A 57,671-nucleotide genomic window follows, 5' to 3' on the forward strand; every position below is an offset into this window, starting at 1 on the left:
CGAAGTATTGGATTAGCTTCCAGTCGCCACTTCTTATGGCACTTCCTGGACGTGTTCTAAATAACGGGTCTTGACCTTGGTCAGTAGATGCATGGTGTGCTTGAAGATACACTGGAAAGTGCCAAAACAAATCGCGTTCTGCAATGTTACCTTTGCCTAATAAGTACCTACTTAAATCAACACCGTCCAAGACTTGATTTGGTAATTCCGCTTTCGCTAAGTTAACCAAAGTGGGATAAAAGTCGGCATTAATTACAGGTGTATGATCAAGGCCTGGTTTAATTTTTCCTGGCCAACTCACTATAAGCGGTACGCGTATACCACCGTCATAATAAGAACCTTTACCGCCACGAAGCGGCGAAGGAAAAGACGACATACGATAACCACCGTTGTCAGATGTGAAAATAACCAAGGTGCTATCGGCTAAGCCCTCAGATGATAACGTGTTAAGAATTCGGCCGACATTCTCATCCATATGCTCAACCATAGCAGCGTAAGTCGCTTGTTTTGCGTCATTAATTCCCTTTTTACGATACTTGTCTACCTTATCAACAACGGCTTGATAGGGAGTGTGGACAGTATAATAAGGAATATAGGCAAAAAATGGCTGGTCTTTGCTTGATTTAACCCATTCAATCACTTCGTTTGTTAAACGCTCGGTCAAATACTCGCCTTTGGGGCCATCTTTAATGTTAGGTAAGTCATAAGGACTAAAATAATTGAAGGTCATACCTTGGTGACTACCAGCAACATTAACATCAAAACCTTGTTCATCAGGGTCGGGGCCTAAGTGCCACTTGCCAAAAGAACCCGTTGTGTAGCCAACAGTTTTTAGTGATTCTGCGATCGTAATAACATCTGTGCTTATACCACGTTTGTTTTTTATTGGAATTAACTTACGTGTTTTTGCATCGCCGCGGGTAGATGGGGAGACGGTATAAACACCGTGACGTGGCCCATACTGACCTGACATTAATACCGCACGACTCGGCGCACAGTTAGCGGCGCCGGCATAGGCTTGGTCAAAAACTACACCTTGCTGCGCTAATGTGTCGACATTCGGGGTTTCAAAGTAATTTGACGTTTGGTTGTACCCTACGTCAGACCAGCCCAGATCGTCGACCACAATCATAATGATATTAGGTTTGGCATATTGTGTATTCATGGCAGCGTTTGATGGTTCAGCGCCGCTGCTCCAAACAGCCATCGAGATTAAAGTGAAAGTTACTAATAAATTTCTTAATTGCATTGAGGTTACTCACTTTTTCTACTTATATGTTTAAAACTTTCAAAAATTTTGAAAACGGTGTTTTATAGCGAATATATTGCTCTATCAGTTAGTGAAACCTTATGCCTTATGCTCCCACCAATGTATAAGTGGTAATAAATTTGGGGCACCATGTTGAAGGTCATACACCACCAGAATAGTTTGTAATCGTACTGGAACACGTTTACTCAAGGGTAAACTGGTCAATATTAGGGCCACTTTCACCAACGGTTCTAAATTCTATATGGTTGGCACCTTTTACTAGCGTGAAGCTTACTGCTTGTTCGTCCCACTTACTGTCCCAACTCCCGGTAGGCTCAAATTCGACCATAGCCGCTTTCTTATCATTTACATAGATAGCAATAGGCCGTTGTGAGCTCTCGTCGTTGTGCGTGTAACGGAAAACAGCAGTGTATACGCCCTCAGCACCGTCGTTCTCGTGGTACCAATACATTGTGCCTTCTTCGTCATTAAATGTTCCATAAGCCCCTCCGTGAACCCCATGAGCGCCGCGCACTGCTGCGGCGCCTTGGCCGTATTCAGCATCTTCGCCCTGTAATGATAAGCCGCGACCTATCCACATATCGGCTGAGTTTTCATCGCCCCAGAAAAGGCCCACACCCTGTCCGAATTGTTGCTTCATTTGAAAGGCAAGTCGGCCATTGATAACCACATTCGCGTATACTGTGTCACCATCGTTAACTGCGAAAGGGGTAAGGTAAGGTTTCATTTCTTCTTCATTGGGGGTGTTCACGCTATAGCGAACTTGAATTTCTTGGGACGCGATATTTGCGGTGTCAGTGATAGCAATGGTTTGAACATCAATAGCCACCTTGTTCGAGAGCCTTAACGCTTCGTCACCCACGATAGCAGCTATAGTGACAAATTCGCGAGCATCAGGATAAGCAACTTCAACAAACGCGCGGTTTTTTCCCATAAATAAATGTCTGTAATTAGATTTAACACGATTGGTGTGTTCGTAAGGAGAGCCGTTTTCAAGTGCTTTTACTTTTAATCCTTCACTAAAGTGACAATAGGTCTTATGACTCCCATAGGGGTAAAAGTTGTTATCCTTATCTACGGTTTCAGTAGTGATTACTTTCGCAGTATTGAAACCATCCTCAGCGGTATAGGTGTCGATGCTGTGTCTTAGGCCAACAGGTGAGCCAGCGGTTTTAATTTCTTTCTCTAAGACCTTTTTACCGTTCATATAACCCACTGCGCGTATTAAACCCGGCGTCCAAGGTACGAACCATTCTGCTTGCATCTCATCGGCTTGTTTTCCCGGTTTATCACGGCCAAGGGATTTACCATTTAGAAATAGCTCGACTTCATCGAGATTAGAATAAACCCATACTGGCACCAATGTACCTTCCTCCATCGTTGGATGTGTCCAACTTGGGAGAATATGAAGTGAAGGTTCATCTAGCCATTGGCTTCGATAAAAGTGGAAAAGGTCTTTCTTAAAGCCTGCCAAATCCAGTGCGCCACCCATAAAAGCAATGTAAGGCCAACCTCCGTGTGCTAACCCAGCTTCTCCATGGTAGTCGAAGCCGGTCCAACGAAAGTGCCCCGCGTGGTGAGGCAAGTCACGTGCAAGCTCCCAGTTTTTACGCGCATTAATCCGAACTGTTGCGTTATCGTAAGACGAGTTAAGATGCTGTTTTTGATTCGACCACTCTTTGGGATCTTTCCAATCGTAAAAGAAAATTTCCTTCTCTGTGATATCAGGTAACTCGAACGTGTCTCCCTTAGGACCGTCCCGCCACCATGTTTGGGTACGATAGTATCCACGAGTTTGCCACGTGTGAGGGGCTTCCGTTGATACGAAAGGGCGATCAAACCGTCGTTCGAAGAAGCTCATGTTTTCTGACCCTCCGTTAATACCTATTACGTCGAGTCCCTCTTTATTGGTAGAACCAGAGGTAACAAGTCGAGTTGGGTCATGTTTTTTCACAGCAGCAGCAAGCTCAGTAACAATGTCACCGTGAGTCTCATTACCTACACTGTAAATAATGATTGAAGGGTGATTTCTATTGCGTGTAACCCACTCGGTTAAGTCTCTCTCCCACCACTCATCGAAATGATATCGGCCGTAGTCGTGACGTGCTTTTTGCTTCCATCCGTCAAATACTTCATCCATCACCATTATACCTAGCTCGTCACACAGCTCATAAAACATGGTGGGGTAGGGATTATGCCCAGTACGAATGGCGTTAACGCCCATTTCTTTTAGAAGGTTTAGTTTCCATCGTAGAAGCGGTTTCGTCCAAGCGCCTCCAACAGGGCCACCTTCATAATGTTCGGCAACGCCTTTAATATTGATATTTTCGCCGTTTATCCAAAAGCCCTTATCTGTTTTCCATTCGATATCTCGAACGCCAAATTTTGCTATTTGAGAGTCAATGACGTTTCCGTTATCTAAAAGAGTTAGCGATAACCTATACAAATAAGCATTATGCGGCTTCCAGCGTTTAGCTCCGGACAAGTTGAAAGATAGGGCATACTCCGTCTTTTCATTCTCGACTTTGTTAACTTTTTCAAGCGAGGTGAGGTGCGTTAATATCTTTTCATTATCTTGATCGTAAACAGCGTAATGAAGCTCATACCCAGAAATATTCTGGGTATTGTGACTTAATTCAAAGCTAACGGCGACCTCTGTTTCTTGGCCGACGTGGGGAGTATGGATAAACAACGAGTTATGTTTAATATGGACGGGGTTGAGGATAGCTAGTTTGACTGGTGCATAGATACCGCCTGGGTGATACCATCTGGCTGATGGTTGCAGTTCGTTATCAACTCGCAAGCTAATAACATTGTCTCCCTGATTTAAGTACTTGCTTAACTCATATTGAAAACTAATGTAGCCATACGGTCTTTTTCCGAGGTAATGTCCGTTAATCCACACCTCACTGTTCATATACACGCCGTCAAACTGAATCCAGATGTGTTTATCCTGCCAGCTTGCATCATAGGTGAAATGCTTTCTATACCAAGCTATCCCTCCTCCGTGATAGCCACCTGATTGTCCTTGGGAACCGGTCTTATTTACGCCCTCTTCAAATATATAGTCATGAGGAACGTCTAACTTTTTCCAACCACTATCATTGAAGTTTTCATGTTTATAGATTTCATTGTCATCAAGCGTAAACAGCCAGTCTTCATTAAAGCTTATAATCTGTCTTGTTGCGTTTGTTGCATATACGTTGGCTGCTAGTAGTACGCTAAACAAAGACAAGGCCAAAAGCAAAAAGCGCGTCAGGCGGTTATTATTTAAAACATTGCGCGTCATTGTTATGGCCCTTTTTTAAGCTATATGAAAATTATATTGTTACCTGAAATGCTTACTTAGATAGCCGAGGCGCTACATCCTCATAAGTGGCGTCAGTTGAATCAGTCATCCGAATCTCATCTAGGTATAAATAATGATCGCTCTGCATTCCGCTCAAATCACCGTTAAAATACATTCCCCACGATGGATAAATGCCTTTGTCATCGTTATAGCCAAATCGAATGTTTTGTTTATCTAATACCTTTTTGCCATCAACCCAAAGCTCTAGAAAACCGGTGCTAACTTGTGTGTAGTCAACTTTGGCGTGAAGAACGAAGTCGACCCAACGGTCTAGATAATCTTGTTTGTTACCCGGTACTTCAAAATGAGCAGTTCCATCACCATGTCGGCTAGGGCTTAGTTCGTGAGGGTCCCATTTCCAAGCCCCTCGCATGCCCTCTGGAGTGAGCGTCAAGGAAAAAGGTGGGTTTCGGGAATGCTCTTTTAATCGTTTGTCGGCGCTACCGTGAATCTGAAAAAACAACCAATCGTTCGGTTCATTGCGCGTGCCTTCGCTAGGAAAATAGAAACTAAAGCCGTACCATGCTTCAGCGCCTAAAACTTTGCTGGTTTTAAAGCCATGAAACATCGCTTTTCTATCTACGTTATCGATTTTTTGAGGGTCTCCATTATAAGAAGCTGGCGTTTTATGCTTCCAATACAATTTTGCTGAGTAGTCACCGCTGCGAACAATACTTTGTTCTAGCGAAAACGCGGAGTCAGTTTGTAGTTGGTTAAACATGAAATTTTTCGCGAGCGAGTTGTCTAGGCCAGGTGTAAAACCGCGAGGAGAGGCCGCATTCCAGCCTCCATTTTCAAACGATTCATGAAACAATGTTGCGTCAGTTGCGCCGTCGACACCAGTCGAAGCGAGCTGACCCGGTCGCTGAAACTCACCATCATGCCAAAGGTATAAGCGTTGGGCTGCCCCTTTTTTAATATTTAAAATAACACCTATATTTAGTCCAGCATCATCTTTGATTGCTTCCATCTGTATACGCGTATTATCAAGTGCCAAATGGGCATTGACGACTTTCCAGTCAGTACCGTTTGAACTTTCCACTGTGGAAAAATAGGTTGTGCCATTTGCGTCGCGATACACAGTAACAGCGGTGTGTTTACCTGATGGCGTGCCTAAAACTACCAAATCGAGAATATTAGAAATTGACTTGTTTTCTTCATCTTTTAGCGTTCTGTTTACCGTACCTGGCATAGGTAAACTATGTTGCCATTGACCGTTGTTAAAGGCTGCCATTCGCCACTCGCGGTAAGCCTTAGTGCGAGCCTCATAAGCTACTGCTGGCTGACCACTTTTTAAAATGACTGGAGAAGTACCAAATGGCGTTTCCTCTTTATCTGTTGAATTGAAAGCCAGCATCTTGTCGTTCGCCACATTAATTGTGACCGGAAGGTCAATGTTTTCACCTTGAGCGTTATAGAAAAGCCCACTGGTTGTATCTAAACGCATGTAATAGGCGTTGATACGGGCATAGGTTTCTTTATCGTGAATTTCTAAGAAGTTACATTCGTGCCAAAGAAAGCTAATGGCTATCTCGGTATCTGAGATTTTAAGCGGGTTGATGTAAAACGTATCAACATTAATGGGCTCGTCTGATTGAGGCGTTGGCCAGGTAATAATAACAGGCTTCTCAAAACGTTTAGTTCCGGCAGGCATCTTATAATAGACCCATGGGGACTTATGAGTTCCAGCCCGCGTAAATAAGTAGATATCGCCATTGCCCATCTTATAGCTTTTAGTGTATGACGCAAAAGGCGTAATATCATCTACGTATTTGAACTCGCTAATGTCATAAGGTTTTTTAGATACAACATGCAGCATTCTACCGCCAGCGTGAGGCGTGTCTATTGAAAGCGGATTTAGTCCATCCTCACGTTCTCCACCATGCCCGCCATAGACTATGTGTAGGTAGCCTTGCGTATCCATTTCTATGATTGGCCTGCCGTGACTATCAATCTTTCTATCGCCTTTTGATAAGGTACTTTCGGCGACTTTGAAAGGTCCTTTCCATTCTTGGGTTACAAGATTATAGCTGGCGACGTATGGGTCAGTTAACTTCCCTTGATAGGTGATATATAGCGTATCCCCATCAAGGTATTGCCATCCGCGATGAGGGTTTCCAGGCAAATTTTCAGTAAAGTGACCTTTTGGTAGCTTTGGTAGAGCATCAGGAAGAGTTTTTTTGGGCCCTAGGTCTTCTTTTACAAGAGGATAAATATTTTCGAATTTCTTTCCCTCTTTGAACCCGTCATAAATTTGTTGATATTCCGGATACTGTCCATAGAGGTATTGATCAACGCGCCATTGCCAGTACTGGTGGCTTGCAGGATCCGAAGGCGCTATTTGTGCTCTTAAGGCTGAAAAAACGTCGTCGGTTTTAGAGTACTTGGCAATGAGAGCAGCTCTTTGAGTGTAGAAGTCATTTTCCGAAATCGTTTCTTTGGGGGTCTCTGTTGGGGCGCAAGCCGCAGTTAAAAAGCTTATTGCCAACCCGAAAGCGGCGGTTTTGAATAAACCAGCACTTTTTAATCTAACTATCGTGGCCTTCTTCTTAATTTTCATTTTATTTTATCTCAATGAGAGTCGTCACCGTTGCCCTATTCTTCTGTTTCAAAGACAGCGATGTTGAGTTACATTCAATCACATGTAATCACAATGTAGCAAAATTAGTCACCATGAATCAAAATCAATTTGTTTTTGTGTTAAAAAATGTCGTTGTGTTATTTTTTTTTATAGCAGTTGTGTTTATCGTCACCCCATTGAAAACGCTGGCGCAGTCTATTTTAGAGTCGGAGTTCGCGTCGCCTGAGCCATCCTATCTTCCGAAAACTTGGATGCATGCGATGAACGGCAATATGAGCAAAGAAGGGTTTACCGAGGACTTCAAAGCTATGCGAGATGCAGGCATTGGAGGGGCAATCTTCTTTCATGTCCATAGACGTAACTGGCCATATTCTTCCCGCGGCCCTATTAGATTTGATACTGACGAATTTTATGAACACTTACTTCATGCCGCCGAGCAAGCAGATAAACAAGGTATTGAGTTTGGTATTCACAATTCCGACGGGTGGACGTCGAGCGGTGGTCCATGGGTAACGCCAGAACAGTCAATGAAACGGTTGACGTGGTCAGAGCTAAGTGTAAGTGGTAAGCAAGTCTTAGTCCCCCCTCAGCCCGGATATGCAGAGCAGCTTTATCGTGATGTCGCTGTCATTGCCATACCCAGAGATAATTATGTATCAGACAATCGTTTTAAAAACGCCAAGATCACTACTTCTGACAAAACTCTCGATGCTAGTGTTTTAAAAGATAGCGATTGGGATACTGAACTGACCTTTTCAAAAAATGAAGATGACGTCTATTGGGTACAGGTAGAGGTGGACAAGCCATCTACACTCAGAAGCCTGCAGATAGAGACCCCAAATCGACATGGCGATGCTTCTCTCTGGGTATCGGATGATGGAGAGAACTTTCGCCGCGTTGTAGACAAACTGCGTAGACCAAGAACTGGCGCCAGAATGTGGGCTTTCAGTCCACAATTGGTTACTGATAAGAATGATGGTTTTAATGCCAAGTATTTTCGCGTTGTATTTGATAAACCTATTGCCATCAAGCGTTTCGACTTGTGGTCAACGCCGCGTATGGATAACTGGCTTTCAATGAACTCTATGGAACGAGGAAAGTTAAGCTTAGCACCGAGTATAGCGCCTGATGCCTTGATTAGGCGTGATGACATTGTTGTATTGAATAGAGGAGAACTGCCGCCGGAAGGTGTAAATGTGTCTGACGGTGACTGGCAACTTTTACGTTTTGGATACACCAGTACGGGTGCTTTTAATGTGCCGGCTACGGTGGAAGGAGAAGGTTTAGAAGTCGATAAATTTGATGCCGAAGCCTTGCGTTTTCACTTTGAACAATTTGTTGGAAAAGTGATGGAAGGAGCCAAAGACGCCGGTATCAAATCACTTAAGACGGTCGAGATTGATAGCTACGAAGTGGGTGGACAAAACTGGACTGATGATATAGCACAAAGTTTTCAACAAAAGTTTGGCTATGATTTTATCCCGTGGTTACCTCTTATGACTGGCCGGGTTATTGAGTCGCCTGAACATACGGGAGCCGTTTTACAAGAATTTAGACAGCATCAGTCAGACCTAATGGTAGAAAACTACTTCGGTGAATTTACCCGTTTAGCAAACGAATATGGGCTTGAATCCTATATTGAGCCTTACGGATGGGGGCCCTTTGACGAACTCGCTGCAGGTGGAAAAGCAGACCGCTTGATGGGTGAATTCTGGGTACGCGAGAAAGAGTACAACGGTCGCATTATGGCTGCCATTTCGTCAGCGCATATTTATGGTAAAAAAGTGGTTTCAGCTGAGTCCTTCACATCCATCAATACGGTAAATTGGTATGGACATCCTTACTTCTACAAGCATTACGGTGACGAAATGTGGGTGCGGGGCATCAACGAAACCATGTTTCATCGATTTGCCCATCAACCGAATAACCATATAAAACCTGGCATGACGATGGATTCTATCGGTTCTCATATCGATAGAACGCAAACATGGTGGAATAATGGTGGCAAAGCGTGGTTCAAATATTTAGCCAGAGGCTCTTATTTACTTCAACAAGGCGTACCAGAGGCAGACTTCCTTGTGCATTTGGGGGATGTGGCGCCTCTCAGAGTGGGTAACGCCAACAACACTTCTGTGCCCAATGGCTACGGCTACGATTACACCAACACAGATGTTTTACTTAACCGCGTATGTGTAAAAGATGGGATGTTGGTGCTTCCCGAGGGCACCAGCTACAAAGCGTTACATTTGTACAAAACTGAGTATTTACACTTTAAAACGTTGCAGCGCATTGAAGAGCTAGTCGCTGCAGGCGCAACTGTTATTGGCAACAGGCCCAAGCATGTTATTGGTTACAGTGAGTGGGCGTACCAAAATGAGTTTGACCAGATTGTAAAGTCGCTATGGGGCGATGAAGAGAATAATGCACCTCGATTAAATCGCTACAAAAAAGGGGTCGTTAGTAGCTATTCGTTAGACGAATCAATCGACGTGTTGGAGATGGAGGCTGATATGGAAATTAATGGCGAACCAGCACAGTTTTTTGCGCACAGACGCATTGGGCCAAACGATCTTTATTATTTCTACAATGACGACCCTGAATTCAAACATGTCGAAATAAGTCTACGTGAGGGAAAGGGGACGCCGGAAATATGGAATGTGGATGATGGCACCATAGAGAGAATTAAAGACTTCCAAATAAACAACTCTCGACTCACAACTAAGCTTTCTTTAGAGCCATTTGCATCTAGGTTTATTTTTATTCGACGTGATGATGAAAGCCCAATATATAAAGGCAATCATAGTTCTAAGGTCGATGATATTTACGTACGAAAGAGTGAGCATGAGACTATTTACACATTCAGCAGACCATGGCTTGTCAAATTTGATAAAGCATGGGCAGGGCCAGGCGAGGTTACGTTTGATGAGCTTATAGATTGGACTGATAGTGACATCGAAGGCATTAAGTATTATTCCGGTACTGTCCAATATCAAACTACTTTTCAATTAGACAGCGATCGATTAGTAAAAGCGGGGCCAGCATATCTGGATTTGGGAAACGTACAACAAATTGCAGAGGTTACAGTGAATGGTCAAGAATTCGAAACCTTGTGGAAGCCTCCTTTTGTTCTAAATATTCAAAGTGCGTTAAAGCCCGGTGAAAATACGCTTAAAATTTCGGTGACAAACACGTGGGTAAACCGACTAATTGGGGATGAAGCATACCCAGACACCAGCGGTTATTCGATGACTGGCGATACTGTGCCTTGGCTGATTGAAAATAGACCTCCACCTCAAAGTCAGCGTGTCACTTTCACTGGATTCAATTTCTTTGTTAAACAACCGAAAACGCTGCAACCATCTGGCTTGATTGGGCCTGTAAGGCTTCTAAAGATGAAAAAAACGTTTGATGAAAAAATTCACTAAAGCCAGTCGTGCATTGGCTTGTTACGTGGTAAATGCAGTTTAATCTGAACGCCATTGTGGAAACGATTTTTAATTTTTGTACTAAAACAGCAAGTATTTATAGAAGAGTATCCTAGATGAAATCAACGATAAAATGGGCAGTATGCCTACTTGTAGTTGTAACCTGCATCGGCGAAGTTAGCGCTCAGCATGCTGTGCGCCCTTCTATTTGGGTTACACCATCCGAAAGACAAACGATATTAAACAAAATTGAGCGCAACGAATGGGCAGAAAAGCTTTTTCGTAGTTTACAAAGCCGTGCTGATGCAGCAACGTCGCTCACATTTGAAGAAAGGCGAGAAAAACTTTTAGCCTTACCCTTAGTATGGCCACAAAGCTCAAAAGCCAAACAGGCACCAACCCTAGTCACATACACAAAAGGTTTGGGTAATCAAAGCGACGATCAGCTTAGGTGGGGTTATCCCAGAGAGCCACAAGAGAAGATGCTTAAAGGCATTCAAAATGCAGTTGATTGCTCGGTGCTTTTTTACTTAACTCAGAAGACTAAGTACGCAACATGCGCAGCTGACATTCTTACCGTCTTTGTGAATGCACTTACGCAGATACCGGTGAATGAAAATGGGTTCATGAACAGCGGTTGGATGTATCAGGACGATCATTTACTGGAGGCCAGACTGGTAGGCGCGCAATTACCTATAATCTATGACTTCGTGTATCCGTTTCTAAAAAATGGCGGGCAAGTGTTAGATGTCGCATCTAATCAGTTGGTTGATTTTGATTTTTCCGCAGCACAAAAAGTGTTTGAAACCTATGTTTATCTTGCACTTAACCGTGGGTTACTTGAGTCAAACTGGCCTGTATTAGAGTCGTCGAGCTTGTTACATAACGTACATGCACACGATGACCCACAAAAGGTTGCCGAACTACTACCTTACTATTTAGATAAAAACACACAGCATCAAGCTTCTTTGAAGATGATTGCCGAGATGTTTAAAGAACCCGGAGATATTTGGCCTGAATCCATTAGCTATTCTAAACACGTAACTTCTTTAAGCGTGTACCTGATGACTTTAATTGACCGTAAGTACCCTCACTACAAAGTTGGTTCTCTCTACAGTAACATCCCTCAGTCATTAACTGCGATGTACAACTTACAGTTTCCTAATGATGGCTATCCTTATTTTGGCGACACAAACCGCTTTATGGATGTAGATTTTCAAGCATATGAAATGGCATTGCAATTGGCTAAACTCAACGACAATCAAGAGCAGATAGCCCAATTTTCTGGTGTGTTGAGGGCAAGTATTCAAAATGGTGAGTATGAGAGAGGCAAATTGCCAGAACGGGACTATTACCCAAGCCCCTATATTTTACCATTAACACTGCTCTGGTCGCTTGATTTACAGGAGTTAGAGCTGCTAGCTACAGACAAGTCAACAGTAAAAAAGCCTCTGCGTCCTCGTAGTAGTCAGCTGCCTCATGCTGGCCTAACTATTCAACGCAACCGAAGCCAAATAGATCCAGAGAAAAACAGTCTTATGACATGGGTCGGAGGTGGTAGCTACATCCACGGCCACGCTTCAGGCATGGATATGGAGTTATACGGTCACGGTTACGTTTTAGGCATTGATGGTGGCAAAGGCACCTATCGCACAGACATTCATGAAAACTACTATCGTCTGTTTGCAGCCCATAATACCGTGATTAGTAACGGTGCTTCAGGAAGCCATGGGGGGTGGATTAACATGGGTATTGACCAAGTAAAAACAATTGCAATGGAACCCGCCATTAATATGCAAGGCGTTTCACCCAACCACTCTTTTGCTACCACTGAATTCTATGACGAGTTTAACCTCGTTGCCCCGGCTCAGCATCAACGAACAATGGCGCTCATCCGAGTTAACGACAAACAAGGGTATTACGTTGATATATTTAGAGCCAAATCAGAAGCGTCAGAAGAGTTTCACGATTATGTGTATCACAACATTGGCGATGCCATGGATGTGGTAAGTAATGGTAAAAAAGTAGAGTTGGCGGCAGAACCAGAAAGATATCAAGACTCTGACAAAATAAAGTGGGAAAAACATAAGGCTTACCAGCATCCCGGTTGGCACTTTTTCAAGGATGTGCAAAGCGGTAAGGTAAGTAACCAGAACTTTCAGGTTACTTTTACTGCTAATGAACTTGAGCCGCATCCAATCATCATGGAGGCATTTATTCCCCAAGATTCAAACATTCAGTTTACTCAGGTCAATGCGCCGCCATCTAGCGCTGCTGCTAAGCCATACAATAAGAAACCATTACCCACATTCTTACTGCGTCGACAAGGCGAAGCATGGTCAAATCCTTTTGCAGTTGTATATGAATCATATACTCAGGATGATCGGCAACAAGGAGTGGTCCGAAAGGTGGAGCGCCTTATGGATGATAAGGTGTTTAAGGGATTGAAAGTGACGCTCAATGTGAACGGTGAAAATCTCCATCAGTACGTGCTTGTGCAAAACCAAGACGATGATGTCTATAAAAACTTAGCGCTGGATATACATTTTACTGGTCGCTTTGCTGTGATTACTGTGAACTCAGCAGGCGAATTATTGAATGCTTATATTGGCAAAGGTCACTCTTTGCGTTACCAAGATATCTCGCTAAAAACAGACAAAAATCAAGTTATATTTAAAAGGTTTTAGCGGAGGGGTATTCATGGAAGGCCTTTCTTCCATGAGGGCGGTTCGGATACTGTCTAAATCGTGGGTGCAAAGCGGTGCTGACCCGCTTTCTTTCGGAGCTTCATTGCGTTCATTATCAGGGTAAAATTCGCTAACGGTATTGCCACAGTAGTTTGATGAAACATCAAGGCCATCAGAAGAAACAGCATCGAGCGTTAACCTGGTTCCATCTTGGATAAAGATAGTGTCTTCAGCGTATTTAACCTTTTGAATGACGTCCGCTGTTCCGTAGGATTAGCAAAAGTACCCATTACCCGACTTATCGAAACTCAGGCTCGCGAGGTAAGGCCCATGCTACCTGTCCAGAACCCAATGATTTGTGAGGGTGCCGGCTCAGCCTTTATCTGCACAAAATTGTTGTTAAGCATATCATCAATGGGAGACTGGCATCCGGCTAAAGCTAACGAGCCTAAAACGAGATATTTGCGTACATTCATAATCGTCCTTAATGTGAATAGGTGTGGTAGGTACCAGTGTAGTACGGAATGACCATAGTACGCGTGATCCTGAAGAAAAAACACAACCACCTGCCAATTACTACGGCAACATACCCCTATACTGTCTTGCTAAACTTTCCGCAGCTTCGCTGCGGCGGCCGCGCGCTCCGCGCAGTTGTGCAGGTAGAACGTGAGAAATTGGTGAGTGAGTAGGGAGGTAAACGAAAGTAGGTCAAAGGTAGTGGACAAGTAACGCACTTTTACTATGGGGCAGGTTGGTGGATGTGTAGTGGTGTGTGAGGTGAGTCTTTTGTTGAGGGTGAGTCGTCCTCGTCTGTGCTTTAGTCAATGAGTCCGGGTAGGGTTCTTATGCTGGGGTGGTGAGAAAAGGGTTTATTGGTTAAGGGGGGTCTAAGGTATGTTGCCGTAGTGGTCACCCTTATCCAGTTATCAACAAGGCTGTGGATGATTTATTCGTTGGATTTGCTGCTGTTTGATGAGTTATTCACTTTTTCGTTGGTAGTAGGGCGCCTCGTTACGCGCCACTCTTTATAACGCACTTTGTGTTGAATAGAACGGGTTGATTCTCAATAAGTCGGGTTTTGTTTGGACCTGTGTTCAATTTCTTTACACTTATCAATGCCAATTTTTATTAAGTGTAAATGTGGCTGACACTTTCTTTGTGTTTAGTGGGCAAATCATTGCAAATGCATTGGCACAGCTTGTGCAGAATGCTCACTTATTACTACGCTAACTTTGTAACGAGAGAATAATTATGCCATCCAATTATAGAAAAGCTGATAACGCTTTTCAGCGTTATCAGCTTAAATTCATGCGTAAAGAATGGCACGCTGCAGCTGAGAGCTTTTTAATACTAGTGACGCTTCCAGCGATTTTAGTGTTTGCTTGTTATGTTGCTTTAAGTGCCGCGGTTAATCACGAATTTTTACTAAGCTACAGCGTTGCATCGTTGGCACTTACTGCGTGTTGGATTGCGAGAAAGCATTTCAGAAACGAACCGTTAAAATTACGAGAGGCCTTGCGAATTGTATTGCGTTTAGTCAAGAAAGTGTTTTAGCATACAATTTTTGGTATATCGCTCCACCTTGTTGTTGCACGCTTTGATAGGTACTCTCTACGCATCGTGTGCTTCTTGCTGAAGCCCTTAGATGCTATTTGCATGCTACTTTTGCCGTAGCGACCGTTAATTGCATCAACAACATGCATCAGCCCGGCATTATCTTGAGAGGGTTCAAACAAGTCTCCTTGATAATGGGTTTGCGGCCGTATATCCAATAACCCTACACCGCATTTGTAAAAACACACTCCTGGTTTGAATATTTTATCAATCAACGCTTTTATCGCGTTAGATGCAACACGCGTATCAAGTGTGGGTACCGCGAACTGGTGATACGCTGATTTCCGGTAGAACGCGGTATCATCATGCGGTGAGTTTGAAGCAAAGACGGTCATCGCACCGGCTAAACTATTTTGCTTTCGTAATTTAGCCATTGCCGCGCCATAATGGCCTACAAGCGCTCTATGTATCTCATTGCTACTGGTCACGCGCTCCCCAAATGTTCTGGTGCTGTATATTTGCTGCTTGTCTGGCCTTACATCGTCCCACGCTATTCGAACTTCACCATTAAGCTCTCTGATAGTATTTTCCACCAGAATAGAAAACTGTTTGCGCATGTAGTTGATCCGCTTTAGTGGACACCTCAACCTAACAAGTGAGGTGATACATGCCATCTACAAAAGGCAGAAAGACCAAGCAATACTCTGAGCAGTTTAAGCATGATGCTGTACTACTAACGTTCCGCGACAACACAACTGTTAAAGGTGTGGCTGAAGGACTTGATATACACCCTTTCATGTTGTCTCGTTGGCGGAAGGAATATTTAATGGGGAATATCGTGTCTGATAATAAGCGCCCAAGTAAGCCTGAGGTACCACTTAAGCTCTCAGATAACGAACACGTGGCACAGCTCCAAAAACGCGTTCAGCAGCTCGAAATGGAGAACGACTTGCTAAAAAAGTGGCAACGATTCGCGGCTCGAGAAAATCGGAAAAATTCGAGTTCATAGCACATAATTGTCGCACGTTCCCTGTGGTATTGATGTGTAAAATTCTCAATGTTTCCACATCTGGCTTTTATACTTGGCGTAACAGACCTGTCTCTCAATACAGGAAGCGCGAGGAATGGTTGGCTTCTGAAATTACTCGTTTATTTAGGTTGAGTAAGGAACGCTATGGTAGTCCTAGAATCTACGCTCAGCTTCGAAAGTGTGGTGTCTCTGTCAGCAAAAAACGTGTTGCGCGCATCATGCGTCAGTTAGGTTTAAAAGCCCGCTGTGCAAGAGTGTATATGCGAAAAGCAAAACTACATGAGTTCTATGCCAGAGTGAGTAATATCAAAAAGGATTTACCGAAACCTACCGCGGTTAACCAGCAGTGGGCTGGAGATGTAACTTTTATTAAGGTGAAGGGCCAGTGGCTCTATCTTGCTGCAATTATCGATTTATATTCCAGAAGGATTATTGGATGGTCCTTGGCTAAACGAAAAACAATGCAACTCAGCTTAGCCTCTCTGGCAATGGCTGTCAGGAAAAGGAATATACGTGACGAAGTCCTTTTTCATACTGATAGAGGCGCAGAATACTCTGCATATTATGTTCAAGATTGGCTTAAAAGACATAATATTAAATCTAGTATGAACCGACCCGGTTACTGTACCGATAACGCTGAGATGGAATCGTTTTTCCTTACGCTGAAAGCCGAACTGATCAAATCTACACACTTTGAAAATGAGAGAGATTTAAGAACAAAAGTCGCTAGCTACATACAGCATTTCTACAATCGACAAAGGCTCCACTCCGCGCTAGATTATGTTTCACCTATTAACTATGAAACAAAAGCGCAGGGAGCATAGCCGGTGTCCACTTTATCGGATCAAGATCACACTCCGTTCACTGGGACACAAACGCAGCGGTGCTTCGCATTTTACCGCTGCATTTGTGCCCGTTAGCTTAGCGTTACCACCGTCCGCTTCTGGCCACATAAGCGACTGTCAGTTTCGATTACGCCCTACCTAACCTTTGCCATACCGGTTCTACCAGCTTGATATTGTTGAGCGTAGCGTATGGCCATAGCTTCGCTTTTCCAGTTCCCTGAAAGCACAATTTCTGCCATAGGTACGTCAGCCTCCATGAGCGTAAGAACACCACCGGTGCGCGTACTGTGGCAGGTAAATTTACCATCGGTGTTGATGGCCATACCAATTGCCTCATACCTCTTTAATAATGCCTGGTATTGCATAGGCTCTTTCTGAACAGTTTGCTTAGGGGAGAGTTTGCGAAATATATAACCATCAGTAATTTTTGCGTTATCGAGCCACCTTGTCAGTAACTCTGCAGTTTCGTCAGACAAATACCCGTAGTGGCCTTCACCCGATTGATCCGTTTTGGAACGCGAGGCAAAAACTGTCTTAGCTTGCCAGTCGATATGATTTACTTCAATGGCCAGAATGTTGGATGCGCGAAAAAGGGTATCGAGTGCGACATTGACCAGCACCGCATCGCGTAAACCCAATAACGAGTCTACATTTAACACACGATTTGCTACACGCACATCATTTAACTTTAATGGCTTTGCTTGCTTTTGCGCCGCTGGTTTTTCTTTAAGCTTCCCATTCACATAACGACTGAAAAGCTTGGAGTGCTTCCATGGGTCGGGCAATTCGCTTACGCCAATGAAAAAGCGCACCGACGCGAGCTTTCGTTTGATGGTGTGATGTTTAAGCTCAGACGCTATAAGTTCATCGAAGAACGCCTGGCATGCAAACTTAGTAATTTTCCAATCACTTGCCAGTGCCGGCAATGCATGTGCACGACAAAACTTAAGGTATTGATTGAAATCAGACTGATAAGCCTTACGCGTATTCAGCGACATCGTTTCCCACACTGAGTCTCTTAGTTCAGTTAAATTTTGAACCACCAGCGCTCGATGCTCTTCATTCAGCGAAAAGTCGCTTTGCGCTAACGCGATTTCATTTGCCATGCTATTAATCGATATAACTGTAATTATCTATAATAATAAAATAGCACAGCAAAGAGAGTAAATAAAGCGTTACATATAACGCTTGCACAAAATAACAATAGTAGGGTAGCTACAGTCGTGATATAAAAGCGTTATAAGTAACGCAAACGCAGGGCAGGGTAGTGAGCAACGATACGGTTTGGCAGGAATATATAGAAAATAATTTTGATAAATTCATTTCATCTTTAAAAAGCGACGATTTTATAAGTGGCGAAAAAGAAATTATAAGCGATGAAGATATTAATTTTTTAGAGCCTAAAAAGACTTATGATTGCCTTAGAAAAATAATTACTCAAGATGCCATTAAAAAGCTTCAAAATAGATTTAGAGCGCACAAACACAGAGAAAAAAGAGGAATAAAAAATCTTCAATTAAAATCACATTCTCTTAATATGCTTGATAAGTTTAAAGCGCAGGTGGGCGCCGACACATTGGAAGAGGCGATAGACTTTTTATTGTCACCGGACTATCGCGAGTATGAACACGATGTGGACCTGGCTAAGCAGCGGTTAGGCGAAGGAAACTTTGATAGCACCGAATTGATGCTCGACAGCTTTACCAAAAGACTGAAAAACTACGACAGAGAGCGCTTATCGTTAATGATCGCGCTGGCGTTCAACGAAGGCTGGAGAGCTGCAAAGCAAACAAAAAAGCGTACCGGCAATCCCCGCCAAGAAGCGCTCAACCAGTCAGACTTATATAACAGCGTAGTGAAATTAATAGCAAGGAGTAATAATGTTGATTGAAGATAACACATGGAAAATTTTTGCGCCCTACAACATATTGGTGTCGCTTAGAGGGCTAATGGACGAAGTCTGTAACCAGATTGTCGAATATAGAAACAGCGTGCCCATTGTGCCAGTACTGTGCCTGCCTACAGCCGCTAAGGAAATATCGCTGACACCGCTCATTATGCAATCTGCCTACAATCTACAGAGAAATGACAAGGCGGTCTTTTATCCAGTATCGGAGCTGACCGCTACACGAAATAAAAATGAATCAAAGGGGCGCATTGATATAGGTCTATTCAGTAAGAGACACGCCACTTTTATTGAATGCAAAGCTGTAAGAACCAGCGCAACCAACAACAACAACAACGATAGAATTTAAAAGGCGTTAAACAAAGCAACGGATCAGCTTCTCGATATAGATATGGAGACACTGCTATTCAATTCACCAAAAGATACAATTAGTAATATTCGTGCGAATAACAAGCTTATACCAATGGTCGCAATCAATGTGACATGCGATAAGAATAGGGTAGAAGATCGAGACAGTCTATTTTTGAAAAAAGTAGAATCAATTCGTGATGGTTTCCGAAATTCAATGATAGTACAGGTCAGATATAAGCCGCACTTTATTCGTTATAATGGTGACATTGATGTAAAAGTTGAGGATAGAAAGCTAATGTCTATTGGTCATGTTTTTATTTTAAAAGAAGTTTTCAAAAGCTAAATTTGGTGAGTCTCAACTTGTTCTGACATTTTAGATAATAGAAAGGTATCAATTACGAAGGGCTGTTGTTTACGTGAAGTAGAAGTTTGCACTCTGGGGGACAGAGGTCGGCTATGAGTAAAGCGGACATTGACCACAACCAATGCGCTGGTCCGCTTCAGACAAACAGCAGACGTTCAGGGCTCTCTGCTCTTGATTCCGATATTTACCATAAGCGGAAGTTAATATGCTTTATTCTGACTGACTCTTCAGTGGCATAAAGCAGTTATTCAGACCACAATAGTCCACAGGATGCGCCTCCAAAAGCCGAATGTTGAATATTACAATTGATAACCAACCCTACAACTCCAAATTTTTATTACAAAGCGATTTACGAGCCACCTCCCCATTTTGTCAAAAGAAGTCGAATGATCGTCATGGGGGTAAGTAAATCCGGGGCATTGATTTATAAACCCAAATGCCCCAGTGCTGCTAATTCACCTTATAGTGAACGAGTCTATAGAGTACAGGTAGTACAACCAGAGTTAACAAGGTAGAGGATATGATCCCACCAATGACCACCGTTGCCAGAGGTCGCTGCACCTCTGCGCCAGTACCTACGTTAAGCGCCATGGGCACGAAACCAAGACTCGCCACTAACGCTGTCATCAGCACTGGCCGCAAGCGAGTCATTGCACCATCAATAATCGAGTTTACCAACTCGCCAGTCTCTTCCATCCTCTGCCTGATAAAAGACAGCATTACCAGACCATTCAATACAGCAATACCAGAGAGCGCGATAAAACCAATCCCTGCCGATATTGAAAGAGGCATATCTCTGATCCAAAGAGCAAAGATGCCGCCAGTTAATGCCAAAGGGACGCCTGTGAAAATTATCAAGGCGTCTTTGACTGAGCCAAATGCAATCACAAGTAATGCAAGGATCAGGAAAAGCGTTGCGGGCACAACCAAGCTCAGTCGTTGACTTGCACTTTCCAATTGCTCAAACGTTCCACCATAACTTATCCAATAACCACTCGGCAGTGCCACATTGGCTGCGATTTGCTCTTTAGCATCATTGACAAAAGAGCCTAAATCACGATCTCTCACATTTGCTGTGACGACGATACGGCGTTTTGCGTTTTCTCGACTTATTTGACTGGGTATATTGGTATATTCAAGCTCAGCCACCTCGGCGATTGGCACATACTCACCATCATTGGTCATGATGGGTATATTTCCCAGCGCTTCTAAATCATTGCGAATCTCTTCAGGATAACGAACAACAATCTCAAAGCGTCTGTCGCCTTCAAATACCAAACCAGCTTCTTTGCCGCCAACTGATGCACTTAACCACGTTTGCAAGTCAGTTACGTCTAAGTTGTAACGCGCCAGCGCATAAGGCTTCGGGTTCACCGTGAAGATGGGGATCTCATCTACTTGTTCTACTCGTGCATCAGCAGCGCCCGGAATATCTTGTAATACGGATAAAACATCACCAGCTGAATCCCGCAGCTTATCCAGATCATCACCATATATCTTGATCCCTAAATCTGCCCTAACGCCACTAATTAATTCGTTAAAGCGCATCTGTATAGGTTGCGTAAACTCATAGTTATTGCCGGGTACATTTTGAAGATCCCTCTCCAATTGCTCGACAAATTCCGTTTTCGATAATGCAGGGTTTGGCCATTCATCAATTGGTTTTAGCATTACAAAAGTGTCAGTGACGTTGGGTGGCATAGCATCAGTAGCCACCTCAGCAGTACCCGTTTTAGCAAATACGGTGTTTACCTGTGGGTATTGCATAATGACCTGTTCAAGCCGTTTTTGCATATCGACAGCTTGTTCAATTCCTGTGCCGGGCACTCTCATTGCATGAAGGGCTATGTCACCCTCATCTAGTTGCGGCACAAATTCAGAACCTAGGCGCATCCCAAACCAAACACTGATAACTACGAGTAATGTTGCTGCACCTACTACCAACCATCGTAATTTTAATGCCCACTCCAGTACAGGGCGGTAAACTGATTTAGCCCCAGTGATTATTGGACTCGCTTTTTCACTGACTTTGCCTGACATAAACATAGCAACAGCTGCGGGCACAATGGTGATTGAAAATACCATTGCCGCTAGCAATGCCAATATTACGGTAGCCGCCATTGGGTGAAACATCTTCCCTTCGACACCTGTTAAGCTAAAGATAGGAATGTACACAATCGTGATTATCATCACGCCAAATAGACTTGGGCGTATCACCTCATTCGTTGCCTCAAATACGACTTCCAGCCGTTCTTTAAGAGGCAGTATTGCACCCGTTCGCCGCTGCGATTCACTTAATCGCCTAATACAGTTCTCGACGATAATAACCGCTCCGTCAACAATCAGTCCAAAGTCTAACGCACCTAAGCTCATTAGGTTCGCGCTAACGCCCGTTTGTACCATGCCTATTATTGTGGCAAGCATGGCAAGTGGGATGACAGCGGCGGTGATAATTGCTGCCCGTATATTGCCCAGCAATAAAAATAAGACAACAATAACGAGTAGTGCGCCTTCAACAAGGTTTTTTTGTACTGTATTGGTGGCTTTATCCACGAGCGTAGTGCGATCGTATACACTTTGGATAATTACGCCCTCTGGCAGGCTTGCTTGGATTTCATCCACTTTATCAGCCACGTCTAGCGCAACAGCTCGGCTATTTTCGCCTATTAGCATCATAGCTGTGCCCAACACCGTCTCTTGACCTTCTCGTGTTGCAGCGCCCGTTCTAAGCTCCTTACCGATGGCGACCTCTGCAATGTCACTTACCGTGACGGGAGATCGGTTTGTAAGCGTTACCACCACGTTACCGATGTCCTCAACGCTCGAAAGTCTCGCTTGTGAACGTACTAGTATTTGCTGGCCGTTGCGTTCAATGTACCCAGCGCCCTGATTAGCGTTATTTCGATTTAATGCCCGCAATAAATCGTCAGTACTAACGCCGTAATTAAGCATAAGTTGAGGATTAGGCTTCACATGATACTGTTTGGTAAACCCCCCAATAGCATTAACCTCTGTTACCCCTTTCACCAAGGCCAGTTGAGGTTTCACCACCCAATCGTGTAACTCTCGAAGCGCCATTGCATCAAATTTTCTGCCATCGACAGTTACTGTGCCGGGCTTCGCGCTAAGCGTGTACATGTAAATTTCACCCAAACCTGTGGCAATCGGCCCCATCTTAGGCTCAATACCATCGGGCAATTGGCTTTTGATAATGCCTAGCCGTTCGTTTATGAGGTTTCTGGCAAAATAGAGATCCGTGCCTTCTTCAAAAACGGCCGTCACTTGTGATAAGCCATAGCGCGATAGTGAACGTGTGTAGTCCAAGTTTGGTAATCCTGCCAAAGCGTTTTCTACCAAAAAGGTGATACGTTGTTCAGTTTCAAGCGGTGAATAACCTTCTGCTTGTGTGTTGATTTGTACCTGAACGTTGGTGATATCGGGTACGGCATCAATAGGCAGCTTTTGATAACTGAATAGGCCTAATCCAATCACCAAAAAGGAAAGCATCAGAAAAATACCGCGCTTTTCGATTGCGGTACGAATAATGGAAACTAGCATCTTAAACCTCCCTTAGAACTACACGCCATTTGACAGGGAAATATCAGTTGTAGTGAGGCATTAATGATCATGGCCTGCCTCCGATTTTTCCAAATCTGCTTTAATTATGTAGCTATTGGAAGCCACGACGCGTTCGCCTGCTTCAAGGCCACTGATAACCTCGATATAGTGACCATCTGAGACACCAAGCTCTACCGCTCTGGGCGCATACTCATCACCCTCAACCACAAAAACAACTTGTTTGGCTTCATACTCTTGCACAGAAGATAGAGGAACCGAATGACTTACTGACTTAGTTGACGTCGTAACTTGTGCTTTGACCAGCGTACCGAGTGGCCAATATCCAGTACTATTATCGACAGCTACATTGGCAAGAGAGTGTGGATTGCCATCAGCTGAAGGCGTAATATATGCAATCTTGGAGGTTTGGTTGAAACCTGCGTGGCTTAGTTCAACTGACTGTCCAACCTTGATGCTGCTAAGCATTTGTGAAAAAACGGTCAGCTGTGCCCATACGTTTTTATAGTTAGCTAACGAAAAAAGTACTTGCCCGTTTGATAACTCACCATTATTCGCATGTCGCGCAATCACATTGCCATCAAAAGGTGACGTGATGGAATAACTTTTTAAACTCTCATTGGACTCAACAACCGCTAAAATATCACCTTTCTTAACGGAATCGCCAATGTTGACTTTTACATCTTTAATAACACCGTCAAACCGTGCTCTTATATGACTTAATGAGGCGGGGTCTGCACTAATTCGCCCATAAAGCGTACTCGTTAACGCAATATCGCGTGCGAGCACGGGAGTTGCAGAAATACCATTCTGAATTGCTGTTTCATTGCTCATTCTTACGACTTCACCTGCGTGATTGTCTTGATCGCTGGAACTTACATCACTGTGTTTACCTCCTGCGATTGCGGTTAGGCTATAAAGGCTAAGGGTGAAGATAGAAATAAGTACTTTTTGTATTGTGAATTTATTCATAATCATGACTTCTTATCGAAATGTTAGATGACTGCTGCCAATTGCTTTTGTGACTTGGGTGAAATGAGTCATCATTGTGCTCATTCGTCAGCGCGAGACCTGTGAGTGTTTCAATTTCTGTTTTGCTTAAGTGAACTTGAGACGCTGCCTCTATTAATGTCAGCCGGGTTGTCAGAAATTCTTGTCGAGTAGTTACCCATTCCAAGTAGCTGAAACGGCCCTCCAAATAGGCGTTCTCGACTAAATCTAACGCGCCCTTTAACGGAGGAATCACCTTGCGCTGAAGTGTGTCAATCTCTAGCAATGCTCGTGTATGTTCGCCTAACGCTTGATTAACTGAATGTAATAGGCTTCGAACGTTGCTTTGTCTTTGCTGCTCTATTGCGTCAAGACGTGCCCTGTTTGCTTCATATTCACCAAGGTTTCGTTCTTTTTGAAACAATGGAACGCTTACTCCGGCAACCAGTGCTGTTTCATCAATACCTTGCATTCTGCGAAGCCCCGCTGACCACTCAATATCAGCGCGGTTATTCGCTTGCACTAAACGAAGCTGCGCCGCTTGCACACGGCTTTGTTTAGCGTATAGGTCAATGTGAGGGCTATTTTGGATTGCGACTGCCAGCGCATCAAACGACTCAATCTTATTAAAAGCAAAAAGATCGCCTTCCACACGCTTAAAGCTCGGTACCTGCTCCCCCCACATGATGGATAAACTGCGCAAGGCAAACGTTAGGTCCTGTTGAGCTAGATTAACATCGAGCTTTGCTTGGGCCAGCGCAGCTTGGGCACGTTTTTGTTCTAACAAGGGGGACGCGCCTGCTTCAACGCGTTTCGTTACGGCATTCAATGTATAAAGTGCAAGTGCCTCTGCATCTTTTATGACGTCTAAGTTCGCCTGCAATACGAGTACTTTGATGTAACGACGATTAAGCTCACCGAGGATATCTAAGGTGAGTATTCGCTTTTCAACATCTTGCTGTATTCTTCGTTCAGAGAGTACATTCAACCTTGCTGCTGGCTTATCATTGAGCTGTAACACTGATGATAATGTCAAGGTAACTTCAAGCTCTTTGAGACCTGATACCTCGCCAGTTCCCAAAAAGTTCTCTAATTCAACCCCTGCATTCAATGCGGGTTTAAGCGCCGCCGTTTTTGACTCTCCGTCTATAACACGTTGTTTAAATTTAAACTCATACAGACTTGGATTATTGGCAAGTGTTAGTCTAATAGCGTCCTCAAGAGTCAGCGTTTCTCGTATGGGCGCTTGGACACTTTTGTCTACAAATCTGTTGGTTTTCGCCGCATGAGCGGTCGGTGGACTGAGTAATAAGCCCAGTATGCAACTGCACACAATGGCAGATGCATGCCCGAAAATAGGAAACATTTTCATTGGAATATCCTAATAATTTATCAATATTTAGCATCGCGAGTGTTATCAGCGCGGTGCTATCGAAAAAACGTACTAGGAAGTAATTTTGGGGGGGCGAAGTAAGCGGTTAATAGGTGCGTCAATTACCGCATCTAAATAGTTGAAATTGTGGACTGAAACCACTGTTTTCAGACTGTTGATATGACTCTGACTGACCCATTGTGCATGTGTGCCATGGCAGTGGCCGCAATGGTGACAATCAGCAGGATTGTGGTGCTCTGTACTTACTTTATCACTGGTTTCATTGGCAGACAGCTCAGACTGCACTTGCTCGTGCTCAGAATGCTTATGCTCGTGTTGCAAGTGCTGAATGTCTATTGCATGAAAATCTAACGAATTCGCCACAGCAGAAAACGACTGAAAGAGTATCAGCGAGATCACGATGTAACTTATGCGTTTTAGATTTTTCATGTATGAAAGGTTACCAAGCCTAATTCACTTCGTCACGACATTGTTCATTAGCAAACTCCAGCTCAACTGTCGTATGTTCAAATTTATACTTTTCTAACGAACTGTGTATGTTTTCTTTGAGTGATTGGAGGTGCTCAAGACTGACATCTTCATCAAGAACAAGATGGACCGTCATTACGTTACGCTCACCGTCTAGAGACCAAATATGAAAATGATGAAGATCACTTACCTTATCGTTTGCCAGTAAATCGCTTCGAATCTTTGAAAGCTGTTCTTCATCGGGCGTTGCTTGCAAAAACAGCATTAGGGTTTCTTTGAGATTGCGGAACACATTGAAAAGGATGAACAAAGTAAAGCCAATGGATAAGATTGGATCTAAAATAGGCCAAGGCTTAAACATTAAGACGATGGACACGATAAATACTGCTACCCAACCAAGCACATCTTCCAGCAAATGCCAGTTGAGGACTCGCTCATTTAATGAGTCTCCCTCACTCAGTTTATAAGCCGCAAAGCCGTTTACTGCCATCCCAAAGATAGACAATAAAACCATCCCTTCAACTTGGGGCATTTCAGGCTCAGCCAAACGAGGTATCGCTTCAAGCAATATCCAAATGGAGCCTACCGTCAGCACAATACCGTTAATCAATGCACCGAGTAAGGAAAATCTTTTGTAGCCGTATGAGAATGTTTGATTAGAATCTTTATCGCTAAGCTTGTTTAATCCCCACGCTGTACCAATGGAAAGACTATCACCCAAATCGTGCACTGCGTCAGCCATAATAGCGGTGCTGTTGGTAAGCCATCCACCAATGAATTCAATAACAGTGAACACCACATTTAAGAAAAACGCCCATCCAATACGTTTAGACGCGTCGGTTGAATTCTCTTGCGAGTGTGAATGGTTATGACTGTGCATTTCTAATTTTTTCCAATATGGCTTTGTTTTCGGGTGAAATAGACATTGACTTGAATGGACTCACGTTTGCCCCACCAGTATTGCCCTCAGGCAATAAGCCAATTGGAGTTTTAGTCAGCGCACCTAGCATTCTAAAAATTTGTCCAAATATCTCTTTAAGGTCGCGGCGTTCTATTCCAAATTTAAGCATTTCATAATGCACTCGTGTGTGGTGGTATGTTGAGTGCTGACCGATGACATGAGCATCCTCTAAGGCCTTAAATCCTGCTTTATTGTCATTGTTCGAAAGGGATTGATGCGCGGCGCTCAGTTTTTGAAGTATGTAAGGTTTTGCTGCTTGAGTGAAATTCATACGATCTCTCCATTCGTCGAGCTGTTTTCACGGAATTCCTGTCTGGCGTCTTTTAGAATTAAGACTGCGCCTCGTAACACAACGATAGACACAATAAAACCTATGACCAAATCAGGCCAACGAGTATCGAATAGATAAACCATCACACCCGCCAATATCACTCCTATGTTTGCAATGACGTCGTTTGCCGAGAATATCCAACTTGCTCGCATATGCACCTCGCCATTTTTTTGTTTTCTGATTATCGCCAAACATATAACGTTAGCGATAAGTGCAACACCGCCCATGCCCATCATAAGCATAGATTCAGGCCCACTTCCAAAGGTTGCGCGACGAGCTATGTCAAACAAAATTAATAGGCCTAATGCCAATTGAAAATATCCACTTACCTTTGCAGCATTGGCTTTGTGAACAATTGTTTTCCCTACTGCATATATACCAACACCGTAAACGACTGCGTCAGCCAACATATCAAGGGAGTCTGCAATAAGTGCTGTTGAGTCAGCGAGTAACCCTACACTCATTTCAATGATAAACATCACAGCATTGATGCCCAATAGCCAGTAGAGAACTGCCTTTTGTTCTTGGTCTTTTATCTCAATTTCGCACCCACAACCACTCATAAAAACACTCGCTTTACTCACCTATAACGCGAGTGTAAACTCTATACTTGGTATAGAGTCAAGCTTTAGGCAAGTTAAAATGAAAATTGGGCTTCTGGCAGCTAAGACAGGGTTAAGTATTCAGACAATTCGTTTTTATGAGCGTAAATCACTATTGGCTGCACCTGAGCGAACGGCATCGAATTATCGAAGCTACTCTGAAGATGCACTGAAGCAGTTATTGTTTATAAAGCAATGTCGCGCATTAGATATGACAATCGAGGAAATTAAATTAGTACTGGAAACCCGAGCAAACCCAGAGAATAGCTGCGAAAACGTTAATACTACAATAGATAAGCATGTTGACGATATCGAACATCGGATAGCTGAATTAAAAGTACTACAAGAAACACTGATTTCAATTCGTTCTGCTTGCGATCATGATAAGAAGGTTAAAGAGTGCGGGGTATTGCATCAATTAGATAGCATTGCAGAAGTGTGTTCTTCTAGTACGGAGAATTAGTCTCGAATTATCAGTTTTATGTTGGAGCTTTGTCATAGGTATTCGGCTAAAGCAGCCATTCAATTTTTATTAGTAGCATGACCGTTGATTACCTCATTCGTGTCATTAAAATCTTAATGAGCCAAGGTCTGCTTCACGTGCACAAGAGACTGTCAATTTTGGTCTAGCTCTATCTCTGAAAGTGTCAGGTTAAGTGACGACTAATCCAGTTTAGCGTGTTAACACCAAGCGACTTTGTCGTATCTTAATTACCAAGCGATTCTGTCGGTCATTTTTTTATGTGCCTGTTAGTGTTTTGTTTTTTGAATACTAGAAGGCATGTTGAGGATGATTGTGATGGATTCTAAAGCTCAACTCACCGTTGATATAATAGCTAAAGTGGTTGAAGGTAAAATATCGATTGCCAATGCTACCAAGTTACTCAATAAATCCCGACGTTCAATTGAACGCTATATAAAACGCTATCAAGAAGTCGGTATTCAGTTTGTGGTGCATGGTAATTGCGGTAAATCACCCCCGAATAAAACGCCTATTTCGATAAAAAAAGCCGTTCAAGCGTTAATTAAGGATAAGTATTTTGATTTGAATTTACTGCACTTAGCCGAGCAGTTGGCTGAGAATGAACACATTGTTGTTAAGCGTGAGACCTTACGTGGTTGGGCGCACGATATTCATCATGTAAAGCGAGCTAAGCGTCGTCGTAGCCATGTTCGTAAACGCAGAGAACGTATGGCCGCACCGGGCTTAATGATGCAAATGGATGGTAGTCCGCACCGTTGGTTTGGTAACAAAAAGCATTGTCTCATTGCGATGATAGATGATGCCACCAGTGAAGTTTATGCTGAATTCTTCCCATCAGAGACCACCGTTGGATGTTTGAAAGTCATGCGTGACTGCCTTGAAAAGAAAGGTGTGTTTAAAACACTTTATGTGGACAGAGCCGGAATCTATGGTGGGCCTAAGCGTTGTAACTTCTCACAAATGCAACGCGCTTGTGAGGAGCTGGGCATTGAAATTATCTTTGCCAATTCCCCACAAGGTAAAGGGCGCGTTGAACGAGCGTTCGAAACCTTCCAAGACAGGTTGGTGCCCGAACTTAGGTTGAACAATATCAACGATATCGCCGCTGCCAATGCTTACCTTAAGCATGTCTTCATTCCGCAGTTCTGGCAGTCGAAAGTCCAAGTGAAATCAAAGCAAGCACCTGAATTTACGCCTCTGTCAAAACACATCAACCTTGATGATATCTGCGTCATTAAAGACCATCGTAAAATACGTAACGACCATACCTTCAGTTATGGCAACAAATTCTACCTCATTGATTCACCGCTCAAGCACTCCATTGCCAATCAGAAAATCGAGATAAGGAACACGAGTAAAAAAGGGTTTACCGCTCACTTCGCTGGTCGCAAACTGAAGATCTCGGAAGTTAATGAGCCAAGCAAACTGGCATCAGAAGACTTGGCAGTACAGAAGAAACTTGAAGTATTAGCGTTAATCGAAAAGCTCGGAAGCGTCAGTGCTGCATCACGCCAAAGTGGCGTCTCACGAGACACTATTCATCGGCACTTAAGAATGGTTAAGCGAGGTGGCCCTGATGCGCTAAAACGGCAAGAAACGCCTAACATACGGCATAAAAACTGTGTAGATATGGAAATCGAGAAAGCGGTAATCGAGTTCTCTCTTGAACATCCTCACCTTGGTCAGCAGAAGGTGGCACATAAGCTAACAGAAGCATTAGGCATTGATGTTAGCCCAAATGGCGTGCGCAGTATGTGGTTGAGAAATGATATGAATACAACCGCACTGAGAATTGAGAGATCACTAGCTTTGCATGAATCAGCATAATAAATAGCCAGTTGTTTAACTGACTACTTTTCAATTACAACAACTGTTGCCCTCTTGAATTGGAGGGCACTTCACTGTTCCATATGAGCAATAAACGCAGCAGTCGCCGCTCAAAGGCTTTAGCAGTGTTTTACATTTAGTGCATTCATAAAAAAATTGGCATGCAGTGGTTGGCATTTCTTCTTGCTGGCTGTAATCGCAATGTGGGCAAGTAATCGTCGATGAGAGTTCTATTTTCGCCATAGTTTTGTATTCCTCTGAGGGTTTCAATATCGTTCAACTAGCGACGGCCTTACGACTTCACTAATGAAGGATAACCAGCATTCTTTGTAGCCTTTGTTAGTGCATCAGGATTTGTTATCTCATCGTCAAATGTTACAACAGCAAGTTTATTTTCAAATGTCACTTCCACTTGTTTAACGCCTTTAACGCGCTCAAGTGCTTTTTCTACTGTTATCGGGCACGTTACACAATCCATAGACGGAACTTCTAACGTAACAGTTACATCTTTTGCAAACGTCGCCGTGCTGCTTATCAACAATAAAGTTGTAATCAATAACTTCTTCATTTTTCTCTCCAATTAGAGTTAAGTGGTAGCACCTACACGACCCATATGATCCAGTAGTTGCTGGTAACAAAAACAAACGCCAACAGTGTGGTAAACCAAAATACTGCTTTTCGTCGTGTTCTTACCTTTGGGACTGCACAAGCCTCGTCATCCGCACAGTTTTCAACAGGCTGATGTATCTTCCACCCAGCAAAGCCAAATAAAACTACAACCACGAATATAAAAATAGGACGATAAGGGTCTAAGAGTGTTAAATGACTAATCCATGAACCACTTATACCCAATAAAAGTAAAACAAGAGGCCCGGCACAGCAGGCACTTGCACCGATTGCTGCGGCAAGCCCGCCTAAGATTGATAGTTGACTACTTTTTGCCATATTTACGTTTATTACACTGTTCTTTTAAGCACAGCATAAACTCCGTATATGGGTACGGAGTCAAGTGATGAGTCATTTTACGGTTGAAGTGACTGAATGATTGGGCAATCTTTATCACTTGGATTAGTTTTACAGTCTGAAATGAGCGAGACAAGGCTGTCTTTAAGGTTAAGCAAATCTCTTAACTTATCTTCAATTACTGCAAGCTTTTGCTCAGCGAGTTGCTGAACATCTTCACAATTACTAGCACTTAATATTAATAATGATGATATTTCCGCCAATGTAAAACCTAAATACTGTGCACGCTTTATGAACAATAGTCTTGAAAGTGCTTGTTCTGTATATTGCCTGTATCCCTGTATCGGTTTGATGGGTTGTTCAAGTAAGCCTTTGCGTTCATAGAAACGAACGGTCTCTACACCAACATTTGCCTCTTTGGCGAGTTTACTGATTGTATACATTGGCTACCTTTAATATTCTGGTTAATTCAATAATATACAAAACGTCTAATTAACTCATGCTTCAAAGGAAATATTTGCATATTTATTGAAGTGGATAATACTAACTGTTACCTTAAATGCGACAAAGTCGCTCGGTAATTAGACCGACATAATCCCTTGGTAATCACACTAATCCAGTTTAGCGGACTTCTTCAAAGGCGCTACTTTACATCTTCTTCTATTGGAATAGATTCCCAATAGTTGTTCCACCAATCGAGCGGCATTAGTTTTATTGATACTTCAAAGTGCTTTTCAAACAACCGATAAGTCTTGTCAACGTATTTGCAGGATCTATACAAGTAGTCGGGGTCGAGCGGCACGTCTAGTAGAGCAGGAATCAAGTGGTGCTTATGTAGTGGATTTTTGCAACGAGTCATATTGTAAACTGAAACATGGGGCCACATGCTATGCGCCACTTGGCTAAAGGGCGTGTAAGCAAAATTATAAAGGTCTTCGCAATCTACCTCTTGCGCCATTTTCCTACAATTTAAATTCGACCACGTTCCAACATCCACTTCGACAAAAAATTCATTGCGTTGTGAATTAATCCAATGCTCTCTAAACTCTATCATTTGTTGAAGATCTTCTTTGTCTTCTTGATATTCCTCCTTTTCTAACAGGAGCTTGTAGTGTTCGATAAGTAACTTTGCTTCACCCAGACCATGCATAATGTATTTATGGGGTCGCTCTTCCAAATCATCCATCATCCACGCAAGCGTGATATATAAATCGGTCATAGAGCGTAAGAATAATGGTGCAGAATGTCCGTTCCATGTTGAGGGAGCTTGAGCCAACTCGATGGAGAGAGTAATTTGTCGAGATAAAAGACCACCAATGGCAGATAATGCCTCCAGTTTATCCGCGGGAATTTTAACTTTAGTCCAAACTTCATCGAAACTGTCCACTAGATAATCGACGTAGCCACTTACTAATTCTTCAATATCCATTGTCGCATCCATCTAAATCAAAAGCCTCATTCCAAAAAGTCTCTGGCCAATTGTTTTCAGGAACCCCTATTTCTTTCAAAAAAGAAGCTGCTGCAAATCCGTTGATATGAGCGCGAGCAAAACTTGCAACACGCTTTGCATCATCAGACTCTGGCGCTTTGAATATTGCATTGAAGTCAGGCAAGTCGATATGAGCAGAAATTTTCATTCGCCCAGATATTATCTCTGCGTAAACCGCAGTAACCTGAACTTTGGTCGCTTTTGATGACAGTCTATCCAAAAGCGCCTCTACATCCTCTTTCAGCATTTCAATGGCATCTTCACGGTCAACACCATACTGGTGCTCAGAAAAAAGAAACGCTAATGGATAGCTCTTTAATAAGTGATACTGATGTTCGAGATTACTTAAAACGTCGTTGAAATATGGTTTCGTTCTTAATGTCTCATACAATTCATTCTTTTTTGAATCTGACAGAGTTGTATAGCTACCCATGTATTGAAGCGGCGCAATTTTTTCACCCTCAAAGCAGTTATACGCAGTATCAATAAAATCAACAATGACTTTAGTTGCATTCCTATCGCCAAGACGAAGATATAATGACGACATCCAAATTAAGCACGGAAGCCGGTCGTTTACAAACGATGTTTCTCTCATCTTGTCGATTTGCATTAAAGGGGGGATGAACTTTTTGCCCACTTTTTTATGATCTTTTAACACCTTTCCTTGGTGGTTACTTTTTTTCATTCTTTTTTTCTACTTCACTTAAGTGATTTTGCAGGGAGCGGATATCTCAGCTCTACATTCTTCGTATGAATTTCACGTTGATCTCGCCTGATATCATGAAAATACCAAATATTAAATTTTCGCTCATAGTCCCAAGTGTCGTGTTTGAGCGAGTCCCAGCCTAAATATGATGCAATATGATTCGCCATATCTCGCTTTCTATCAGAGGTTACTTTTCCTTGAAACGCGCTCATAACTGCTCCCAACAGAAAGTCAGCCAGCTGTATTTGCTGAGAATCTTTTGAGTCTTTAGTCACAACTGTTTGAATCAGAGCATCACCGCCTAATTCTTGTTTTAGGATATTGTTAGCGATTGTATGAAACGCTTCGTCAGCCTTATTGTATCGCGACGGTAATGGGTCGACTTCGACTCGAAATTCTGATAACTGATTAGGATGTGCTTTTTTAACTGCTTTTATTTTTGAAGAAATAAGAGTTGTGAAGTGTTTTCGCATTGCAAGGTCGTAGTCACCGTCATGAAATGATTTATCTACCAATCCTTTTCTAATAACTATGCAATGAAAAGCCAGCCACGCGTGTTTGAAAAATACATCGGCAAGCTCTTTGTAAAAATCAATGTTATTTTTCTGATGAGCACGTTGCCATTTAATTTCGTTTGTATATCGATACTTTTCCCTAAGATTTCTGATGATACGAACAAAATCGCCGCGACGTTGGTACTTCATCCACAAGGAACCAAAACCGTAGTATACCTGCCCATCTATACCAGATTCGTCACAGGCAATATGCCAAATTAGCTTTCCTTTTGCCATTTATACACGCCTCCGTATGCATAATCATATTAAACAATGCAACATATAGTATTAGCAAGTTTAACTTTTAGTCAGGTAGGCGATGTTGTGAAAATTTGGACCTATTGACCCGTTAAGCGCTGATTGCACCAAACATTCCTGAACGACCGGAGTACGTACTTTTCTGCCGTTTAATTACAAATATTCGAACGGCTGCTATTGGCACTAAATTGCAGGACTTATTCGCAATTTCCTTAGTAAAGAGCAGGACTCGGGCTCCTAGACTTAACAGTGGTGAATCAATGGAAATATTATAAACGGTATTACTGGCTCTATAGTATCGATAGTATTTCCTTGAAACCAATTCTTTGTCGCAACATGTGTTAAGGCTTAATGTCTAGCGTTACTTTTTTGAGGTATCAGTCTTTTAGTCGTAACAAAAAAATAATACCTACGTCATCATTTTTTGGCCTACTAAAAGCCCATTTGAACAGTAAAAGGAAGTAATAAATGAAATTAATGTCTATTGGATTTTTTTTAGCTATTCTAGTGTCATTTTCTAAGCTAGCTGTAAGTTCGGAAGTCGTTGAGTGTTATGATTGCAGCCATTCCGATAAAATTGTGTCATGGGGTATGTTGAACTTAAAGGTTGGTGAAAAAAAGCATATTACGCTTGTTGATATTTACAATAAAAATGCTCGTTCTTTTGATGTAACTCTTTCTCTCACTCCCACTCTTCCAGGGATGCCTGAAGTTCCGGTTGTGACATACATGCTTTCCTCAGTTCCTTCGGGTATTTCAACAATGATGACGGACCTCAGTAATGCTTCGAACTCTCTGGTGGCCGAAGCTGAAGCAAAATCAATTCCGAAAGAAGTTATATCTTCACCCTGGGAATTCGTTAATTGCAGCTATTGTCGTGCTGATGTAAGCGACTATCTAAATAATAGCTTAGAGGGAAAGATAAAAACTGTAGAAGCGACGGCTATCTCCATAGCTCAGGCGCTTAACTTGATTAATACTAGTGTGCCAAACCAGTTTCAAATTCCACTTGAAACTGGCGGCAGTATTTTAGTTGAATTAACAGTAATTAACTCTCCAATAAAGTTAGAAGTTAAAATACTCAGAATTCTTGATACTAACAATAATGAAGTACAGCAAGATGTAACTAAGTTGAACAATATGAACATCAAAGCGGCGCTAGAGGCTCACATAGAAGATATGAACAACTATTTGAGCCCACTAGGATACGGCGTAAACATGAATTCTTTAATTTTTAGTGGTGGATTTTACAGAGGAAGGATAACGATAGAACGCTTCGATTATAAATAGCGATACCTATCTTTGCTGTACTAAATCTTTCCAAAAGCTACGAAATTTGTTTTTAAGCAACTAGAGATACTTCTATTAAAAAGCTTGGCCCTTGTTTGGGCTTAGCTTTTGGTGTAGCCGTTTACAAGGATAATAGGTTTCATAGTTTGAGACTATTTTGAGTTTTTATAAATCCGTGGATAACCAAAGATTACTGCATATGCTGCTCGTCTAAGCGTACAATTGAAGCTAAAGCGGCCACCTGAAGAACTAGAGGCTATGAAGTACTTTTATTGCTGCAACTAAGAACATCAGCACATAAGTGTAAACGTCCGGTAATCCCACCTAACGCTTAGCAAATTGCCATGGCAATTTGCTCGATATCAACGTCGGCCTTACTGAGTTTATCGAGGCCAGTCATCACATACTCGAACACATTGAGATCATTAGCTTTAGCGGTTTCGATGATGCTGTAGAGAACCGCACTGGCATTTGCGCCCGTGGAGGTCTGGCTAAACAGCCAGTTTTTTCTGCCTATCAAGAACGGTTTAATCGCGTGCTCAGCGCGATTATTATCGATATTCAATAATCCGTCGAGTGTATAACGCGCCAGCTTTTCCCATTGATTCAAGCAGTATTGTATCGCTTCGCCTAATTTGGTTTTCGGTAGTGTCCACTTCCCATAAACTGAGACAGACGTAGTTGGAGTTTTTAGCGATGAATAATGCAGGGTGCAATCAAAAAGTTTAACTTTTCATAACCTTAGCTCATCAGTGTGTTGGATTAAATCGATGTTATTAGGTAGGTTGAGGTAGTAAATATTATTATGATTTAATATCCGATGGATGCATTTGAACTCATAACATATCTAAAGCTTCAAGTTAATCTCAAGCTTTATAAATTTTCGGATTCACGCATGATAATTACACTTATCATGCGTGAACTATTAAATTAATACAGAATACATTATCTTGAAAAGTTTAATTATCATTCCAACCAAACTCTTTAGAAAGTAATTTTCTTTTCCATCTATTCTCTATTTCAATCACTGACTTGAATCGACCAGACTTCTTTAGACAAATCAATGTCGCAGACTTCAAGGATAGAGTATTGAAACTGGCTAAAGCCCCCTTCTCCGGCCTCATTGAATAGTAACCGCAAGAGCTTATTGCCTCCATGGTGGCCATTGGCATAGGCTGACCAGCGATTCCAAAAACCACCAGCCCCATAGGCACTACCCACATATTGCTTTCCTGTTAATCTATCACTAATTAGATAGACGCCAGACACAGATGAAAGCGCAGTCTTCCATGAGGGGTATTGGTGTCGATACAGCATTTCTAGTTCACTTCGGGATAGGCACACATGCTTGAAGTCGGAGAAATCTTGGAATGCCATTGGCTCTGGTAGAATAGAGTGAATCGTTGCTCTACCAGAGAGGGTTTCACCGGTGGGATACGAATTACGCCCTGTACGTTTAAAGTGAACTACCAGCCGCCCGATAAGGCTCTCGCCTATGTTAGTAAGCTCAGTGTCATAGTAATGACATTTTCCGTCACTGCTCGACGATGAAATACCTTTTGATAGATAAACACCGACAAATAGCCACTGGCAAACCCCGGGCAACTTGATAAGCGAAACAATATAGTTACGACCGAAATTGCGCTTAGTTTGAGCCTGCTGCCATTGCTCAAATCGCCCATCGAAAAATGTTTCTAATGGGTTTTCAATTCCGTTCCATACGGCTAAGTGGCCTTTCACATCTACTGGGTCTAGCTCTAAAAGCTTGAGTACATCCATGTTCCTAATTTACCTATTATTTAATACTACAATTCAGCCATCCTTATAACACACTGCCACTACCCCATAAACCGGAATAGATTTGAGCTGGTGGGTAAATAGGCTTAAAATTGCTGTATAAGTAAACAGCACTATGGTTAATAAATGTTTCTACAATTCCACATGAGTAATATTGAAGCGTTTCTGAAAGAACTAGAAGAACTGCTCCTCGATAGCGCCTGCCCGGCTTCAACATATTACTACGCCATTGAGCCTGTACTTAAAGAACAAGAAGAGGAACTTATTGAGCACGGCTACTCAAGCATTAATGTTGATATGTTTACTGGCCAAGAAGCGATTTTAAAAATTATTGATGCTTATAAGGACATGTACGTATTCGATGAAACGCCACAAAAGTCACGCCGGTTCGTACAAAAACACCCTGGCTTCGTAGTAGCAACCAAAAACAAACGAGAGATTATTGCTTGCATTGAAAAGATCAATAATGAGAAAAAGGCATTTAGAGCGGCAGTAGTAAAAAGCAGTGATGATGCCTACGAAAAGTGGCAGAACGTGCACGACCGGTTCAATTATTTAATCACAACGTCGGCTTATCGCACCATCTATGCATTTAAAAAGGATGTTCACCGCGTAAATTTCAATTGGGTTTCACGCCCACTCCATAAGGCTTATACGCTCGAAGAGTTGAAACAGAAAATAGACAAAGGGGTTCATACCGTTCCCTTGTCTTATTCTCGTCAAAGTTGGCTAGAGAAGCTTGAACACGACAAGTCGTTACTAGATGCACATCAAAATGCAGAATTTGCGGTTAAACGCCGGATAAAGCTGCGGCCTGAATCATCCATTCGATTAGAGGATGCAGAAAAAGCAAAGGGATATGCTGCGAGTTTACCTTATGTCCTTTTCTCTCTCCCCAAATACCATACCCACCTTAGTAGTTTTATTGCGCCTCGGCACGTGAAAATTAAAGAAAATGTAGGGGATGGTTGGGTTTTGATTAATCGACGAATGAATCTCTATAAGCGAAATATTAAATAATAAACGCATCAAATTCTTGCCGTGTTTTCCGCCTGTGATCTTACTCTATTGTCATATCACTTTTTGTTATTACAGCGTTCATGCGCTGCTAAATAAATACTGTTCACACTAAAAATCGTACCTCTTAGTAATCTAGAAGGTCCTCCAACATTTTATCAAAACCCCAAATGGCAAAAAAAAATACTTTTGGCGCCCCCGTAAGCTTTGGCAATATTAAAGAGGCGATGCGGCCGTCCCCCAAATGGCAAAAAAAGAGCCATATGGAGCAATTAAATTTTGAATATTAATGACCTTCCCCCCCAAGTAGCACCATGATATTTATGAGATTTCCAATAAACTGGAAACAATGCAGATCTCAAAATGAAAAGCGCTACAGTGAAGAACAAATTTCCAAGGCCGTCAAGCAGCATGAAGCTGGCGCAAAGGTGGGCGACATCTTCCGTGAGATGGGTATTTCATTGGGGACTTTTTTTTAATTGGCACAGCAAGTATGCGGGCCTGGAGGTCAACTAAGCCAAGCGCTTAAAAGAGCTTGAGTCTTAGAACAACAAGCTGAAAAAAATTTTGGCTGACAGGCTATTAGAAGTATAAGCGATGAAGGATGTGCTTCCAAAAAAAGTGGTAACGCCAGCAGCAAGAAAGCCTGTCACCCGTCACCTTATTGATACGTGTAAGCTTAGAGAACGAGTTGCCTGCTAGCTTGCTGGCATCAAGCCAAACCGCATTCAGATATTGCCATAAGACAAAACCTAATAGCGCTTAGCGCGCACGGTTGAAAGAATTAGCATCACAGTATTCTCAGTATGGTTATTTGATGCTGCATGGCTTACTCAAAGGCGAAGGGCTTGTTGTGAACTGCAAGCATACCTACCGGCTTTATACCGAAGAGGCGTTACAGGTAAGGAAAAGGAAGCACAAGAAGCTGACTCAACCAAGATAACCGCTTGAGATACCAAAAGCACCAGTTCAACGCTGGTCTATGGATTTCGTATCTGAAAAATTAGCAACGGCAGGCGCTTAAGGATACTGAACGTGTTAGACGATTACTCTCGCCAAACGGTCGGCTAACTAGTTTCTGTCTCCTTCAGCGGTCGTCAGGTGCACGCTTCCTGAGTCAGCTCATTGAGCAACGGGGAAAACCAGCAAAGGTTATTTGCGACAACGGAACAGAATTTACCAGTAAGGCGATGTTCTATGGAGCAAGGAAACGGGTGTTGAACTTGGCTTTATCCAGCCTGGTAAACCGACCCAAAATTCCTTCGTGGAAAGCCTTAATGGCAAGCTCAGAAACGAATATCTGAATCAGCATTGGTTTAAAACAATGGACGAGGCAATATAAGAAGTAGAGCTATGGCGTGAGCATTAAGACCAGGTTCGGCCACATAGCCCTCTGAATTACCTGCTGCCTTTTGAGTATGCTAAACAAGCAGCATAACATGAAAAATCTCATCGAAAGAGTGGTGCTAGTTCAGGGGAAAGGTCACTTATAACCTTATTCGCTCGTAATCAAACTGGTTCATTTTGAACAGGCCTTTCAATCATCGGGGATTACTTCTTCAGTAATATACTGCGTAAGCCAGACAACGAATTGCCTAGCCCCAAAAAGTAGAAATACCAACGCTGGCATATCAAAGAATAAAGTATATGAGCTGCTACTATTGAACTTGCGAGTTATATATAAGTTGCCCCAGGATAGTGTCATTAGGCTGCTTGCAATTTTATACTCTGCCAGCGTTCCTTGTACTTTTTCGTAATCTACTGCATGACTGGTTTCCAGCAAGAAATTAAGGCAAAACTAAGTTAAGCCAGTGAAAGCTATGACGGTAAATATTATCAGAATAATGATTATCGATAGGCTATGTGACTTATCGCGATAACCAGAGTGCCTTATTCTAGACTTTAAACCTGACACCATTCGCTATCAAAACTTGCTGATATATTCTCCTCGCGTTTGCACCTATCCTGAGGGTCTTCATTTTTCTTTGTACGGGAGTGAGAAGTCTATTCCTCTTCAACTTTTTGAAAGCAGCTTCTAAAAGCTCAACTTCTCCTTTTGAAAGAGCAAGCTTAGTTGGTTCATGTGGAATAACATTGTTTGAATTCTGTTTCATAAAATACTCCTATTTTGATACTTGATAGTAACTGAGCATTTTAAATCTCAAAATTTGAGGGAAATCCCCCAAAAAGCAAAAAAAAATACATATGGGGACTCGCTTTTCCCGCTCATGCCTTTCTGAGCAGACAAAGCCCCCAGATGTCCAAAAAAATGTCATATGGGGTATTTGAAGGCTCATCTAATACTGAAGCTCTCCATAAGAACCCCATACGGCAACAATATTGTCGTATGGAGCAAAATGCCAAATATTTAGTGAAGATCAGGGTTCTTGTAGTAGTTCTAGAGCAGTATTCAATGTTTTGCTTTAATCCACTTCGCTTCAAAACACTCAGGCTAATGTAATGAATTACGTACCGGTTAATAACCCACATTATTTCTTTCTAAATTTCTGTGATATTCATAAAACACTGCACACAAACAAGCGTTCCCGGACGTCCAGTAACGGGGGGAGTAAAGCTACCTTAGAAAAATAGGGACCAATTTGAATCTAAATTTTCGTACAAACACGTTATCCATTTAAATTTTTAAAACAAAAACAAAGCGTTCCCGGACGTCCAGTAACGTGGGGAGTAAAGCCAGCACGCATAAAAACTTAGAAAGATAGAATATGTGTTCCCGGACGCTCTTTTCGAGGGCGTTCCTGGACGTCCAGTAACGGGGGGAGTAGAGGAGTGACGATAGAAAAAATTTTCTAATATAGAAGAGCTACGATTGGTGGGTCTAATTTCTGGTATTATTCATAAGCATTGAAAGAGTGCTAAAAATAGTAAGTAGCACCTAAATAATGATTGATGGTCTAGTAGCGATAGCGGTAGACCGTCAGTTGCTCAGCCAAAAAGTCATCTAAACGACACTTTTATTTTGGGGCTGACCTTTTCATTTCTCTGGATTCCCTTATGGATAGTTTTAATCTTGAGGAAGAATGATTTCGGTGATTACTCTCAAAATTCACTCCAAAGCTAGCCTTATCTCTGAAGCAAGTAAGGCTAGCTCTTTAGAAACTAAAGTGGATCCAAAACGATTCAAGACTTCAGATAGAGAAGTTTAGTAAACGGTAGCGTTATTGATCATTCTAGGGTGTTGTCGTTTTTCACCAAGACTCTGTACTGCTCGATTAGACTCTCCATTTTCTTTGGTATCAGAATGTAAAGAGTTATACCGCCCAAAATTAAGGGGAGACCTAACAGAATAGGAAGTAACAAAATACCAAAGAAAAGAAACAACGCAGATATCACCTTCCACTTCCTAACCTCCTCTATCAGCGTAGAATCAATGTAGTTGTTAATACAAGCTTTAGACTTCTCCCCATAAACTGCCGATACCTTTTCAACCATGTCTCTGTATTCCGACATCAGACAATAATCTGTTTTCATTTCCCAATCTCCATAATTGATGATGGAGATAGCGTTGCGCACCTACAAAATTTGGCAAATTTGAGGGAATTGTTGATACAAAAACGGCTCCAAGTTAGGAGCCGTTTGTTGAGTTAATCTTCTAAGAACCGTTGCCCTAATCTCTGTAGAGCCTTTCTATTACAAAAAATCAGCGAGAAAATTACAGCCGCTGTTATGCTCAAAGCAGCCAACAACCACCAAAAATAATCTAGGTTTACTGATATATCCATTAATGCCACCACCTTAAAGCCTAAATGCCACGACTAGTAAGAACGAGCCAGCTAGTACTTACAAAAAAGTATAACAGACAGTTGCAGTAAGCCAACGTTTTGGTCTATGTCAATGCAACTTAATCAAGTTAACCAATTGGTAAGCCAACTTAATGAAGCGCGTAAGCAAATTCCACCAGCGGCCGCTAGAGCAGTAATCGATTCAGTACGCAGTGGCGAGCCCAATGATGATTTGTTAACGTTGGTGGGTATTATCGCAGGTCAAAACATTCAGGCTGAAGAACTGCTTATCGCGATTAGAAATGAACTTATAGCAGTATCAAATTCCTAAACCCGGCCTTAAGCACCTCCGATAACAGGAGCTATATTCCCCCTTGCCTCTCAGTTGTATCACAACGTTTCACTTTGTTTACCTCCAGAACCGCTTAATAACGGTGTGGAGGTAACGCCCTTTCTTTCTTGCCGCGTTCTCAAATATTCTTTATATAGAATAAAGAGCAATATTCCTTTTAGAGAATATTGAAAAATATGCAATATAAGGTATATTTATAAATATACTTCTTATGGAATATATTGAGTTAACAATGAGAATTAAGACCCCAAAAGACGTAGGTCACTACATAGCATCTACACGCAAGGCGCTAGGGTGGTCTCAAACAGACTTGGCCACTAAAATTGGTAAAGACCAGCGCTTTGTATCGAGATTAGAGAATGACCCCACCAGCGTGTCATTTGGTACTGTGCTGATGGTTCTAAACGTTCTCAATATCAATGTCGATATGACAAACCAAAACACTCATAAAACAGATGGGACAGCAGCAGTAGCTGGTGGACAGCGTATTCCCCAGAACGCCCCAAAAGACGTTAAAAGCCCATTAAGAAAAGTGGAATCAGGTAAGTTTGTCAGTAAGCCAATGAGAACGCCGGTGGTTGTTAGTAAGAATAAAGCTGAGAAATAGTTATGGCTAAGAGGAGAAAAACTAACAATCTATCAGTGGGCATCAATGGCCGGCACGTAGGTACATTCGAGCGCTATGGTGCCACGCATGCATTTACATACGACGATGAGTGGCTATCCGCAGAATACGCACACCCAATTAGTCTATCGATGCCGCTTACCAAAAAGAAACACACCGGTGACCTGGTGCGCTTTTACTTCGACAACCTACTGCCGGACGACATAGAGATTCGTAAGTTAATTGTTGACCGTGTTGGCGCCTACTCTACAGACACAATGGATTTGTTGAGTGAGATTGGCCGTGATTGCGTGGGCTCTCTTTCTTTGACACCGGAACCAGTCGATGGGATCGACGAATTAAAGCTTGAGGCAATGAGTCATGCCGATATCGAAGCGCACCTTAGGAATACAGTAAGACGTAAAACACTGGGTATGGATGATGATGACGTATTCAGAATATCCCTTGCAGGTGCACAAGAGAAAACCGCGCTGACACTTCATGAAGGAAAATGGCATCGCCCTCTAGGTACCACTCCAACAACCCATATATTCAAACTGCCAATCCATGATTTAGAAAACGGGCTAAAGCTAACAAACAGTGTAGATAATGAATGGTTCTGCCTGAGATTTATGCGTTACCTGGGATTCAACGTTGCACAAGCGGATATACGCACTTTCGGTGACCAAAAAGCGCTGGTGGTTGAACGGTTTGATAGGCAGCAAGGTGAGGACGGCCTAATATATCGACTGACTCAAGAAGACATGTGCCAAGCACTTGGTAGAGCTGGCCAGTCAAAGTATGAAGCAAATGGGGGGCCGGGTGCGAGTGAGATAGCCAATCTACTGCGTTTTAGTACTGATAGCGAAAATGACATGTATCAGTTCTTTCTTGCGCAATACGTATTTTGGCTGTTGATGGGCATTGATGGCCACGCAAAGAACTTCAGTGTTTACCTTGACCATACTGGCCATTGGCTTACCCCGCTTTACGACGTGATTTCAGCGTATCCATTCAGAAACCAATTCAGACGCAAGGAACTGCGGATGGCGATGAAGGTAATGTCTAAAAATAATCATTACATCTGGGCAGACATTCAAATGAGACATTGGAAATCACATGCAGCTAAGACGTTCATAAATGATGAGTTGGCTGTGGGTTACATTGAAGCACTTAACGCGGATGTTGATGTTGCTTTGAGTAAAACCTTTGCTGATGCTTCTGAAGACTTCGACAAAGAGACTGGGGATCTGATAGCTGAAGGCGTGTTGTCCAAAGTGAGAATATAAAAATGGGGGCTATCCGGCCCCCACTAATGCGATACCCTACTAGCCCTTACGCTTTATAGGGATACGCCACGCTTTATACCCATAATCATGAGCATCTAACATCTCTGTACTGTTTTTCTTGCGTCTAAAGCGACAAAACACGTAGTTACCTTCAATGTAATTACCACTCATAGCTCGAACCCTCCAGTAACGGTGGGTTTGTCACACACCAATGGTTCAAACTCAGAATGTGTACAGATGTTGCCATATTTATGAGGACATGGCGTGTCCTTAAATCTTAATAAAGCCATTATCTAGCTCCTAACTTAAAGTAATTAGGAACTCATTGAAATCCTTATTAAAGCCGCCAGGGCCTGCAAAAGGTTCTATAAATATGTAATGTTGAAGTACAAATTTACTTGTTAACTCTCTTGATTTTTCATAGCCATTTACGATACTTTGAGCATGAAGATGTCCAACGCCAATTGATAATCTTCATGGGTCCATTTACTAAACAATGAGTCCCGATTCAGAGAGGCCAGTTGCCGCTGGCCTTTCGGTTCCCAACCCTAGAAAGTCACAGCGCTTACACCCTGCTCACATATCCAGCGTCACAAAACAAGATAGTGAGGTTTTTGTCGTATTGCAACCCAATTTCTGGTTGTATTTCAAGCACCTAAACTGGCACGAAATTTATGTTAGTAACAACTAACTTTTTAGCGTTATACAAGCGTAAAATATCCGGATTGCAAGCGTTTTTAATTATTTCTAAAACATAAAAATAAATTTATTCTTAAAAAAGCGTTTTTATAAAAACACGACATATGGTGTGCAAAAATTATGTAAAACAGCACATGTAGTGTTAATGCTGATGAAATCACGTTGAGTTCATAAGTGTAAAAGTAACCGGCATAGTGGGTGAATGGGCTTTACAAGAATCAACAATACACCATAATATCGATAACAATATCCCAAGATGTTAATTATGGCCAACGCGTTCTATAGAATAAAAGAAGGTGAGTTTGTTAGACAGCTGGAAACTCAATCCATCACAAAGGTTATAGCTCAAGAAAGCCCAACCGAACCTCAGAAGTTTTTTGTCGTGGCCATCAATGCCAATACAGAAATAGCTTATGTAATGCGCCATGGGCGCTCAGACGAACCTAGAACATGGCGACTCGACAACTTGGCTAGGTTTTTACGTAAGAACGGCGTAGCATCATTTGAGACGCTTTTTGAGGCGTAAAGTCATAGCCGAGATTTTATTTTGCAGCATGCCCACTTTTATTAAGTCGATAAGACATCACTGGCAGAGTAGTTAGAAATGTCTATTATGCAGTAACAGCATTAGAAAGTGGAAAACGTAGGAGTTGTTTTGAAAAAAGGACTTGATAGGCTGAGAGCACTCAATGAGCAAATGTTGAAAGAAGCACAAAAGCGTCGAGATAAAGAGCCTGAGCGGATAATTGAAGAGCTTTCTGGAGTACCGCCTTTCGCCTTTTGCCAAGATAAACAGTACACGCACGACGGCGTGGACAAAAGCACCCTGCGAACGGTGTCGACCATCTGTACTACTAAGAGAATCTACGTACTGAGTTCACCTGGCGCTGCGGATGCTCTAAGAGCAGTTATTTTAGAAAGAATCTGGGAGCATGAAAATCAAGATGAAACCCAATAAGCAGGAACTTGAGTTAATCGTAGGCCATGCTAGCAATGCCCACCCTCTAGGCATGCTAGCTAACATAATTTTTATTGGGGTCTTGGGAGCAGCGTTGTTTGGCCTGTTATTTAAAGGCAAGGGGATGATAGGCGTTGCCTTATTTGTAGTAGCCGGTTTTACCTGTCGCCAATTTATATTTTTTCTTCTTAAGTTACACCTCAAAAAAAAGTATTGGTCAGAGTAAGCTAATAACATTAAGTGTGTGATTCATAGACATCATTTCACTTTTCGTAGTTGAAGATCACGCTGATAATTCGATAGCTGAATGCGCTCATTTTGAATTCTTCTGGCACCAAGTTTTCTATCTTTTCTGAGTTTGAGAATCCAGTCTTCAATTCGATTGTCAATTTTGGTGTTAGGGGAACTGTGCGGGCGTCTAGAAACGTCTTGTAGGCCGTCTAGTCCTTTCTCTTTGTATCGCTTGTACCATTTTCGAAGAGTGGGCTTAGAAATTCCACACCGACGACAAAGTAAGCCCGCATTATCGGTTTCTTCGTAAAGCTCAATCCACTTTAAACGTTGTTTGATTTCTTTGTTCATAGAGCCATAGTATATTGAAACGATGTCTATGAATCACACAACTCAAGAAAACGCTAAATTAGGTGTTTTAGTTTTCTTACCATTAATGTTAAAAAAGGCCAAACACTTTTACGCGTTCGGCCTTTGCCTTAAAAATCAAAGATTCTTACTTTAGAATGTATAACCAACATTGAAGCTATAGGTACGTCCATCGAAACGTATACGGTTAACAGCATCTTCATTGCCGCCGATATACTCATAACCTTGGTCTTCAGTTAAGTTGAATGCACGGAAATCGAACCTTAAGTTTTTGCTATAATTATAGTTTACAGCCAAATCTAGACGACCACGACTCGTTTCAAATCGCGCATCTGTACCCAAGAATGCACTGTTAGTCCCGTCGAGAATGATATTTTGCGAGAGCTGCTGCGCTTCACGCCAGTTATAAGATAGTCGAATACTTATTCCATCATTCTCCCAATAACCAACCAAGTTATATGATTCCGGCGAAACCCTTAACAAAGTAGTTCCGTCTTCAGAATCGTCGGTATTGATTTTCGTGTAATTGAATACACCACCGAAACCATTCCAAGGGTAGGGCAAAAAATCGAGTTTCTGTTGAACTGCTAATTCGTAACCAGAAACCTCTATAGAGCCTTCAGTGTTTATCGAACGGTTTACAGTAATACGACGGCCTTCCTCATTAACATTACCTTGAGAATCTGTAAACGGGGCTAATTCACGACATTCAAGTCCGCCAGTTCCACTACCTTCAACTAAACCTGTTTCCCCGAAAAGCCCTTCACTGACATCGCTTGGAATATCGTCACCACAAATTGGTTCCGTTCCGAATAAACCGGTAATTTCTTTTTCAAAATAACCGATAGAGATCGCACTTCCTTGGCGATTATACCATTCTAGTGATACGTCATAGTTATCGGCTGTGTATGGTTCTACTTCAGAAGCAGGTAAATCGACTCGTACGCCAGTCACATCACCATCGTCATTTTCACTTGGTGTTATGATCGTAGTCGGGTTTTGGCTACGAAGATTTGGTCTTACAAGTGCTTCATAACCCGCCATTCTCAAAATAACATCCTCAATTAGCTCAAACTTAATGTTCCACGACGTTAAGTTATGCGCATAACTATTAGTAGATGTTCGCGTCTGGAGGACGTTGTTCGCATCAACAAAAGGACCAACAAACTCATTCTCTGTTTCAACTCGACGCAAGCCCAAGTTGCCCGAGTAGAAAACGTCTCCCAAGGTACCGCTGAAATTACCCATTATATATGCAGCATCGATATCTTGGGTGGTACTGAAATTACGAGCAAAAAATTGGTTTCTACCGCCCGCTTCTCGCACTGCCCAACCGGTAGGTGACGCCAGTTGCGCACCAGGTAATCTATCTTGTATGCCTTCTTGAAGTAGCGGACGAAGCCTTTCTGCATTCAACGTTAGCCAGCCATTACCTGGACCGAATGCACCAGGGAAGTTACCATTAAAGAATTCCCCCTGACTTTCTACAAACAGACTTGTATCGCCAAATAAGTTCTCTGTTGTTAACGCATCAACATTTATGCCCCCCGCTCCTATACGGAGATCATTGTTGATAAGTTCCTCTGTTTGATATCGATAACCACCTTTGACGGAGTCCAAACGAAAAACATCTTTAAATCCAAGGTCTGTGTATCGAAATACATTGAACTCTCCAGAGTCCATTTCACGAATTGGGTTATCAACACGCCCATTTACATAAAAATCTACGCGTCTATCACCATTAACAGAACGGTCTAGACCACTGTTAAAAGCTGAAATACTTGGAGAGCTCCAGTCACCATCATAAGTAAATGAATTAAGAGCAGATGGATCAAGTACACTGATGAAAGCCTGGTTCAGGTCACCGTTACCTGTATTAATTTCTACATCAATTCCCGTCGGATTAAAACGCCCTCTTGCGCCATCAACTAAATGACGCACGTCAAGACCTTCGTTGATAAAGAAGTTTTCGGACTCTGATTTTGAAAATTTGGCGTCAATCTTCCAGTCGTCTTTTACGTAATCGCCATACAAGAAGAGCCCCTTAGCATCTTCTGTGAATTGGAACAAGCGATTCGCTGGCTGCCAATTAACATTAGTAATACTGGCATGACCGACTGTATAAGTTTGAGGTTCACCTGGTCCGGCGAAGCCTGATGCGGAAGGCGCACCTATCAATGTTACTTGCTGTTGCGCGTTATCAGCTTGGCGGCGAAGAAGAAACTGCGTGTCTTCTAGATTACTCTGGTCTAATGTTCGTTTAGTGTAAATATAATCTAATCCAAGTTTTAAACTGTCAGTAGCCATGAACTCAATGTTTACCGCCCCTGAGTGACGATCACCATTTCGCACTTCAGCAGCCTGGCCAGCACGAGAAATAACACGAATTTGTGAGTTATCTTCTAAACCATGTTGTGCACGGTAAGCATCAATAGCTTCCGGGCTAATTACAGGTCTGACACCAGTTTGCTCACCAGTTTCCTGATTGAAAGTTACCAAATCGGTATACTCAGTGAAATTTACTGTGTCGCGGCGATAATTTTGTTCTGAGCCAGCTGCTTTGAATGCGATACCAAGACGACCGTCTAAAAAATGTTTAACACCCTGAAATCTATAGGTTTTGTTAAACTCATCTGATAGATCCTCGTATCGAGTCCCCAAATCAACTTTTAAGAAATTATCTTTTTTACTTAATGCTCTTTGGAATTTGAGATCTACAATCCCAGCTATGCCACCCACTTGTAAATCGGCAGTAGGACTTTTAATTACGTTAACACCATCGAATATACCCGCTTCGAAAGCACCGAATGGATTGGCGACACCCGCATCACTTTCACTACGACTTGGTGTTGCAATTGACTGTCCACCGGCAGTGGTAAGAACAAAACTACCCGGAAGACCGCGAAGACTGATTTCACCATCTCGGGTTCCATCATCGCGATTTAATTGGATACCAGGCAGAGCCTGCAACGCTTCACCTAAATCAAGAGCTGGGAGTAATTCCATGTCCGATGGCGAAATGGCGTCGACAACAGAGTCAGCACTTCTTTTAGTGAATAAAGATTGTTCTAGAGCGCCTCTAAACCCTGAAACTTCAATTATCTCTACGTCTGATTCATCAATTGCATTTTCTTCTGCGCTTTGAGCAGAGTTTGCGCTATCGAGCGCTGTTTTTACTTCCTGTGCCAATAGAGTTGGAGAACTAACCATCATTAGTGCAGCGGCTGAGCTTGCGACTATAGTCTTGACTTTAGTTGCCGATTTGGTTTGTTTTTTGGTAGCCATCGGTTTTACCTTAAGTGTGTTGATCGTGTGTGCCTTAAAATACTCGTGCGCGAAAGGGGCCTCCCCTTTAATTAAACATAACATTAACATCATATTAAATTCTTTCAAGTCATTTTCAGTCAAAATGAGTCTAAATAATGAAATTAAATATTATACTTTAGGATTAAAAATGTAAAAAAACTCTCGTAAAGATTGGATTTAGTACATAAAAAAAATTCACAAATAGAATTAATTTAATTTAAAACAAATACTTAATGAAAATCCAAATCAACTAGCCTTTCCAATGAGCAAAGAAAAAACCAAGCAACCATATTTTGTCATAAATAATCATTGGGAATAGTTAGAGGGTATCGTTCACAAACTGGGGGTAGTACAGTTTCAAGCAATTTTTACGCGTAATTTATTATCAGCCCTGATACGTTTCTATAGGCCGTTTAATTTTTGCAGGCGCTCTATCGAATGCGAGTTAGCATAATAACGGTAGCCATAATGGGTGTTTTTGTACTGAAGGAGCATTTTTCATGCTCCAACTAGGTGCTGTTTCTGCTCACTTCTTTTTGCACGCTCAAATGGTCTAATTACAGCTCTGATAGGCGCTTTTAGTTTTAACTTTTTATTTACATAGCCATTTTACTCCGTCCGTATGACAAACTTTGACGATAGGATAATTGTAGCGGCCTTTCTCATAGCAGCCACACTTACCTGCAAATTTAGGGCTTCTTACAAAAGACTTCAAACAGCTCCTCGCAAAGCAAAGCTCCAAGCAAACGTATTGAAACCAGTTTCTCACGGCGTGCGTCCCCCTTTATCAACAACAATCGACTCTATGAGTGACGCCAGTGGCATTAAGCTTGTCACCTTTATTGTTCTTATTATGTCGGCCTACAGTTATCTACGAAGCGATCCTTCTCCCGCGATATTTGGTTGTGCGTTATCAAATCAAACGAGAGGAAAAGCATTGGCGCTTACGTTAATGCCCACTGTAATCGCATGGCTTACTATATTTATTTTATCGATGACAGAAAACGCGGCGTTTATAGATATTATTTTTGAGGCTATATCGGCTTTAGGTACCGTAGGATTATCACGCGGTTTAACCGGAGAGTTATCTGATGCTGGAGGCCTTGTTATCATATTTCTGATGTTTATTGGCCGATTGGGTCCACTGACCATTGCGTATTCTCTTGCTAGCCCTCGTCAGAAAAAAATCAAGTATCCAAGTAGTACGCTACCCGTTGGATAAGAATAAAAACAGTGTAAGGCGTATTGTCCACGCCTTACACTGCCTACAGTTGACTTACGATACGAGCGTTTTGATGTATGACTTGATAGATTCGTCTTTGCCATTTTCAAACAAGCACTTTTGAAAGCGCTCACCAGACACTGCAACTTTTACCAATTCCTGATCAATTTTCTTCAATGTATCGACATAGTCGTCGCATGCCAATGCCGCTTTTAGCTCTGACAGGATACCTGCATTGCGCACTTGAGGCTCGCGTCTTTCAACCGGATAACCAGCTCCGCGCTCGCCAGTAAAAGCCTTTTCGAAAATATAACGGGCGTTCAGCTCAGCTCCCCAACCAAAACCTTTCGCAAAAGGAAGCGCTAACGCATTACCGTTATTTACTTGGTTAAACAAAAAGGCATCAGAAGGGTCGATACAATAACCACAGAAAACACCAGGTTGCGCATTCAAAGACATCATGGCGCCCTGCCCGGTACCGCAGCCAGCGATAACGAAGTCTACAGCGCCAGAGTTCAAAAGAACGCCGGCCATAATCCCAAGGTGTACGTAAGTTAAGTGATGATCGGTTTCACTTTCCATACCTACATTATGAACACTATGTCCTAGCGAGTCGGCCACAGACGTCAATTCTTTAAGAATTACAGGGTTCTTCGCCGCTTGGCTATTTTCCATCATTAAGGCAATCTTCATGACTACTCCTGAATAAAGTTGAATTTCAAACTGATGATATCATCTTTATCTGTCATTAATAAGCATATTAAGTTAAATCGTAATCTCATTCGTTTTTGAATTTACCTTATTTCGCGCTTTATATACGTGACAAGAGAATGAAAGTTAATCGAATGTTAGCGATCGTACTTCTACCGTGATATTTTATGATTGTATTTTATTGATTTTGGCTTTCTTAATTAATGTTACGACTGTGCTTTTTACTCACTCTCATAAGTATTTCATTCAGTTCTTTTGCGAACGAGGCGAACCAGTGTGGTGCTTGTCATGAGAAGGAGTTGACCGATTGGCTCGAATCAGACCACAGCAAAGCGATGGCTATCGCCTCAGAAAACACGGTTTTAGGCGACTTTAATGACATTACGTTTGAACATTTCAATCAAAAAGCCACATTCTATAAAAAAGGTAAAAAGTTCTTTATAAAGTTTCAAGAAGATAAAACAGAACCGAGGGTTTACGAAGTCAGCTATGTGTTCGGTCACTTTCCTCTTCAGGAATACCTTATCAAAACTGAGCAGGGAAAAATGCAGGTCTTTCCATTTGCATGGGACTCAAGAGATAAGTCGAACGGCGGTCAAAAATGGTACCCCATATATCCCGACGAGGAGATAGCCAGGCAGGACAGGCTGCATTGGCTTCAGCCTTTACAAAATTGGAATGGTATGTGTGCCGACTGTCACTCTTCAGGATTAAAAAGAAACTACGACAGTGAAAAAGACACATTCAATACGGTGTGGAATGAGATAAACGTTTCTTGTCAATCTTGCCATGGTCACGTTGACGACAATCATTATGCTGGTAACCGCTCCTCTCACACGGTTCTTTCTGAGAGCGAACAGCAAGATATTGGCAACTGGCTGTTAGGTAAAGACAAAAAAATAGCCACATGGGAAGGCCCAAATCGCGACAATAGTTTCATGGAACGCTGTTTTGCGTGCCATTCACTTCGCACGCCACTCACCGACAGTATCACACCATTTGAACCTTTCTTGTCGCAATTTAAACCCGCTTTGCTGACTACCCCGCAATATCATGTTGATGGCCAGATACAGGATGAAGTGTACGTTTATGGTTCATTTTTACAGAGCAAAATGTTTGAGGCCGGCGTGAACTGTAACGACTGTCACAACCCGCATACTGCGAAAGTGAAAGTCGAAGGAAATGGCCTCTGTTTACAGTGCCACAAAGCAACAGCATATGATGACGTCGAGCATCATAAGCACGAACCCAATAGTCAGGGCTCAAAATGTGTAAATTGTCATATGCCTACGAATACTTACATGGGCGTTGATAAACGAAGAGATCATAGTTTCAAGATTCCAGCACCGCACCTAACTGAAAAGTTTGGCACGCCTAACGCCTGTAACAGCTGCCACGAAGACAAAGGCCCACAATGGGCGCAAGACAAAATCGACGAGTGGCATGGCCCATCAGCGCCTTCACACCCTGCTGAAATGCAATATATGGTATTGCTAAGTGGCGACACCTTGACACTCAATAGTCACTTTTCCTTAGCAAAAAACAAAGCACTGCCTGATATAAAACGAGCGACTGTCGTTTCACTGCTTCCCGCTTCAGTTCAAACTCTAGCGTACAAGTATGCCAAAATGCTGGCCAATGACGAGAGCCCGCTAGTTCGTCTAGCATTTTCCGATATTTCATTTCTTGTTGATAAACACAGACGCGTCGAGCTTCTAAAAGCGCTTTTAGCGGATGAATTTAAAGCGGTTAGAGTTTCGGCTGCTGAACAGCTAATAGCTTCAGGGGAAGTAGCCATTATTTCCGCAAAAGTATTAGACGAGTTATACGAAGCATCTGGGCAGAACCTCTGGCGCGGTGAAGGAAACTTAAACGCTAGTCTTATTCAAGCTAATCAAGGTAACTTTGAAAAAGCAAAAGATTTTCTTAAGGCTGGTATATCCCGAGACCCCTTCTTTGAGCCTAATTACATAAACCTAGCAAATTTATACCGCTCTTTGGGAGATAGCGCTTTAGAGGCAGCAACACTTGAGGAAGGCCTAAATGCCAATCAACACTCACCGTTGATGCACTATGCAGAAGGAATGCGCTTAATACGCAGCCAAGATTTAAGTGCCGCAATAACGCATTTTAACACTGCCACCGATATCGAGCCGACAAACAGCAACTATCTGTATATTTTGGCCTTAGCGCTAGACAAAGCAGGTAATACCAATCGAGCTATTGAGTTGCTAAAAGCACGAATCCCTAACGTGGAAGATCGATACGAATTGCTACAACTCGGATTGACTTTATCCCAAAAAATGGGGCTCAACGGTGAATTTACATACTTTAGAAAAGAACTAGAGAAAATCTAGCGTCCGTAAATGCGTAGAAATCACGTAATTTATCGTTAAAACACTTTAAGAAGGAAAACTGAAATGTCTGAAAAGTTAGGTGTTGTTGAAGATATGGGCGGCGGTATCAAGCGTCAGATACTCGCATACAATGACGATGCTATGGCCGTGAAAGTGTGGTTTGAAAAAGGCGCAGAAGGTTACGCCCACAGCCATCGTCATACACAAATTGTTTACTGCGAAGAAGGTGAATTCAACTTCGTCATTGACGGTAAGCTCAAGGTATTGAAGGCAGGAGATAGCTGCGTGATCGATCCACATGTCGAGCACGGTACCACTACAGAAACCGGTGGGATCCTCATTGACATGTTTAGCCCAATGCGGGAAGACTTCTTGTAAAAACGAAAAGCTAAATTTATGGGAAAAGTAAAAGACCCTCAAAAGTGAGGGTCTTTATGGGTCCTGACTCTTCATCAGGCGTAAATAAAACTCAATTTAGAGCATTATTTATAGATAAGCTGATTCACTATGTTTTCTAGCCCTTCTTGCTTACCTGACACGGGTTTAGGGTCGAAAGATTTGACTTTCGCATGTTCAGCTAAGGACTCTAGCGACATATTACCGTCTAAAATTTCTCTTCCGAACGCTGAGTTCCATTCCGCATAGCGGCTCTTAACGCTGCTATCTAACACGCCGTTGGATAGCAGTTCGTAAGCTTTCTTCAAACCTAGTGCACACGTGTCCATGCCGCCAATATGGCCTAGGAAGAGATCTTCAGCATCGAGGCTTTGACGTCTTAATTTTGTATCGAAATTGAATCCGCCCGACGTATAACCGCCGTTTTTCAGAATTTCGTAACAAATAAGTGTCATTTCTTCTACTGAATTAGGAAACTGATCGGTATCCCAACCAAGCTGCGGATCACCACGGTTTGCATCAATTGAACCGAAAATATCAAGCGCGAATGCCGTAGCCACTTCATGATGGAAAGAGTGGCCAGACAAGGTCGCGTGGTTGGCTTCAATATTTACAGCGAACTCTTTTTCTAAACCAAATTCTTTCAAGAAGCCATAAACCGTTGCTGTATCATAATCATATTGGTGCTTCGTAGGTTCTTGAGGTTTTGGCTCAATCAACAATAACCCATCAAAACCAATTTTGTACTTGTGCTCAACAACCATATTCATAAAGCGACCAAATTGTTGACGCTCGCGCTTTAGGTCAGTGTTTAATAGGGTTTCATAGCCTTCACGGCCTCCCCATAAAACGTAGTTTGCGCCACCGAGGGCTTTGGTCGCATTCATCGCATGGTAAACTTGGGTAGCGGCCCGGGTGAAGATTTCTGGATTTGGGTTAGTTGCCGCGCCAGACATATAGCGAGGATGGCTAAATACGTTAGCAGTTCCCCACAGGAGTTTCATACCCGTTTCTTCTTGCTTACGTGCTAAAACTTCTGTCATTTCCCCAAAATTGCGAATGTAATCTTGGATAGAATCGCCTTCTGGTGCTACGTCAATATCGTGAAAACAATAAAATGGCGCTCCCAACTTTTCGAAAAATGAAAACGCTACATCGGCTTTTTGTTTGGCTCGCTCCATGGGATCGCCTGCTGCTAGCCAAGGTCTGTCGAACGTGCCACCCCCAAATACATCTGCGCCATCCCAACAGAAATTATGCCAGTAGCACACGGCAAAACGAAGGTGCTCTTCCATTGTTTTGCCACCGATTACCTCTTTAGGGTTATAGTGCTTAAATGAAAGAGGGTTCGTTGAATCTGGCCCTTCATATTGTATAGAAGGAATGCTTTCAAAATAATTGCTCATAGTATTTCCTTTGTAGTCCGCACCATATTGATACGTAACAGTCACTTACAGTTTTTACCTCAAACCGCAACATTACGAATAAAATGTCTCGACGGCGTAGTACAATTCTCTAAACTTCTGCCGCTTATTGAGGTAATTGTCATGAATCTTTTTGTTTGGTGTGTATGTCGCCTCAAGCTTTGGCTTAAAGCATATGTCTGAAAGGTCGGCATCCGGATTGGCAGCTAATTGTGCCAGTCGAGCTGCCCCAAGAGCCGGACCAACATCCCCGCCCTCTCTGTACTCCAGTTCGTAACCGCTGATATCGCTGAGGAGCTGACGCCAGAAAGTACTTCTTGCGCCTCCACCTATAAGGCTTATTGACTTTGCAGTGACACCACTTTGATGCACCGCGTCAATGCCGTCAGCAAGTGCCATCGAAACCCCTTCTATGACAGCTCGTGCCATATGAACCCGCTCAGTCGATGCCGATACCCCAAAAAATGCGGCCTTAGCTGAAGGGTTATTATGAGGTGTTCTTTCGCCCGTTAAATATGGGAGAAAAACAGGTGTTTGAGTGTCGTGGTGGCTTGTATTTTTCTGTACATCGTCGATCATAGACCCAACATCAGCATAACCACTTTGCTTTGCATACCAGTCTAAGCAACTCGCCGCGCTGAGCATAACCGACATCATATGCCAACGATTAGGAATAGCATGGCAGAAACTGTGAACAGCCTGAGCAGTATTTACGGTGAATCGATCAGTTACCGCGAAATATACACCTGATGTTCCAAGCGATAGCATTGCGTGACCAAGCTCATAAATTCCACACCCAATTGCACCAGCGGCGTTATCGCCAGCACCACCAGCAATAACGACATCCTGCATTCCCCAGCGTGCCTCTAGTGAGTCTTTTAAGTGCCCTGTAATACTGCTGCCCTCATAAAGAGAAGGCATGTTATCGATGCTCAGGCCGCAGGCTTTTAATAGTTCTTCATCCCAACTACGAGACTCGGTATTAAGCCAAACGGTACCGGCAGCATCCGACATATCAGACCCAAACTCCCCGGTAAGCTGGTACCTCAAAAAATCTTTCGGAAGTAGAACCTTGTCTATTTTAGAAAAGATTTCAGGCTCATTTTTTCTTACCCAAAGAATTTTGGGGGCAGTGAAACCTGCCATTATGAGGTTGCCGGTACGGATAGATGAGTCTGGCACTAAACGAGTTAGCTCTTTACACTCATCGCTACTTCGACCGTCGTTCCACAATATTGCGGGTCTTAAAACGCTCCCCTCGCTATCCAGCAGCGTCGCACCATGCATTTGACCGCTTAGGCCAATTCCTTTAACGGAAGATAGATTGTTCTTATCACTCAACTCATCAAGACAGTCACAGGTAGCTTGCCACCAATCATTAGGATCCTGCTCCGACCAGAGAGGATACGGCATAGATACGCTAAGCGGACGGCTTACTGAATAAACAACCGCTCCAGCTTCGTTGGTTAACACAGTTTTCACACCAGAGGTGCCTAAGTCTATTCCTATGTACATCGACATTTCTCATACAATAAGCGCTGATGTACAAATGTTGATTACTAAAAGCGTTTATATCAATTACGAAATTTTGTAATCGTTTTGTTAATTACAACATCCTGGTTTAGTATCGCTAAACAAATAATCATAATAAACGTTACGTAATTTGTTTATACGTAGGAAGCTAACATGTTCGAAAAAGCGCACAGTATTACGCTACTTCTGAATGCGAGTAAGATATTCGACAGACAAATTATCGAAGGGATTGGGCGGTACCTCCAAACATCAGATGCAGATTGGGATTTGTATTTAGAAGAAGATTTCTTAACTCGGCTGGAGCATTTAGATGAGTGGCGCGGTGACGGCATAATTGCCGACTTCGATAACCCTGCGATAGAGCGCGCATTGACTAGTACATCTGTACCAGTTGTTGGCGTAGGGGGTT

Annotated in this window: 49 protein-coding genes and 2 pseudogenes (2 of these 51 cut by a window edge); 21 read left to right on the forward strand and 30 right to left on the reverse strand. The window is 42.5% G+C overall.

What is annotated here, in order from left to right:
* From AC27KT_RS17710 to AC27KT_RS17720, 3 genes are all read right to left on the reverse strand, one after another.
* Positions 1–1,249 carry the 5' portion of a sulfatase gene (locus AC27KT_RS17710; protein ID WP_487132165.1) on the reverse strand. Its footprint begins 209 nt before the window's first position, so the window shows 1,249 of its 1,458 coding nt (coding positions 1–1,249); its start codon is at positions 1,247–1,249; its stop codon lies off the left edge, out of view.
* Between the two features lie 202 nt (positions 1,250–1,451).
* Positions 1,452–4,559 (reverse strand): glycoside hydrolase family 2 TIM barrel-domain containing protein, encoded by a 3,108-nt coding sequence (locus AC27KT_RS17715; protein ID WP_487132167.1) that lies wholly within the window; start codon positions 4,557–4,559, stop codon positions 1,452–1,454.
* 52 nt (positions 4,560–4,611) lie between these two features.
* Complete coding sequence (locus AC27KT_RS17720; RefSeq protein WP_487132168.1) at positions 4,612–7,179, reverse strand: heparin lyase I family protein; 2,568 nt, start codon at positions 7,177–7,179, stop codon at positions 4,612–4,614.
* 155 nt (positions 7,180–7,334) lie between these two features.
* On the opposite strand from AC27KT_RS17720, the gene AC27KT_RS17725 reads away from it, so the two are divergent.
* Together AC27KT_RS17725 and AC27KT_RS17730 are read left to right on the forward strand one after the other, a co-directional pair.
* Positions 7,335–10,625, forward strand: a complete 3,291-nt coding sequence (locus AC27KT_RS17725; RefSeq protein ID WP_487132170.1) for a glycosyl hydrolase — start codon at positions 7,335–7,337, stop codon at positions 10,623–10,625.
* A 116-nt stretch (positions 10,626–10,741) separates the two neighbouring features.
* Positions 10,742–13,312 carry an endo-acting ulvan lysase-like protein gene (locus AC27KT_RS17730; protein WP_487132172.1) on the forward strand — a complete coding sequence of 857 codons (2,571 nt, stop codon included), beginning with the start codon at positions 10,742–10,744 and terminating at the stop codon, positions 13,310–13,312.
* A 308-nt stretch (positions 13,313–13,620) separates the two neighbouring features.
* On the opposite strand, the gene AC27KT_RS17735 is transcribed toward AC27KT_RS17730, so the two are convergent.
* A complete protein-coding gene (locus AC27KT_RS17735; protein ID WP_487132174.1) occupies positions 13,621–13,788 on the reverse strand; it encodes a hypothetical protein in 168 nt (55 codons plus the stop codon).
* Between the two features lie 775 nt (positions 13,789–14,563).
* Between AC27KT_RS17735 and AC27KT_RS17740 the strand changes: the two genes are divergently transcribed.
* Positions 14,564–14,866, forward strand: a complete 303-nt coding sequence (locus AC27KT_RS17740) for a hypothetical protein (RefSeq protein WP_487132176.1) — start codon at positions 14,564–14,566, stop codon at positions 14,864–14,866.
* Here the strand turns inward: AC27KT_RS17740 and AC27KT_RS17745 are convergent.
* The gene (locus AC27KT_RS17745; RefSeq protein WP_487132178.1) at positions 14,863–15,483 is read right to left on the reverse strand and encodes a DUF4113 domain-containing protein; all 621 of its coding nucleotides are present in this window, start codon (positions 15,481–15,483) and stop codon (positions 14,863–14,865) included. The two genes, AC27KT_RS17740 and AC27KT_RS17745, sit on opposite strands and share 4 nt — an antisense overlap.
* Positions 15,484–15,533: 50 nt before the next feature.
* On the opposite strand from AC27KT_RS17745, the gene AC27KT_RS17750 reads away from it, so the two are divergent.
* A protein-coding gene (locus tag AC27KT_RS17750; RefSeq protein WP_487132180.1) for an IS3 family transposase occupies positions 15,534–16,720 on the forward strand; the annotation gives its coding sequence in 2 pieces (ribosomal slippage) (positions 15,534–15,819 and positions 15,819–16,720; 1,188 coding nt in all).
* A gap of 155 nt (positions 16,721–16,875) precedes the next feature.
* Here the strand turns inward: AC27KT_RS17750 and AC27KT_RS17755 are convergent.
* A complete protein-coding gene (locus AC27KT_RS17755) occupies positions 16,876–17,847 on the reverse strand; it encodes a tyrosine-type recombinase/integrase (protein ID WP_487132182.1) in 972 nt (323 codons plus the stop codon).
* Positions 17,848–18,008: 161 nt separating this feature from the next.
* On the opposite strand from AC27KT_RS17755, the gene AC27KT_RS17760 reads away from it, so the two are divergent.
* Together AC27KT_RS17760 and AC27KT_RS17765 are read left to right on the forward strand one after the other, a co-directional pair.
* Positions 18,009–18,632 carry a hypothetical protein gene (locus tag AC27KT_RS17760; RefSeq protein ID WP_131094912.1) on the forward strand — a complete coding sequence of 208 codons (624 nt, stop codon included), beginning with the start codon at positions 18,009–18,011 and terminating at the stop codon, positions 18,630–18,632.
* Complete coding sequence (locus AC27KT_RS17765; RefSeq protein WP_456252738.1) at positions 18,622–18,996, forward strand: hypothetical protein; 375 nt, start codon at positions 18,622–18,624, stop codon at positions 18,994–18,996. The genes AC27KT_RS17760 and AC27KT_RS17765 overlap by 11 nt, the downstream gene beginning before the upstream one ends.
* A gap of 816 nt (positions 18,997–19,812) precedes the next feature.
* Here AC27KT_RS17765 and AC27KT_RS17770 read toward each other — a convergent pair.
* The 7 genes from AC27KT_RS17770 to AC27KT_RS17800 all read right to left on the reverse strand — a co-directional run bounded on the left by AC27KT_RS17770 (position 19,813) and on the right by AC27KT_RS17800 (position 27,644).
* Positions 19,813–22,920: an efflux RND transporter permease subunit gene (locus AC27KT_RS17770; RefSeq protein WP_269918652.1), complete on the reverse strand. Its 3,108-nt coding sequence runs from the start codon at positions 22,918–22,920 to the stop codon at positions 19,813–19,815.
* 60 nt (positions 22,921–22,980) lie between these two features.
* Positions 22,981–23,910 (reverse strand): efflux RND transporter periplasmic adaptor subunit, encoded by a 930-nt coding sequence (locus AC27KT_RS17775; RefSeq protein ID WP_014951216.1) that lies wholly within the window; start codon positions 23,908–23,910, stop codon positions 22,981–22,983.
* Positions 23,903–25,300, reverse strand: coding sequence for a TolC family protein (locus AC27KT_RS17780; RefSeq protein WP_014951215.1), 1,398 nt, complete (start codon positions 25,298–25,300; stop codon positions 23,903–23,905). The genes AC27KT_RS17775 and AC27KT_RS17780 overlap by 8 nt, the downstream gene beginning before the upstream one ends.
* Positions 25,301–25,372: 72 nt before the next feature.
* A complete protein-coding gene (locus tag AC27KT_RS17785; RefSeq protein ID WP_014951214.1) occupies positions 25,373–25,750 on the reverse strand; it encodes a hypothetical protein in 378 nt (125 codons plus the stop codon).
* Between the two features lie 19 nt (positions 25,751–25,769).
* Positions 25,770–26,669, reverse strand: coding sequence for a cation diffusion facilitator family transporter (locus AC27KT_RS17790; protein WP_014951213.1), 900 nt, complete (start codon positions 26,667–26,669; stop codon positions 25,770–25,772).
* Positions 26,656–27,021: a DUF3703 domain-containing protein gene (locus AC27KT_RS17795; protein ID WP_014951212.1), complete on the reverse strand. Its 366-nt coding sequence runs from the start codon at positions 27,019–27,021 to the stop codon at positions 26,656–26,658. Before AC27KT_RS17795 ends, AC27KT_RS17790 begins: the two co-directional genes overlap by 14 nt.
* Positions 27,018–27,644, reverse strand: coding sequence for a cation efflux transmembrane domain-containing protein (locus AC27KT_RS17800; RefSeq protein WP_014951211.1), 627 nt, complete (start codon positions 27,642–27,644; stop codon positions 27,018–27,020). The genes AC27KT_RS17795 and AC27KT_RS17800 overlap by 4 nt, the downstream gene beginning before the upstream one ends.
* A gap of 79 nt (positions 27,645–27,723) precedes the next feature.
* Between AC27KT_RS17800 and cadR the strand changes: the two genes are divergently transcribed.
* A complete protein-coding gene (gene cadR, locus AC27KT_RS17805; RefSeq protein WP_014951210.1) occupies positions 27,724–28,146 on the forward strand; it encodes a Cd(II)/Pb(II)-responsive transcriptional regulator in 423 nt (140 codons plus the stop codon).
* Between the two features lie 327 nt (positions 28,147–28,473).
* Positions 28,474–29,994: an ISNCY family transposase gene (locus AC27KT_RS17810; protein ID WP_024016316.1), complete on the forward strand. Its 1,521-nt coding sequence runs from the start codon at positions 28,474–28,476 to the stop codon at positions 29,992–29,994.
* Between the two features lie 30 nt (positions 29,995–30,024).
* Here the strand turns inward: AC27KT_RS17810 and AC27KT_RS17815 are convergent, their stop codons facing one another.
* The 7 genes from AC27KT_RS17815 to AC27KT_RS17845 form a co-directional block, all read right to left on the reverse strand.
* Positions 30,025–30,237 carry a GDCCVxC domain-containing (seleno)protein gene (locus AC27KT_RS17815; RefSeq protein WP_080589192.1) on the reverse strand — a complete coding sequence of 71 codons (213 nt, stop codon included), beginning with the start codon at positions 30,235–30,237 and terminating at the stop codon, positions 30,025–30,027.
* 49 nt (positions 30,238–30,286) lie between these two features.
* Entirely contained in the window at positions 30,287–30,562 is a 276-nt protein-coding gene (gene merP / locus AC27KT_RS17820) for a mercury resistance system periplasmic binding protein MerP (RefSeq protein WP_014951208.1), read from the reverse strand.
* 32 nt (positions 30,563–30,594) lie between these two features.
* Complete coding sequence (locus AC27KT_RS17825) at positions 30,595–30,939, reverse strand: mercuric transporter MerT family protein (RefSeq protein WP_014951207.1); 345 nt, start codon at positions 30,937–30,939, stop codon at positions 30,595–30,597.
* 77 nt (positions 30,940–31,016) lie between these two features.
* Positions 31,017–31,400, reverse strand: coding sequence for a MerR family transcriptional regulator (locus AC27KT_RS17830; protein ID WP_014951206.1), 384 nt, complete (start codon positions 31,398–31,400; stop codon positions 31,017–31,019).
* Positions 31,401–31,600: 200 nt separating this feature from the next.
* Positions 31,601–32,386 (reverse strand): DUF5677 domain-containing protein, encoded by a 786-nt coding sequence (locus AC27KT_RS17835; protein ID WP_456252737.1) that lies wholly within the window; start codon positions 32,384–32,386, stop codon positions 31,601–31,603.
* A complete protein-coding gene (locus AC27KT_RS17840) occupies positions 32,376–33,131 on the reverse strand; it encodes a hypothetical protein (RefSeq protein WP_032096156.1) in 756 nt (251 codons plus the stop codon). The genes AC27KT_RS17835 and AC27KT_RS17840 overlap by 11 nt, the downstream gene beginning before the upstream one ends.
* Before the next feature lie 14 nt (positions 33,132–33,145).
* Positions 33,146–33,943: a DUF3800 domain-containing protein gene (locus tag AC27KT_RS17845; protein WP_014951205.1), complete on the reverse strand. Its 798-nt coding sequence runs from the start codon at positions 33,941–33,943 to the stop codon at positions 33,146–33,148.
* Between the two features lie 489 nt (positions 33,944–34,432).
* On the opposite strand from AC27KT_RS17845, the gene AC27KT_RS17850 reads away from it, so the two are divergent.
* Positions 34,433–35,254 (forward strand): hypothetical protein, encoded by an 822-nt coding sequence (locus AC27KT_RS17850; RefSeq protein WP_131094916.1) that lies wholly within the window; start codon positions 34,433–34,435, stop codon positions 35,252–35,254.
* Positions 35,255–35,578: 324 nt separating this feature from the next.
* Here AC27KT_RS17850 and AC27KT_RS17855 read toward each other — a convergent pair.
* Together AC27KT_RS17855 and AC27KT_RS17860 are read right to left on the reverse strand one after the other, a co-directional pair.
* Positions 35,579–35,888: pseudogene (locus AC27KT_RS17855) on the reverse strand (transposase domain-containing protein); the annotation flags it as partial.
* Between the two features lie 386 nt (positions 35,889–36,274).
* On the reverse strand, positions 36,275–37,033 hold the full coding sequence (locus AC27KT_RS17860) for a GIY-YIG nuclease family protein (protein ID WP_456252736.1): 759 nt from the start codon (positions 37,031–37,033) through the stop codon (positions 36,275–36,277).
* 144 nt (positions 37,034–37,177) lie between these two features.
* Here AC27KT_RS17860 and AC27KT_RS17865 point away from each other — a divergent pair, with 144 nt between their 5' ends.
* Together AC27KT_RS17865 and AC27KT_RS17870 are read left to right on the forward strand one after the other, a co-directional pair.
* Positions 37,178–38,071, forward strand: a complete 894-nt coding sequence (locus AC27KT_RS17865; protein WP_456252735.1) for a DNA replication terminus site-binding protein — start codon at positions 37,178–37,180, stop codon at positions 38,069–38,071.
* Between the two features lie 320 nt (positions 38,072–38,391).
* Positions 38,392–39,506: pseudogene (locus AC27KT_RS17870) on the forward strand (IS3 family transposase).
* A 457-nt stretch (positions 39,507–39,963) separates the two neighbouring features.
* On the opposite strand, the gene AC27KT_RS17875 reads toward AC27KT_RS17870, so the two are convergent.
* The gene (locus tag AC27KT_RS17875; protein ID WP_456252734.1) at positions 39,964–40,182 is read right to left on the reverse strand and encodes an ATP synthase subunit B family protein; all 219 of its coding nucleotides are present in this window, start codon (positions 40,180–40,182) and stop codon (positions 39,964–39,966) included.
* Between the two features lie 1,072 nt (positions 40,183–41,254).
* On the reverse strand, positions 41,255–41,560 hold the full coding sequence (locus AC27KT_RS17880) for a hypothetical protein (protein ID WP_456252733.1): 306 nt from the start codon (positions 41,558–41,560) through the stop codon (positions 41,255–41,257).
* Positions 41,561–41,917: 357 nt separating this feature from the next.
* On the opposite strand from AC27KT_RS17880, the gene AC27KT_RS17885 reads away from it, so the two are divergent.
* The 3 genes from AC27KT_RS17885 to AC27KT_RS17895 all read left to right on the forward strand — a co-directional run bounded on the left by AC27KT_RS17885 (position 41,918) and on the right by AC27KT_RS17895 (position 44,056).
* Positions 41,918–42,142 (forward strand): hypothetical protein, encoded by a 225-nt coding sequence (locus AC27KT_RS17885; RefSeq protein ID WP_131137639.1) that lies wholly within the window; start codon positions 41,918–41,920, stop codon positions 42,140–42,142.
* Between the two features lie 253 nt (positions 42,143–42,395).
* A complete protein-coding gene (locus AC27KT_RS17890) occupies positions 42,396–42,770 on the forward strand; it encodes a helix-turn-helix domain-containing protein (RefSeq protein ID WP_456252731.1) in 375 nt (124 codons plus the stop codon).
* Between the two features lie 2 nt (positions 42,771–42,772).
* A complete protein-coding gene (locus AC27KT_RS17895; RefSeq protein WP_456252730.1) occupies positions 42,773–44,056 on the forward strand; it encodes a type II toxin-antitoxin system HipA family toxin in 1,284 nt (427 codons plus the stop codon).
* 39 nt (positions 44,057–44,095) lie between these two features.
* Here AC27KT_RS17895 and AC27KT_RS17900 read toward each other — a convergent pair whose 3' ends face one another.
* Positions 44,096–44,227 (reverse strand): hypothetical protein, encoded by a 132-nt coding sequence (locus AC27KT_RS17900; protein ID WP_258312652.1) that lies wholly within the window; start codon positions 44,225–44,227, stop codon positions 44,096–44,098.
* 793 nt (positions 44,228–45,020) lie between these two features.
* Here AC27KT_RS17900 and AC27KT_RS17905 point away from each other — a divergent pair.
* The 3 genes from AC27KT_RS17905 to AC27KT_RS17915 all read left to right on the forward strand — a co-directional run bounded on the left by AC27KT_RS17905 (position 45,021) and on the right by AC27KT_RS17915 (position 45,939).
* The gene (locus tag AC27KT_RS17905; RefSeq protein ID WP_015068532.1) at positions 45,021–45,281 is read left to right on the forward strand and encodes a hypothetical protein; all 261 of its coding nucleotides are present in this window, start codon (positions 45,021–45,023) and stop codon (positions 45,279–45,281) included.
* A 129-nt stretch (positions 45,282–45,410) separates the two neighbouring features.
* The gene (locus AC27KT_RS17910) at positions 45,411–45,713 is read left to right on the forward strand and encodes a hypothetical protein (RefSeq protein WP_456252729.1); all 303 of its coding nucleotides are present in this window, start codon (positions 45,411–45,413) and stop codon (positions 45,711–45,713) included.
* Complete coding sequence (locus AC27KT_RS17915) at positions 45,688–45,939, forward strand: hypothetical protein (protein ID WP_456252728.1); 252 nt, start codon at positions 45,688–45,690, stop codon at positions 45,937–45,939. Before AC27KT_RS17910 ends, AC27KT_RS17915 begins: the two co-directional genes overlap by 26 nt.
* A gap of 32 nt (positions 45,940–45,971) precedes the next feature.
* On the opposite strand, the gene AC27KT_RS17920 is transcribed toward AC27KT_RS17915, so the two are convergent.
* Together AC27KT_RS17920 and AC27KT_RS17925 are read right to left on the reverse strand one after the other, a co-directional pair.
* Positions 45,972–46,295: a helix-turn-helix domain-containing protein gene (locus AC27KT_RS17920; RefSeq protein WP_487132196.1), complete on the reverse strand. Its 324-nt coding sequence runs from the start codon at positions 46,293–46,295 to the stop codon at positions 45,972–45,974.
* A gap of 150 nt (positions 46,296–46,445) precedes the next feature.
* On the reverse strand, positions 46,446–49,598 hold the full coding sequence (locus AC27KT_RS17925; RefSeq protein WP_456252727.1) for a TonB-dependent receptor: 3,153 nt from the start codon (positions 49,596–49,598) through the stop codon (positions 46,446–46,448).
* 772 nt (positions 49,599–50,370) lie between these two features.
* Here AC27KT_RS17925 and AC27KT_RS17930 point away from each other — a divergent pair.
* A complete protein-coding gene (locus tag AC27KT_RS17930; RefSeq protein ID WP_456252726.1) occupies positions 50,371–50,841 on the forward strand; it encodes a potassium transporter TrkG in 471 nt (156 codons plus the stop codon).
* Positions 50,842–50,895: 54 nt separating this feature from the next.
* Here the strand turns inward: AC27KT_RS17930 and AC27KT_RS17935 are convergent, their stop codons facing one another.
* A complete protein-coding gene (locus tag AC27KT_RS17935) occupies positions 50,896–51,534 on the reverse strand; it encodes an RpiB/LacA/LacB family sugar-phosphate isomerase (protein ID WP_456252725.1) in 639 nt (212 codons plus the stop codon).
* Between the two features lie 317 nt (positions 51,535–51,851).
* Here AC27KT_RS17935 and AC27KT_RS17940 point away from each other — a divergent pair, with 317 nt between their 5' ends.
* Entirely contained in the window at positions 51,852–53,909 is a 2,058-nt protein-coding gene (locus AC27KT_RS17940; protein WP_456252724.1) for a multiheme c-type cytochrome, read from the forward strand.
* 63 nt (positions 53,910–53,972) lie between these two features.
* Positions 53,973–54,287 carry a cupin domain-containing protein gene (locus tag AC27KT_RS17945; RefSeq protein ID WP_131094903.1) on the forward strand — a complete coding sequence of 105 codons (315 nt, stop codon included), beginning with the start codon at positions 53,973–53,975 and terminating at the stop codon, positions 54,285–54,287.
* A gap of 104 nt (positions 54,288–54,391) precedes the next feature.
* Here the strand turns inward: AC27KT_RS17945 and xylA are convergent, their stop codons facing one another.
* Both xylA and xylB read right to left on the reverse strand, forming a co-directional pair.
* The gene (xylA, locus tag AC27KT_RS17950) at positions 54,392–55,711 is read right to left on the reverse strand and encodes a xylose isomerase (RefSeq protein WP_487132200.1); all 1,320 of its coding nucleotides are present in this window, start codon (positions 55,709–55,711) and stop codon (positions 54,392–54,394) included.
* Between the two features lie 72 nt (positions 55,712–55,783).
* Positions 55,784–57,244 carry a xylulokinase gene (gene xylB, locus AC27KT_RS17955; protein ID WP_487132203.1) on the reverse strand — a complete coding sequence of 487 codons (1,461 nt, stop codon included), beginning with the start codon at positions 57,242–57,244 and terminating at the stop codon, positions 55,784–55,786.
* A gap of 171 nt (positions 57,245–57,415) precedes the next feature.
* Here xylB and AC27KT_RS17960 point away from each other — a divergent pair, with 171 nt between their 5' ends.
* A protein-coding gene (locus AC27KT_RS17960) for a XylR family transcriptional regulator (RefSeq protein ID WP_487132205.1) crosses the window boundary here: on the forward strand, positions 57,416–57,671 show its beginning. It continues 959 nt past the right edge of the window; 256 of the gene's 1,215 nt are visible here — the first part of the coding sequence; the start codon lies at positions 57,416–57,418; its stop codon lies beyond the right edge, outside the window.

The organism is Alteromonas sp. 5NW40-0090 (assembly GCF_057552975.1).

What these genes read in the sequence shown, in the direction of transcription:
- AC27KT_RS17830 (WP_014951206.1), bottom strand. Translation starts at nt 31,400, where the DNA reads ATGTATACAATCAGTAAACTCGCCAAAGAGGCAAATGTTGGTGTAGAG.
- xylB (WP_487132203.1), bottom strand. Translation starts at nt 57,244, where the DNA reads ATGTACATAGGAATAGACTTAGGCACCTCTGGTGTGAAAACTGTGTTA.
- AC27KT_RS17740 (WP_487132176.1), top strand. Translation starts at nt 14,564, where the DNA reads ATGCCATCCAATTATAGAAAAGCTGATAACGCTTTTCAGCGTTATCAG.
- AC27KT_RS17905 (WP_015068532.1), top strand. Translation starts at nt 45,021, where the DNA reads ATGGCCAACGCGTTCTATAGAATAAAAGAAGGTGAGTTTGTTAGACAG.
- AC27KT_RS17880 (WP_456252733.1), bottom strand. Translation starts at nt 41,560, where the DNA reads ATGAAAACAGATTATTGTCTGATGTCGGAATACAGAGACATGGTTGAA.
- AC27KT_RS17770 (WP_269918652.1), bottom strand. Translation starts at nt 22,920, where the DNA reads ATGCTAGTTTCCATTATTCGTACCGCAATCGAAAAGCGCGGTATTTTT.
- AC27KT_RS17835 (WP_456252737.1), bottom strand. Translation starts at nt 32,386, where the DNA reads ATGGATATTGAAGAATTAGTAAGTGGCTACGTCGATTATCTAGTGGAC.
- AC27KT_RS17745 (WP_487132178.1), bottom strand. Translation starts at nt 15,483, where the DNA reads ATGCGCAAACAGTTTTCTATTCTGGTGGAAAATACTATCAGAGAGCTT.
- AC27KT_RS17890 (WP_456252731.1), top strand. Translation starts at nt 42,396, where the DNA reads ATGAGAATTAAGACCCCAAAAGACGTAGGTCACTACATAGCATCTACA.
- AC27KT_RS17720 (WP_487132168.1), bottom strand. Translation starts at nt 7,179, where the DNA reads ATGAAAATTAAGAAGAAGGCCACGATAGTTAGATTAAAAAGTGCTGGT.
- AC27KT_RS17840 (WP_032096156.1), bottom strand. Translation starts at nt 33,131, where the DNA reads ATGAAAAAAAGTAACCACCAAGGAAAGGTGTTAAAAGATCATAAAAAA.
- AC27KT_RS17780 (WP_014951215.1), bottom strand. Translation starts at nt 25,300, where the DNA reads ATGAAAATGTTTCCTATTTTCGGGCATGCATCTGCCATTGTGTGCAGT.
- AC27KT_RS17915 (WP_456252728.1), top strand. Translation starts at nt 45,688, where the DNA reads ATGAAAATCAAGATGAAACCCAATAAGCAGGAACTTGAGTTAATCGTA.
- AC27KT_RS17900 (WP_258312652.1), bottom strand. Translation starts at nt 44,227, where the DNA reads ATGAGTGGTAATTACATTGAAGGTAACTACGTGTTTTGTCGCTTTAGA.
- AC27KT_RS17825 (WP_014951207.1), bottom strand. Translation starts at nt 30,939, where the DNA reads ATGGCAAAAAGTAGTCAACTATCAATCTTAGGCGGGCTTGCCGCAGCA.
- AC27KT_RS17795 (WP_014951212.1), bottom strand. Translation starts at nt 27,021, where the DNA reads ATGAATTTCACTCAAGCAGCAAAACCTTACATACTTCAAAAACTGAGC.
- AC27KT_RS17765 (WP_456252738.1), top strand. Translation starts at nt 18,622, where the DNA reads ATGTTGATTGAAGATAACACATGGAAAATTTTTGCGCCCTACAACATA.
- AC27KT_RS17895 (WP_456252730.1), top strand. Translation starts at nt 42,773, where the DNA reads ATGGCTAAGAGGAGAAAAACTAACAATCTATCAGTGGGCATCAATGGC.
- AC27KT_RS17815 (WP_080589192.1), bottom strand. Translation starts at nt 30,237, where the DNA reads ATGGCGAAAATAGAACTCTCATCGACGATTACTTGCCCACATTGCGAT.
- AC27KT_RS17865 (WP_456252735.1), top strand. Translation starts at nt 37,178, where the DNA reads ATGTTTCTACAATTCCACATGAGTAATATTGAAGCGTTTCTGAAAGAA.
- AC27KT_RS17785 (WP_014951214.1), bottom strand. Translation starts at nt 25,750, where the DNA reads ATGAAAAATCTAAAACGCATAAGTTACATCGTGATCTCGCTGATACTC.
- AC27KT_RS17935 (WP_456252725.1), bottom strand. Translation starts at nt 51,534, where the DNA reads ATGAAGATTGCCTTAATGATGGAAAATAGCCAAGCGGCGAAGAACCCT.
- xylA (WP_487132200.1), bottom strand. Translation starts at nt 55,711, where the DNA reads ATGAGCAATTATTTTGAAAGCATTCCTTCTATACAATATGAAGGGCCA.
- AC27KT_RS17790 (WP_014951213.1), bottom strand. Translation starts at nt 26,669, where the DNA reads ATGCACAGTCATAACCATTCACACTCGCAAGAGAATTCAACCGACGCG.
- AC27KT_RS17800 (WP_014951211.1), bottom strand. Translation starts at nt 27,644, where the DNA reads ATGAGTGGTTGTGGGTGCGAAATTGAGATAAAAGACCAAGAACAAAAG.
- AC27KT_RS17850 (WP_131094916.1), top strand. Translation starts at nt 34,433, where the DNA reads ATGAAATTAATGTCTATTGGATTTTTTTTAGCTATTCTAGTGTCATTT.
- merP (WP_014951208.1), bottom strand. Translation starts at nt 30,562, where the DNA reads ATGAAGAAGTTATTGATTACAACTTTATTGTTGATAAGCAGCACGGCG.
- AC27KT_RS17810 (WP_024016316.1), top strand. Translation starts at nt 28,474, where the DNA reads ATGATTGTGATGGATTCTAAAGCTCAACTCACCGTTGATATAATAGCT.
- AC27KT_RS17875 (WP_456252734.1), bottom strand. Translation starts at nt 40,182, where the DNA reads ATGAAACAGAATTCAAACAATGTTATTCCACATGAACCAACTAAGCTT.
- AC27KT_RS17945 (WP_131094903.1), top strand. Translation starts at nt 53,973, where the DNA reads ATGTCTGAAAAGTTAGGTGTTGTTGAAGATATGGGCGGCGGTATCAAG.
- AC27KT_RS17730 (WP_487132172.1), top strand. Translation starts at nt 10,742, where the DNA reads ATGAAATCAACGATAAAATGGGCAGTATGCCTACTTGTAGTTGTAACC.
- AC27KT_RS17925 (WP_456252727.1), bottom strand. Translation starts at nt 49,598, where the DNA reads ATGGCTACCAAAAAACAAACCAAATCGGCAACTAAAGTCAAGACTATA.
- AC27KT_RS17775 (WP_014951216.1), bottom strand. Translation starts at nt 23,910, where the DNA reads ATGAATAAATTCACAATACAAAAAGTACTTATTTCTATCTTCACCCTT.
- AC27KT_RS17715 (WP_487132167.1), bottom strand. Translation starts at nt 4,559, where the DNA reads ATGACGCGCAATGTTTTAAATAATAACCGCCTGACGCGCTTTTTGCTT.
- cadR (WP_014951210.1), top strand. Translation starts at nt 27,724, where the DNA reads ATGAAAATTGGGCTTCTGGCAGCTAAGACAGGGTTAAGTATTCAGACA.
- AC27KT_RS17845 (WP_014951205.1), bottom strand. Translation starts at nt 33,943, where the DNA reads ATGGCAAAAGGAAAGCTAATTTGGCATATTGCCTGTGACGAATCTGGT.
- AC27KT_RS17735 (WP_487132174.1), bottom strand. Translation starts at nt 13,788, where the DNA reads ATGAATGTACGCAAATATCTCGTTTTAGGCTCGTTAGCTTTAGCCGGA.
- AC27KT_RS17920 (WP_487132196.1), bottom strand. Translation starts at nt 46,295, where the DNA reads ATGAACAAAGAAATCAAACAACGTTTAAAGTGGATTGAGCTTTACGAA.
- AC27KT_RS17885 (WP_131137639.1), top strand. Translation starts at nt 41,918, where the DNA reads ATGTCAATGCAACTTAATCAAGTTAACCAATTGGTAAGCCAACTTAAT.
- AC27KT_RS17755 (WP_487132182.1), bottom strand. Translation starts at nt 17,847, where the DNA reads ATGGCAAATGAAATCGCGTTAGCGCAAAGCGACTTTTCGCTGAATGAA.
- AC27KT_RS17860 (WP_456252736.1), bottom strand. Translation starts at nt 37,033, where the DNA reads ATGGATGTACTCAAGCTTTTAGAGCTAGACCCAGTAGATGTGAAAGGC.